46 protein-coding genes (1 of these 46 only partly in view) are annotated in these 44,764 nt (G+C 65.4%); 22 read left to right on the forward strand and 24 right to left on the reverse strand.

Translation table 11 applies throughout. From position 1 onward, the window contains the following. Window positions 1-1,214, reverse strand: the 5' portion of a protein-coding gene (locus I6F21_RS31340; RefSeq protein ID WP_225140480.1) for a pseudouridine synthase. Its footprint begins 802 nt before the window's first position; 1,214 of the gene's 2,016 nt are visible here — the first part of the coding sequence; it begins with the start codon at window positions 1,212-1,214; its stop codon lies beyond the left edge, outside the window. A 117-nt stretch (window positions 1,215-1,331) separates the two neighbouring features. Between I6F21_RS31340 and tadA the strand changes: the two genes are divergently transcribed. Then, on the forward strand, window positions 1,332-1,790 hold the full coding sequence (gene tadA / locus I6F21_RS31345) for a tRNA adenosine(34) deaminase TadA (protein WP_225140481.1): 459 nt from the start codon (window positions 1,332-1,334) through the stop codon (window positions 1,788-1,790). Window positions 1,791-1,894: 104 nt separating this feature from the next. On the opposite strand, the gene I6F21_RS31350 is transcribed toward tadA, so the two are convergent. After that, window positions 1,895-2,797 carry an alpha/beta hydrolase gene (locus I6F21_RS31350; protein WP_225140482.1) on the reverse strand — a complete coding sequence of 301 codons (903 nt, stop codon included), beginning with the start codon at window positions 2,795-2,797 and terminating at the stop codon, window positions 1,895-1,897. A gap of 204 nt (window positions 2,798-3,001) precedes the next feature. Then, window positions 3,002-4,285 (reverse strand): phosphoribosylamine--glycine ligase, encoded by a 1,284-nt coding sequence (gene purD, locus I6F21_RS31355; RefSeq protein ID WP_225140483.1) that lies wholly within the window; start codon window positions 4,283-4,285, stop codon window positions 3,002-3,004. 213 nt (window positions 4,286-4,498) lie between these two features. Between purD and I6F21_RS31360 the strand changes: the two genes are divergently transcribed. Then, window positions 4,499-5,263 (forward strand): IclR family transcriptional regulator, encoded by a 765-nt coding sequence (locus tag I6F21_RS31360; protein ID WP_225140484.1) that lies wholly within the window; start codon window positions 4,499-4,501, stop codon window positions 5,261-5,263. A gap of 90 nt (window positions 5,264-5,353) precedes the next feature. Beyond that, window positions 5,354-5,890 (forward strand): shikimate kinase, encoded by a 537-nt coding sequence (locus I6F21_RS31365; protein ID WP_109145337.1) that lies wholly within the window; start codon window positions 5,354-5,356, stop codon window positions 5,888-5,890. A gap of 50 nt (window positions 5,891-5,940) precedes the next feature. On the opposite strand, the gene I6F21_RS31370 is transcribed toward I6F21_RS31365, so the two are convergent. Continuing rightward, window positions 5,941-6,129 (reverse strand): hypothetical protein, encoded by a 189-nt coding sequence (locus I6F21_RS31370; RefSeq protein ID WP_036039966.1) that lies wholly within the window; start codon window positions 6,127-6,129, stop codon window positions 5,941-5,943. A gap of 298 nt (window positions 6,130-6,427) precedes the next feature. On the opposite strand from I6F21_RS31370, the gene I6F21_RS31375 reads away from it, so the two are divergent. Beyond that, window positions 6,428-6,772, forward strand: coding sequence for a hypothetical protein (locus tag I6F21_RS31375; protein WP_225140485.1), 345 nt, complete (start codon window positions 6,428-6,430; stop codon window positions 6,770-6,772). A 112-nt stretch (window positions 6,773-6,884) separates the two neighbouring features. Here I6F21_RS31375 and I6F21_RS31380 read toward each other — a convergent pair whose 3' ends face one another. The 3 genes from I6F21_RS31380 to I6F21_RS31390 all read right to left on the reverse strand — a co-directional run bounded on the left by I6F21_RS31380 (window position 6,885) and on the right by I6F21_RS31390 (window position 9,766). Next, window positions 6,885-7,640, reverse strand: a complete 756-nt coding sequence (locus I6F21_RS31380; protein ID WP_225140486.1) for an SDR family NAD(P)-dependent oxidoreductase — start codon at window positions 7,638-7,640, stop codon at window positions 6,885-6,887. Beyond that, a complete protein-coding gene (locus I6F21_RS31385; protein ID WP_225140644.1) occupies window positions 7,637-8,812 on the reverse strand; it encodes an ABC transporter substrate-binding protein in 1,176 nt (391 codons plus the stop codon). The genes I6F21_RS31380 and I6F21_RS31385 overlap by 4 nt, the downstream gene beginning before the upstream one ends. Window positions 8,813-8,962: 150 nt before the next feature. Then, complete coding sequence (locus I6F21_RS31390) at window positions 8,963-9,766, reverse strand: acetoacetate decarboxylase family protein (protein ID WP_225140487.1); 804 nt, start codon at window positions 9,764-9,766, stop codon at window positions 8,963-8,965. Window positions 9,767-9,935: 169 nt separating this feature from the next. Here I6F21_RS31390 and xseA point away from each other — a divergent pair, with 169 nt between their 5' ends. Next, window positions 9,936-11,555: an exodeoxyribonuclease VII large subunit gene (gene xseA / locus I6F21_RS31395; protein ID WP_225140488.1), complete on the forward strand. Its 1,620-nt coding sequence runs from the start codon at window positions 9,936-9,938 to the stop codon at window positions 11,553-11,555. Window positions 11,556-11,700: 145 nt separating this feature from the next. Here xseA and I6F21_RS31400 read toward each other — a convergent pair whose 3' ends face one another. After that, window positions 11,701-11,850, reverse strand: coding sequence for a hypothetical protein (locus I6F21_RS31400; RefSeq protein ID WP_225140489.1), 150 nt, complete (start codon window positions 11,848-11,850; stop codon window positions 11,701-11,703). Between the two features lie 269 nt (window positions 11,851-12,119). Further along, complete coding sequence (locus tag I6F21_RS31405; RefSeq protein WP_225140490.1) at window positions 12,120-12,908, reverse strand: dienelactone hydrolase family protein; 789 nt, start codon at window positions 12,906-12,908, stop codon at window positions 12,120-12,122. 193 nt (window positions 12,909-13,101) lie between these two features. Here I6F21_RS31405 and I6F21_RS31410 point away from each other — a divergent pair, with 193 nt between their 5' ends. From I6F21_RS31410 to I6F21_RS31430, 5 genes are all read left to right on the forward strand, one after another. Beyond that, on the forward strand, window positions 13,102-13,326 hold the full coding sequence (locus I6F21_RS31410) for a DUF2093 domain-containing protein (protein WP_225140491.1): 225 nt from the start codon (window positions 13,102-13,104) through the stop codon (window positions 13,324-13,326). 244 nt (window positions 13,327-13,570) lie between these two features. Next, window positions 13,571-14,866, forward strand: coding sequence for a pilus assembly protein TadG-related protein (locus tag I6F21_RS31415; RefSeq protein ID WP_225140492.1), 1,296 nt, complete (start codon window positions 13,571-13,573; stop codon window positions 14,864-14,866). 74 nt (window positions 14,867-14,940) lie between these two features. Beyond that, window positions 14,941-15,381: a TadE/TadG family type IV pilus assembly protein gene (locus I6F21_RS31420; RefSeq protein WP_036027076.1), complete on the forward strand. Its 441-nt coding sequence runs from the start codon at window positions 14,941-14,943 to the stop codon at window positions 15,379-15,381. Continuing rightward, window positions 15,378-15,755, forward strand: a complete 378-nt coding sequence (locus tag I6F21_RS31425) for a TadE/TadG family type IV pilus assembly protein (RefSeq protein ID WP_225140493.1) — start codon at window positions 15,378-15,380, stop codon at window positions 15,753-15,755. Before I6F21_RS31420 ends, I6F21_RS31425 begins: the two co-directional genes overlap by 4 nt. A gap of 351 nt (window positions 15,756-16,106) precedes the next feature. Next, window positions 16,107-16,292 carry a hypothetical protein gene (locus I6F21_RS31430; protein ID WP_225124433.1) on the forward strand — a complete coding sequence of 62 codons (186 nt, stop codon included), beginning with the start codon at window positions 16,107-16,109 and terminating at the stop codon, window positions 16,290-16,292. A gap of 317 nt (window positions 16,293-16,609) precedes the next feature. On the opposite strand, the gene lpxK is transcribed toward I6F21_RS31430, so the two are convergent. The 6 genes from lpxK to I6F21_RS31460 all read right to left on the reverse strand — a co-directional run bounded on the left by lpxK (window position 16,610) and on the right by I6F21_RS31460 (window position 22,144). Then, a complete protein-coding gene (lpxK, locus tag I6F21_RS31435) occupies window positions 16,610-17,626 on the reverse strand; it encodes a tetraacyldisaccharide 4'-kinase (protein ID WP_225140494.1) in 1,017 nt (338 codons plus the stop codon). Further along, entirely contained in the window at window positions 17,619-18,965 is a 1,347-nt protein-coding gene (locus I6F21_RS31440; RefSeq protein ID WP_225140495.1) for a 3-deoxy-D-manno-octulosonic acid transferase, read from the reverse strand. Before I6F21_RS31440 ends, lpxK begins: the two co-directional genes overlap by 8 nt. Further along, window positions 18,928-19,647 (reverse strand): lysophospholipid acyltransferase family protein, encoded by a 720-nt coding sequence (locus tag I6F21_RS31445; RefSeq protein WP_036039958.1) that lies wholly within the window; start codon window positions 19,645-19,647, stop codon window positions 18,928-18,930. The genes I6F21_RS31440 and I6F21_RS31445 overlap by 38 nt, the downstream gene beginning before the upstream one ends. Further along, window positions 19,644-19,886, reverse strand: coding sequence for a DUF4170 domain-containing protein (locus I6F21_RS31450; protein ID WP_036039955.1), 243 nt, complete (start codon window positions 19,884-19,886; stop codon window positions 19,644-19,646). The genes I6F21_RS31445 and I6F21_RS31450 overlap by 4 nt, the downstream gene beginning before the upstream one ends. A gap of 61 nt (window positions 19,887-19,947) precedes the next feature. After that, window positions 19,948-20,766, reverse strand: a complete 819-nt coding sequence (locus I6F21_RS31455; RefSeq protein ID WP_036009209.1) for a 3'(2'),5'-bisphosphate nucleotidase CysQ — start codon at window positions 20,764-20,766, stop codon at window positions 19,948-19,950. Continuing rightward, window positions 20,753-22,144 carry a TldD/PmbA family protein gene (locus I6F21_RS31460; protein ID WP_036027073.1) on the reverse strand — a complete coding sequence of 464 codons (1,392 nt, stop codon included), beginning with the start codon at window positions 22,142-22,144 and terminating at the stop codon, window positions 20,753-20,755. Before I6F21_RS31460 ends, I6F21_RS31455 begins: the two co-directional genes overlap by 14 nt. Window positions 22,145-22,408: 264 nt before the next feature. Between I6F21_RS31460 and I6F21_RS31465 the strand changes: the two genes are divergently transcribed. Next, window positions 22,409-22,927: a DUF6101 family protein gene (locus tag I6F21_RS31465; RefSeq protein WP_225113345.1), complete on the forward strand. Its 519-nt coding sequence runs from the start codon at window positions 22,409-22,411 to the stop codon at window positions 22,925-22,927. Window positions 22,928-23,036: 109 nt separating this feature from the next. Here the strand turns inward: I6F21_RS31465 and ubiA are convergent, their stop codons facing one another. Further along, window positions 23,037-23,969 (reverse strand): 4-hydroxybenzoate octaprenyltransferase, encoded by a 933-nt coding sequence (ubiA, locus tag I6F21_RS31470; RefSeq protein WP_036027071.1) that lies wholly within the window; start codon window positions 23,967-23,969, stop codon window positions 23,037-23,039. Next, window positions 23,966-24,628, reverse strand: coding sequence for a hypothetical protein (locus I6F21_RS31475; RefSeq protein ID WP_225140496.1), 663 nt, complete (start codon window positions 24,626-24,628; stop codon window positions 23,966-23,968). Before I6F21_RS31475 ends, ubiA begins: the two co-directional genes overlap by 4 nt. Window positions 24,629-24,836: 208 nt before the next feature. On the opposite strand from I6F21_RS31475, the gene I6F21_RS31480 reads away from it, so the two are divergent. The 6 genes from I6F21_RS31480 (at window position 24,837) to I6F21_RS31505 (ending at window position 30,762) form a co-directional block, all read left to right on the forward strand. Next, window positions 24,837-25,592: a 16S rRNA (uracil(1498)-N(3))-methyltransferase gene (locus I6F21_RS31480; protein ID WP_109145349.1), complete on the forward strand. Its 756-nt coding sequence runs from the start codon at window positions 24,837-24,839 to the stop codon at window positions 25,590-25,592. 131 nt (window positions 25,593-25,723) lie between these two features. Continuing rightward, complete coding sequence (locus I6F21_RS31485) at window positions 25,724-26,875, forward strand: ATP phosphoribosyltransferase regulatory subunit (protein WP_109145350.1); 1,152 nt, start codon at window positions 25,724-25,726, stop codon at window positions 26,873-26,875. 3 nt (window positions 26,876-26,878) lie between these two features. Beyond that, window positions 26,879-27,856, forward strand: coding sequence for an ATP phosphoribosyltransferase (hisG, locus tag I6F21_RS31490; RefSeq protein ID WP_036014272.1), 978 nt, complete (start codon window positions 26,879-26,881; stop codon window positions 27,854-27,856). An 86-nt stretch (window positions 27,857-27,942) separates the two neighbouring features. After that, complete coding sequence (locus tag I6F21_RS31495) at window positions 27,943-28,980, forward strand: glycosyltransferase family 2 protein (RefSeq protein ID WP_036014274.1); 1,038 nt, start codon at window positions 27,943-27,945, stop codon at window positions 28,978-28,980. Next, window positions 28,977-29,822, forward strand: coding sequence for a ChbG/HpnK family deacetylase (locus tag I6F21_RS31500; protein ID WP_225140497.1), 846 nt, complete (start codon window positions 28,977-28,979; stop codon window positions 29,820-29,822). The genes I6F21_RS31495 and I6F21_RS31500 overlap by 4 nt, the downstream gene beginning before the upstream one ends. 124 nt (window positions 29,823-29,946) lie before the next feature. After that, window positions 29,947-30,762 carry a DUF2076 domain-containing protein gene (locus I6F21_RS31505; protein WP_036014279.1) on the forward strand — a complete coding sequence of 272 codons (816 nt, stop codon included), beginning with the start codon at window positions 29,947-29,949 and terminating at the stop codon, window positions 30,760-30,762. 646 nt (window positions 30,763-31,408) lie between these two features. Here I6F21_RS31505 and I6F21_RS31510 read toward each other — a convergent pair. Beyond that, window positions 31,409-32,239 carry a L,D-transpeptidase gene (locus I6F21_RS31510; RefSeq protein ID WP_225113352.1) on the reverse strand — a complete coding sequence of 277 codons (831 nt, stop codon included), beginning with the start codon at window positions 32,237-32,239 and terminating at the stop codon, window positions 31,409-31,411. A 316-nt stretch (window positions 32,240-32,555) separates the two neighbouring features. Here I6F21_RS31510 and I6F21_RS31515 point away from each other — a divergent pair, with 316 nt between their 5' ends. Beyond that, window positions 32,556-33,341 (forward strand): protein phosphatase CheZ, encoded by a 786-nt coding sequence (locus I6F21_RS31515; protein ID WP_036014285.1) that lies wholly within the window; start codon window positions 32,556-32,558, stop codon window positions 33,339-33,341. Between the two features lie 236 nt (window positions 33,342-33,577). Here the strand turns inward: I6F21_RS31515 and I6F21_RS31520 are convergent, their stop codons facing one another. Next, window positions 33,578-34,099, reverse strand: coding sequence for a hypothetical protein (locus I6F21_RS31520; protein ID WP_036014287.1), 522 nt, complete (start codon window positions 34,097-34,099; stop codon window positions 33,578-33,580). A 314-nt stretch (window positions 34,100-34,413) separates the two neighbouring features. On the opposite strand from I6F21_RS31520, the gene I6F21_RS31525 reads away from it, so the two are divergent. The 3 genes from I6F21_RS31525 to I6F21_RS31535 all read left to right on the forward strand — a co-directional run bounded on the left by I6F21_RS31525 (window position 34,414) and on the right by I6F21_RS31535 (window position 37,863). Further along, window positions 34,414-34,710: a co-chaperone GroES gene (locus I6F21_RS31525; protein WP_025033779.1), complete on the forward strand. Its 297-nt coding sequence runs from the start codon at window positions 34,414-34,416 to the stop codon at window positions 34,708-34,710. A 118-nt stretch (window positions 34,711-34,828) separates the two neighbouring features. Continuing rightward, on the forward strand, window positions 34,829-36,460 hold the full coding sequence (gene groL, locus I6F21_RS31530; RefSeq protein ID WP_036014289.1) for a chaperonin GroEL: 1,632 nt from the start codon (window positions 34,829-34,831) through the stop codon (window positions 36,458-36,460). Between the two features lie 197 nt (window positions 36,461-36,657). Next, window positions 36,658-37,863 (forward strand): hypothetical protein, encoded by a 1,206-nt coding sequence (locus I6F21_RS31535; RefSeq protein ID WP_036027054.1) that lies wholly within the window; start codon window positions 36,658-36,660, stop codon window positions 37,861-37,863. A 125-nt stretch (window positions 37,864-37,988) separates the two neighbouring features. On the opposite strand, the gene I6F21_RS31540 is transcribed toward I6F21_RS31535, so the two are convergent. After that, window positions 37,989-38,387 (reverse strand): META domain-containing protein, encoded by a 399-nt coding sequence (locus I6F21_RS31540; RefSeq protein WP_225140498.1) that lies wholly within the window; start codon window positions 38,385-38,387, stop codon window positions 37,989-37,991. 387 nt (window positions 38,388-38,774) lie between these two features. Between I6F21_RS31540 and I6F21_RS31545 the strand changes: the two genes are divergently transcribed. Further along, window positions 38,775-40,526, forward strand: coding sequence for an ABC transporter ATP-binding protein/permease (locus tag I6F21_RS31545; protein ID WP_225140499.1), 1,752 nt, complete (start codon window positions 38,775-38,777; stop codon window positions 40,524-40,526). Between the two features lie 141 nt (window positions 40,527-40,667). Here the strand turns inward: I6F21_RS31545 and I6F21_RS31550 are convergent, their stop codons facing one another. From I6F21_RS31550 to I6F21_RS31565, 4 genes are all read right to left on the reverse strand, one after another. Further along, the gene (locus tag I6F21_RS31550; protein WP_036027050.1) at window positions 40,668-41,681 is read right to left on the reverse strand and encodes a TorF family putative porin; all 1,014 of its coding nucleotides are present in this window, start codon (window positions 41,679-41,681) and stop codon (window positions 40,668-40,670) included. A gap of 440 nt (window positions 41,682-42,121) precedes the next feature. Further along, window positions 42,122-42,481 (reverse strand): hypothetical protein, encoded by a 360-nt coding sequence (locus I6F21_RS31555; protein ID WP_036039910.1) that lies wholly within the window; start codon window positions 42,479-42,481, stop codon window positions 42,122-42,124. A gap of 85 nt (window positions 42,482-42,566) precedes the next feature. After that, window positions 42,567-43,889, reverse strand: coding sequence for a glycolate oxidase subunit GlcF (gene glcF / locus I6F21_RS31560; RefSeq protein ID WP_225140501.1), 1,323 nt, complete (start codon window positions 43,887-43,889; stop codon window positions 42,567-42,569). Further along, on the reverse strand, window positions 43,889-44,764 hold an 876-nt coding region (locus I6F21_RS31565), incomplete at its 5' end, for an FAD-linked oxidase C-terminal domain-containing protein (RefSeq protein WP_225183991.1). The genes I6F21_RS31565 and glcF, both read right to left, overlap by 1 nt.

Here is a 44,764-nt window from a genome sequence, read left to right on the forward strand (position 1 = left end):
AACGGCTTGCCGTCGACCATGACGACGTCGTTCTTGGTGACGTCGAGCGCGGGCGAGTTGATGACGCGGCCGTTGACGGTGACGCGGCCCTGCGTGACCATCTCCTCGGCATCGCGGCGCGAGGCAAGCCCGGCGCGGGCCAGCACCTTGGCGATGCGCTCGCCGGCCTTCTTCGGCTTCGGCGCGTCGTCGCGGCGCGGCCGGCCCTCGAAATCACGATCGCGCTCGCGATAAGCGCCGCGGCCGCCGAAGGCGGGACGCTTCTCGAAGATCCTGCTGTCGTCCTCGTTGTCGCGGCGCGGACGGTCGCGGAAGCGGCCCTCGTTGCGCGGATGCTCCTGCCAGTCCATGCGGCCTTCAGGGCGCTGGCGTGGGCGATCGAACTTCGGACGGTCACCGCGTTCGCTGTCGCGGTCACGGGGCCGATCGAATTTCGGCCGCTCGCGAAACGGGCGGTCACCGGATGCGCGGTCGTCGCGCGAACGAGAGAAACGCGGACGGTCCTCGCCACGACCGCCCTCACGGCGATCGTCGCGCTGACGCCAGGGCTTCTCGTCGCCGCGATCGCGGCCGCCGAAATCCTTATCAAAACTCTTGCGCGGGCGATCCCCGCGCGGTGCGCGATCACCGCGATCGAAATTCGGGCGGTCTCCGCGCGGCTTGAAGCTACGTTCGCCACGATCCTCGCGCGGTCCGCGATCCCCACGGTCGCGTCCGCGATCCCCACGGTCGCGTTGGCGATCCGGCCCGCCTCGCGAAAATTTCCGTTCGCCGTCGAACTTGCGCTCTGGACGGTCGCCGCGCGGCGCGTAGGGCTTCTTGTCGCCGAACTTCCTGTCGCTGGAGCGGCCGGCCGAGCGTGCATCGTCGCGATCCCTGCGGGGCGGACGATCGCCGCGGCCAAAGGACGGGCGATCGCCGCGCGGCTTGAAGCTGCGCTCGCCGCGGCCTTCACTGCCGCGGTCGTCGCGCTTGAAGCGGGGACGGTCGCTGAAATCGCGGCGCGGTGCGTCGCCCTCCTCGCGGCGGCGGAATGGACGGCTGTCACGGTCGCCACGGGGCGGGCGGCTGTCGCGCGCGCCCTTACCCTCACCCTTGCCCTCGAAGCTGCGCTTGGCGAATTTCTTCTCTGGCCCGCGCGGCTTGCCGCTACGGCCTTTGGCCGGGCCTCGCCGGCCGCGGGAATCGTTGTCTTTGTCGCTGTCGCGAGGCATGACTAATCTCACTTAAGGGGTGGCGCGAGCATTGTGCGCGCTCGCTGCGAGCCGCATGCTCAGGCAAAATCGGTATCCACTCTTGCTGAAGGCGGAGCTAGTAGCAGGTTTCTGGCGATGATACGAGGCATGAAAGCCCCTTCTTTCATGGATTTGGCACTTCTGGCGGCCGAAAATGCCGGAAAAGCGGGCGAAGTTCCGATCGGCTGCGTGGTGGTCCGCGATCACGAGGTGATCGCCACCGGCGCCAACCGGACGCTGACCGACCATGATCCGACCGCCCATGCCGAGATCATCGCGCTGCGCGCGGCCGCCGCGAAGATCGGCAGCGAGCGGCTGATCGACTGCGACCTCTACGTGACGCTGGAGCCCTGCACCATGTGTGCGGGCGCGATCTCGTTTGCAAGGGTGAGACGGCTCTATTACGGCGCGGCCGACCCCAAGGGCGGCGCGGTGGAGTCAGGCGTGCGGTTCTTTGCCTCGCCGACCTGTCACCACACGCCGGACGTCTATTCCGGCGTCGGCGAGAGCGAGGCGGCGCGGCTGCTGAAGGAGTTCTTTCGGGAGCGGCGGTAGGTCGGAGTCGCGTAGCCCGGATGGAGCGAAGCGCAATCCGGGACAGTGCCGCGGCGAGGAGAGAATCCCGGATTTCGCTGCGCTCCATCCGGGCTACAAGATCGTCAGGCCAAGAAGAACTCGCGCAGCGCCCTCGCTGTCACATCGGGATTCTCCTCCGTGAGGAAGTGGCCGGAATCCACCGGCATGCCGGAGGCGTTCGTGGCCCATTGCTTCCACGTGTCCAGCGGCGTCGCGGCGGCCTGGGCCACGCCGGCATTGCCCCACAGGGCCAGCATCGGGATCGTGATCTTCTTGCCCGCCTCGAAATCGGCCTTGTCGAGGTCGTAGTCGAAATGGGCGCCGGCGCGGTAATCCTCGCACATCGCGTGGATGCGGGCGGGATCGCGGAACGGGGCGAGGTAGTGCTCGAGCGCGCGCGGGTCGATCGCGTCCAGCGTCTTCGACCTGGTCTGGCTCGCCATCTTGAAGCGCAGGAAGAACTCGCCTTGGCCTGCGATCAGCGTCTCCGGCAGCGGATAGGGCTGCGCCAGGAAGGTCCAGTGATAGATCTTCAAGGCATAGGCGCGGTTCATCCGCTCCCAGTAATTATAGGTCGGCAGGATATCGAGCACGGCGAGCTTCGACAGCCGGCCGGGATGATCGAGCGCGAGCCGGTACGACACGCGGCCGCCGCGGTCGTGGCCGGCGAGCGCGAAATGCACGTGGCCAAGGCGCTCCATGACCTCGACCATGGCTTTCGCCATGGCGCGCTTAGAGTAGGGGATGTGCAGCGCATCGCTGGCGGGCATGTCGGACCAGCCGTAGCCCGGCAGATCGGCGATGATCAGCGTGAACGCTTCCGCGAGCTCAGGGGCCACCTGGTGCCACATCACGTGGGTCTCGGAGAAGCCGTGCAGGAGCAGCAGCGGCGGGCCCTTGCCGCCGACGCGGGCGAAGATGCGGCCGAACGAGGTATCGATCCATTCGGCGGCAAAGCCCGGATAGAGGTCGGCGAGATCGGACATCTTGTTGCATCCTTGTTGGTCGGTCGCGGGGCCGCTCGCCAAAAAAGTGTCGAAAACAACCCCATGCACAGTACCGGTATTATCGTCGGGGCAACTAACCCCAACTGCTGATTGCACATTCTGGATTGTAGATGTGGCGGCGCGGTGACGCGAACGTCGCGATTCCGGACCGGCGCTTTTGGGGGCGCCGTCCGCAATGACGCGCTAATTTTTGGCCTTTTCCGCCTCCACCGCCTGCCAGCCGATGTCGCGGCGGCAGAAACCGTCCGGCCAGTCGACGCGGTCGACGGCTTGATAGGCGCGCGCCTGCGCTTCCGTCACAGTCGCCCCCAGCGCGCAGACATTGAGCACGCGGCCGCCATTGGCGAGGATCGCGCCGTCCTTCTCAACCGTGCCGGCGTGGAAGATCTCGACGGTGTCGACCTTGGCGGCCTCCTCCAGCCCCTGGATGCGCGTGCCCTTCTGGTAGTCGCCGGGATAGCCCTTCGCCGCCATCACCACGGTGAGCGCGGATTCCTTGTGCCAGCGCAGGTCGAAGTGCTTCAGCTCCCCGTCGCAGGCGGCGAGCAGCGCCGGCACGATGTCGCTCATCATGCGCAGCATCAAGACCTGGCACTCGGGATCGCCGAAGCGGACGTTGAACTCGAACAGTTTTGGCCCCTGCGTCGTCAGCATGATGCCGGCATAGAGCACGCCGCGGAACGGCGTGCCGCGCTGCTTCATGCCTGCGACCGTCGGCAGGATGATCTTGGCCATGATCGCGTCGTGGACGGCGGGCGTGACCAGCGGCGTCGGCGAATAGGCGCCCATGCCGCCGGTGTTCGGGCCGACGTCGTGGTCGAACACGCGCTTGTGGTCCTGGGCGGAGGCCAGCGGGATCGCCGTCTCGCCGTCGCACAGCGCAAAGAAGCTGATCTCGCGGCCCGGCAGAAACTCCTCGATCACGACCTCCGCGCCGGCCTCGCCGAAGGCGCCCTCGAACATCATGGCGATGGCGTCCTCGGCCTCGCGCACGGTTTTCGCAACGACGACGCCCTTGCCGGCGGCAAGGCCATCGGCCTTGACCACGATCGGCGCGCCCTGGCTCTGCACATAGGCGCGCGCGTCATCGGCATTGGTGAATCGCTTGTAGGCGCCGGTCGGAATGCCGAACTCGGTGCACAGCGCCTTGGTGAACCCCTTGGAGCTTTCGAGCTGGGCCGCGACCTTGCTCGGCCCGAACGCCTTGATGCCGGCGGCGCTGAGATCATCGACGATGCCGGCCGCGAGCGGCGTCTCCGGCCCGACCACCACGAGCTCCACCGCGTTCTTTTTGCAGAAGTCGATCACGGCGGCATGGTCGGCGACATCGAGCGCCACGCATTCCGCCTCCCTGGCGATGCCGGCATTGCCGGGCGCGCACCAGAATTTGGTCACCAGGGGAGAGGCTGCGATCTTCCACGCCAGGGCATGTTCGCGGCCGCCGGAACCAAGCAGGAGAATGTGCATCGAGGGCTCAGGATGAGGGGTTTTGCTGGAGGCGGAGGTCGCATGAATCGGGGTGGGGCTCAAGAGGAAACGGTGCGAACTCCCCGCCATTCGATGTGCTCGATCATTCCAGGCGCTTGCTGGCGAATGACTTTTCGCCATGCGAGCGATCGGCTACACGGGAATTGCATTTCCCCGTGTGCTCGCGGGCGCTGATCCAACAAGGCCCAAAGAATGACTGAGAAGCCGCAACCGGGCGCGCCCGCCCTGGAGAAAGGGCTGGACCTTCTGGAGGCGCTGGCGGGCGCTGCACGCGGGATGAGCCAGAAGCAGCTCGCCGAACGCGTCGGGCGCTCCGTCAGCGAGATCTTCCGGATGCTGGTGGCGCTGGAGCGCCGGGGCTATGTCGCGCGCGACCCCGCGACCGGCGAATACACGTTGACGCTGAAGCTGTTCCGCATCGCCTCGCAATTCCCGCCGACCGAGCGGCTGCTGAAGGCCGCGCTGCCGGTCATGGAGCAACTCGCCTCCCGCGTGCAACTGTCCTGCCACCTGACGGTGCTGCACGGCGAGCAGTTCATGGTGATCGCCCGTATCGAGCCGGAATGGCTGATGGGCTGGTCGGTCAAGGTCGGCGCGGTGTTTCCGCTCACCCAGCAATACGCTTCGGCGAAGGTTCTGGCGGCCTTTCAGCTCGAGGGCCGCCGCCAGGAGCTGGCGCAGGTCATCGCGACTAATGATCGGATCAGCATCAAGAAGGCACTTGCCGCGCTCGACCGCATTTCAGCGGAGGGAGGAAACTTCTCCAACGACGACGGCTATACGCGCATCCTTGCCTATAGCTGCCCTATCATCGAAGTCTCCGGCCGTGCGGTGGCCGCGATGACCGTGCCGCTGGTGAGGCAGGATCAGATCCCGGCAAGCGAGGCCAGCACCATCGCCGCGGAGCTGCGTAGCGCCGCCAGGATCGTGTCCGAGAAGATCGGCGGCGTTTCTTGACGCGATAGCCGACATTGTAGGCGCCGCCATGCCTGGACATGGCGATTCCAGGAGAAGCCTTCGAGGGAGTCCCTGTGATATTATGATCCGATGCAGCTAATTTTCATCTATGGGCAAGTCGCCTCAGGAAAACTGACTATCGCGCGCCATCTTGCCTCCGGGACAGGGATTGCGCTGTTTCACAATCACCTTGTCGTCGATGCAGTTGGCGCGGTGTTTCCGTTTGGCACGGAGGCATTCGCGCGTTTACGTGAACAATTCTGGATGGCCGTGTTTGAGGAAGCTGCCAAGCAGAGGCGATCGTTGATATTCACATTCGCCCCCGAGCCAACGGTGGCTGGCGATTTTCCGATCCGAGTACAAGAATTAGTGGAGCGCAATGGCGGTGAGGTCATCTTCGTAGCACTTCACCTGGAACAGGCAGAGCAAGAGCGACGCCTGGTCGATGAAGATCGTGCCGCATTCGGCAAGATGCGGGACCTGTCGCTACTGCGCACACTCCGACCGCAGTTCGATGCCTGCATGGCATCAATGCCCCAGCCCGCCCTCACCCTCGATGCAGGTCATCTGAAGCCGTCCGAGAGTGCCGAGGCTATCTCAAGCCTGATCTCGGCAAAGGCTAAGTGAGAGACCTAGACTAAAGCGTGATGAGATCAGGTTTGATTTGCGGCCTGGATTCACCCTTTTTGTTTCTCTTCTGCGCTTTTTCCATCGGAGCTTTTCGAGCGCTCTTCGAATCGATCGGCTCCCTTGGCCAGATCGTGCCCCATCTTGCTCTCGTTTTTCGCTTCGTCCTTGGACGTCGATTCCCGCAAGCCTTCAGCGGCCCGTTCGCCCGCCTTTGATGATTTTCGTTCGTCATCCATTGGTGGCTCCTCCCTGATAAAGACGCCTCCCAGGAAGCTCGCTGGTCTATCCCGGATGGACGTACCAACGTTCCAATCGGATCGCCTGGACATTGTTCCCAATTCCGTTGACGCTCTTGGTCGAGCCGCGACACACCCGGCATCGATGCGCCAAGCACGCTTCGACGCGGGCCCAACAGCGCTCGAACGTCTGCCTCGGGTCAAGCCGGCGTCGCCGGATTAGGCGACAAGCTCAGCTGGGCCAGAAGGCGACATTGTGAGTTTGATGTGTTAAGAGCGCTCCATAGATCACGCTCAAATGTTGGGTGCGATGAGTTGGAACGAAACAGCGATTTTGGCTGCCCGCCGGGAGATTCTCACGACCGCGCAAGACATGCTTGCTCGAAGGCTCACTTACATCGAAGGTGCGCGGAGGATCGTTGCGCTTGCCATGGCTGCACGCCTCGATGAGCGGGACCCCGATCTGCTTCCCTTTGTTGGCATAGATTCCGAGACTGACGCATTGCCGTTTGGTGAGATGAGGAAGTATTGGCAGCCGACAGCCCTGGCGGCGCTACAGCCAGAGATCAACGAGAAGGAGGCTTGGGCTCGCGATTTTGGCGAACCTCATTGCAAAAGCCTAGTCGTTCGCCTTTCAGATTAGCAGCGGTTGGCAGCCGCTTCCCACTTTCGGGTCACAAGCGGTAATGCTGGCCGATCAGAAGAATTCCGCTTCGTTCCTCCGGAGGCGGACAGGCTTTGATGCGTACACGCCCTTACGCCAGCGTCATTCCGCCATCCACGACCCAGGCCGCACCATTCACGTGTGCAGCTTCGTCGGACGCGAGAAAAGCAACGACGTTGGCGACATCCTGCGGCCGCCCATGCGTGCTTGCAACGTTTCGGCGCAACGCTATGGCGCCGTCACGCGCCCGGCTTTCCAATTCCCGGATCATGCGCGACTCGACCGGCCCTGGCAGAACGGCGTTGACCCTGATCCTCGTCTCCGCGACATCGAGCGCCGCCGTGCGTGTCAGCCCGAGCACGGCGTGCTTGGAGGCAACATAGCCGGCGAGGCCGGCGCGTCCCCGGATCGCCGAGGTCGATGCGGTGTTGATGATTGCGCCCGTCCCGCGCTGCATCATCCTGGCGATCACGTGCTTGAGGCCGAGAAACACGCCCTTGACGTTCACCTGCAGCAATTGATCGAACGTTTCGTCGGGATATTCGTGAAGAGGCGCGACGACACCCTCGATGCCCGCGTTGTTGGCGAAGATGCCGATCGGCCCCAGACGTGCTTCGGTCGCCTCTACGAATGCGATCGTATCCTGAGCGAGGGAGACATCCGCGCGGATGGCGAGCGCCCTTGCCCCGCCCTCCTCGACCAGCTGCGCGGTGGCGCGTGCAGCCGCTTCGTCGCGGTCGACGATCGCGACCGCAGCGCTCATCTGCGCCAACTTCAGCGCAATGGCGCGCCCGATATCGCCCCCGCCGCCCGTGACCAGCGCGACCGGCCGATCAGTGCCACTCACGACTTCAGGAACTCGCAGCCGCCATCCGCCAGCGGCCGCCAGGCCTCGGACGGCGCGATGGTCTTGACCAGCTTGTAATAGTCCCAGGGATATTTGGAATCACCGGGAGTCTTCACCTCGAACAGATACATGTTGTGCAGCTTGCGACCGTCGGCGCGCACGCTGCCCTTGCCGAACAGGGGATCATCGGTCGGCAGCTTCTTCATCTGCTCGACCACGGCCTTGCCGTCGCTGGAGGCGCCGAGCGCAGCGACGGCCTTGAGATAGTGCAGCGTCGTGGCATAGGCGCCCGCATGCAGCGCGGTCGGATAACGGCCGTTGTTGCGCGGAGCGAAGCGCTTGGTCCAGGCGCGGGTGTCGTCATTCAGATCCCAGTAGAAGGATTCGGTGAACTGCAGCCCTTGCGCAATCTTCAGACCGAGCGAGTGGACGTCGCTGAGATACAGCACTGTTGCCACGACGCGCTGACCGCCCTGGGGAATGCCGAATTCGACCGCCTGCTTGATGGAGTTGATGGTATCGCCGCCGGCATTGATCAAGGCGATGATCTCCGCCTTCGAAGCTTGCGCCTGCAACAGGAAGGATGAGAAATCCTGCGTGTTGATCGGCGTGCGGACGCCGCCGAGAACCTTGCCGCCGAATTTCTGCACCACGGTCTTGATGTCGCCTTCCATGGCGTGGCCGAAGGCGTAGTCGGCGGTGAGCAGGAACCAGCTCTTGCCGCCGCTCTCGACGACGGCGCGCGCGACACCCGACGAGAGCGCGTAGGTGTCGTAGGTCCAGTGCACGAGATTGGGCGAGCAGGACTTGCCGGTCAGGTCCGACGACGAGGCGCCGGAGACCAGCAGCGTCTTGTTGTTCTGCTGCACGACGTTGCGCACCGCGAGGGCGACGGCCGAATTCGGCGCATCGACGATGACATCGACGCCTTGCCGGTCGATCCACTCGCGCGCGATGTTGGCGCCGAGATCGGCCTTGTTCATGTGGTCGCCGCTGATGATCTCGATCGGCCGGGTCATCTTGGGAGACGATGCCTGGAAATCCTCGACCGCCATCTTTGCCGCCAGCAGCGAGCCCGGGCCGGTGACATCGGCATAGAGGCTGGACATATCCGTCAGCACGCCGATGCGGAGCGGCTTTGCTTCTTGCGCCCGTGCACCGAGCCCCGCCATGCCTAACGCCAATCCGCCGGCGCCAGCCAGCAGCCGGCGGCGGCTCACTCGAAATCGTGCTGCCATGGGCAGACCCTCCTTTGCCTTGTGCGTGTTTCTTCCCAATTTTCGCCGCCCGCATGTACATTGCACGCAGGCTGATCTTGTCGTTCAGGGTGTGAGGCGCTCGACGAGTCGCCGGTCCTCGACCTCGAATCCGCCGCCATAGACGTCCGAGACCATGAAATGCGCGCCGAGGATCTCCGGATCGAGCTCGGCAATCGGATCGTACGCGCTGGCGTGCAGCGTCATCGCGGCGCGGCCCGGCACCGGCTTGGAATATTTCAACGGCGTGCGGCGGTAGGCGATGTCCGCATAGGCCGTGCCGAGCCGCTCGGGATGCGGCAGACGGCGCACATGGATCTCACCGGCCGGCAGCTTATCGCCGTCGACGATGCGGACGACCGGCGCGGACGGATCCGGCGTGAAGGCGAAATCGGCGAGCGGAATGCCGCGGCGCCGCACCCATCCGGTGATCGATCCATCGGCATGCTCGTCGAAGGCGTAATGCGCATCCTTCTTGGTGTAGCCGAACACCTCGCGTCCGGCACAGATCCCCATGGGATCGCTGCAATACATGAAGATATGCGTCTCGGTGAACAGCCCCTTGTAGCGCACGGGCACCGAGATCATCAGATCGAACATCTCGCCCGCATGCACGGCGAGAGAATGGCCAGGCGAACGCATGAAGCGGAACGCCACGCGGTCGCTGGCGATCTCGAACGGCGTCTCTGCGAGCAAGGTCGCGACCTTGCCGGGCGCGACACGGGTCATGATCTCGACGGTCCGCAAGGTGCAGCCCCATTCCACCGGATAAGCCGGCGAATAGGGCGGATTGACCCCACTATTCGGCTTGAGCTGGTACTGCCCGAACATGCGTCCGCGCGGGTCGTCGGGATCAGTAACCGCAGTCATCGGGTCCGCTTCCTCTGAATCCATATATGATTTTACAATTTCATATATGAAAATTGAGGTTGGTCAAGTCGCCTTCCAGGGCGGTTCCCCGGCACCCCCGAATCGATTGGCGCTTGCCTGCGAAAATCCTTAACGTCGGGCCTGACCCCGAAATGCCGAATCGTTTGCTATGCCGCCTGCGGAACAACTGCTCAACGCGCCTGAATTCACCGTCTCCGAACTGTCCCTGTCCCTGAAGCGGACGGTCGAGGACGCCTACGGCCATGTCCGCGTCCGCGGCGAGATCTCCGGCTTTCGCGGGGCTCATTCCTCCGGCCATTGCTATTTCGCGCTCAAGGACGAGAGCGCCAAGATCGAGGCGGTGATCTGGAAGGGCGTGCATAGCCGCATGCGCTTCAAGCCCCAGGAGGGGCTCGAGGTCATCGCCACCGGCAAGCTCACGACCTATCCGGGCTCGTCGAAATACCAGATCGTGATCGAGGCGCTGGAGCCGGCCGGCATCGGCGCGCTGATGGCGCTGATGGAGGAGCGCAAGAAGAAGCTCGCCGCCGAGGGCCTGTTCGACGAGGCGCGCAAGCAGCTCCTGCCCTGGCTGCCGGAGGTGATCGGCGTCGTGACCTCGCCGACCGGCGCCGTCATCCGCGACATCCTGCATCGGCTGGAGGACCGCTTTCCCCGCCGCGTGCTGGTGTGGCCGGTGAAGGTGCAGGGCGACGGCTCGGCCGAGCAGGTCGCGGCCGCGATCCGCGGCTTCAACGCGCTCCCCGAGGGCGGCCGGATTCCGCGGCCCGACGTCTTGATCGTCGCGCGCGGCGGCGGCTCGCTGGAGGATCTCTGGTCGTTCAACGAGGAGATCGTGGTGCGCGCCGCAAGCGAGAGCATGATCCCGCTGATCTCGGCGGTGGGGCACGAGACCGACATCACGCTGATCGATTTCGTCGCCGACAAGCGCGCGCCGACGCCGACGGCGGCGGCCGAGATGGCCGTGCCGGTGCGCAGCGACTTGTTCGTCGAGGTGGGCGATCTCGGGCGTCGCACCCGCGCCTATTGGCAACGCGCCCAGGAGAGCCGCCGCAGCGAGCTGCGCGCCGCCGCGCGCGCGCTGCCGGCAGCCGGCGATCTCTTGGCGATCCCGCGGCAGCGGCTGGATTCGGCGGGCGCGTCCCTGCCCCGCTGTCTCAAGGCCAACACGCATGCGCATTTCCGCAGGTTCACCGCCGCCAGCGCGAAGCTGACGCTGCGCGTGCTGCACGGCCAGATCTCCCAGGCCGATCATCGCCTCACCGTGTGCGGCGAGCGGCTTGGTCTCTCCACGCGCTCGCTGCTGCGGCGGCGGCGCGACCGCTTTGCGGGACTGGAGGTGCGCCTGCGGGCCTCGAAGCTTGCGAATGCGCAGGCGCAGCGCAACGCCATTGCCCGCCAGCGCGAGCGCACCCATCGTCTGACTGAGCGGGCTCAGCGCGCACTTGTCACGCTGCTGCATCGGCTGGAGGCGCGGGTCGAGAACAGCGGCAAGCTGCTCTCCGCGCTGTCCTATCGCAGCGTGCTCGCGCGCGGCTTTGCCCTGGTGCGCGACGAGGCCGGCCATCCCGTGCATGCGGCTGATGCGATCGGCCCCGGCGCACGGCTCGAGATCGAGTTCGCGGACGGCCGCGTCGGCGCGACGGCGGATGCGGATCGGCCGGCGCCCGCGGAGAGGCGCGCGCCGGCGCAGGCGAAGCCGGCGGCGGAGACGAAGCCGGCTCCGAAGCGCGTGGCCAAGCCGGTGGATCAGGGCAGCTTGTTTTAGGGAGCGAGCACGGGCTCTATCCGCGTCATTGCGAGCGCAGCGAAGCAATCCAGAGTCTTTCCGCGGAGGGACTCTGGATTGCTTCGTCGCAAGGGCTCCTCGCAATGACGACGTGGAGGCAGCGCGTCGCCCATCCAAATCTACTTCAGCGGCACGACAATCCCGCCTCGATCGTGGTCCAGAAGCCGCAATGGTCCGGCGCGTGATGGGAGGCGCCGGCGCGGGCTTCGAACAGCAGGATCGCGACGGTGAAGACGATCAGGGCGGAGGCGAAGAGCGTGATGCGGTTGCGCATATGAGATGCGTTGAATCGACATCGTGGTCGAATGATGACGCGGCCACGTGCTGAAACCGCAGCCATGCGCGATCCGTAGATTTCCCCGTCGGCCACACTCCGTGCAGGGCGGTGGTCGATGCGGGGCTGTCCGCCTGACGTTGTTCCCCGGACGGCCCCGCTCGGGCAGGACGCGTAGCCCGGATGGAGCGAAGCGTAATCCGGGGTCGGGCCACACGTTGCATTGTCCCGGATTTCGCTTTCGCTGCATCCGGGCTACGGCACCGCCATCACCGCGCCAGCCATTGCGCGACGTCCTTTTGCGAGGCGGCACGCGCCTCGGCATCCTGCTCGGGTGCGGCGGCGTGCAACGGCGTGGTGGCGCGGTCGAAATCGTGATCGGCGCCGGGATAGACCACGATGCGCGCCAGCGCGCTGCGGCCGCGCGCGCCGTCCACCATCTGGCGGCAGGCCGGCGGCGAGGACACCTCGTCATCGGCGCCGATCAGGACCAGCGTCGGCACCCGCGTGCTCCAGCCGAGGCCCGCCGAGATCCGGCAATCCGGATAGAATGCGATCGCGGCACGGAAGTCCGGACCGGGATCGCGCCCCGCGCTCTGCGGACGCACGGCCCAGAGCAGCGCGCTCGCACCATTGGCCCAGCCGATCAGGCTGACACGGTCCCGCGCCACGAAAGGCTGCTGCATCAGCCAGGCGCGCGCGGCCGCGATATCGGCGACGCGTTCGCGCCGCGCCTTGACGTGCATCTCCTTGACGCGGCATTGCGGGCCGAGCTCGCGCGAGCCGTAGCTGTCGGGCAGCAGCACGGCATTGCCGCTCCTGAGCAGTCGCTCGGCCCATTCGCGATAGCGCGGCAGCACGGGATCGGAATGGCTACTCAGCCCGCCGCAGCCGTGCAGCGCGATCACGGCCGGAAACGGCCCCTCGCCCGCGGGCTTGTAGAGCTGCGCATGGAGCACCCCGGACGCGAGCGGAATCTCCACCGGCTGCGGCGCCGGGGCGGCGTGCGCGGCCGACATCAGCAGCGTCAGGAACAAAGCGGCGAGGCGAAGGCGCATCGAACTCTGCCGCAGGAGCTGCCGGAACCAGCGCCCCTTCGACTGAAGCTCTATCATGCGAAAACGGCGGCAAATCATCACGAACCGGTGGGTTTAACGGGCGGACAAGCCACCCCATCTATGCTACATCCCGTCCAACACATCGTGCCTTCCACGGTTTTCCTGGAGAGGCCTTCCGCGGAGACTTTCGACCGTGCTGAACAAGTTCGGCCCCTCGGGCCATGGCGAAGCGCAGGTGCAATATCTCGACGGCGATTTCCGCGTGATCTCGCCGGGGACTTACGTGCGCTGCGCGATCACCGACGTCCGCATCCCGCTCGACGAGCTGAAGTATTGGAGCGTCGATCTGCAGGAGGCCTATGCCACGCCCGCCGCGGTGCTGCAGCGGCATTTTCCCGGCGCACCGAAGCAGTCGTGATCCCTCGGCTCTCGTAACTCTCGCAGGGCGGGCAAAACCGGCAGACACACGGGGCCGGCGGTAACAATTGCAGACCGCAATTTCATCTGACTTCTCCTGGACGCGGCTTCATTCAATAAGATTGCGGCCATGAATGCCGGCTGAATGTTCGCCGATGTTTAAAATTGTCCGGCTCCCATTGGGGCCCATTTAAGCCGCCCCGCACCACATTGCCTCGGGATAAAGTGGCAATCGGGCAGGAAGCATGGACCTCCGGAGAATTTTCAGCCGTTCGTTCGGTGCACCTTCGAGCGCAAAGGATCAATTGCTCGAACGGTTCATCCGCGACGAGCAGGGCAGCTACGTGCTCATTTCTGCGGTGCTCATGCCGGTCCTGGTCGGCACCGCCGGCCTCGGAACGGAAGTGGGCTGGTGGTACTACAAGCACAAGAACATGCAGAGCGTTGCAGATTCCGGCGCGGTCAGCGCTGCGACGGCTGCCAGTGCAGGCGGCGACCCCCGGTCCGAAGCCAAGGCGGTCGCGGCAAATTATGGTTACACCGACGGCGCGAACGACGTCACTGTGACGGTGAACCAGCCACCGAAAACAGGCAGTCAAGCGTCGAACGCGCAGGCCATCGAAGTCATCGTCAGTCAACCGCAGCGTCGGCTGCTGTCGGCCTTGTTCGGCTCGGATCGCGTACCAATCACCGCGCGCTCGGTCGCGCTGCCCAATTCCGGCACCGGCTGCGTCCTTGCGCTCAACAGGAGCGCAAGCCCCGCCGTCAACGTCAGCGGCGGCAACCAGCTCAACCTGATCAAGTGCAATCTCTACAGCAATTCGAGCGCGAGCCCCTCGCTCAACGTCGCCGGCAGCGCCTCGGTGGCGGCAAACCAGGTCGGCGTGGTTGGCGACGTCTCCGGCGCGAGCAGCATCACGGCGGCCAACGGGATCAAGACGCACATCACGCCTGTCGCCGATCCCTATGCCGACGTCTCTCCGCCGACGCGGCCGAGCTGCAGCAATGCCAAGATCACGGTCAACGCCAACGGAAAGACGAACTCGCTCGACCCCGGCTGCTACATGGGCAGCATCACGGTCAACGCCGGCGCAGTCCTGAACCTCAATCCCGGCATCTACTATCTGGACGGCGCCAGCTTGAGCGTCGCCGGAAATGCCACCATCACCGGCAGCGGCGTCACCCTGGTGTTCACGGGCTCCGGCAGCGACTGGGGCACCGCCTCAATCGGCAGCAACGCGACCGTCGACCTGACCGGGCCGACCAGCGGCCCGACGAAGGGCATCGTCATGTACGGCGACCGCAACATGCCGGCCGGGACCAATTTCAATCTCACCGGCGGTGCTACGCAGAATTTCGGCGGTGCCATCTACCTGCCAAAGGCCAATCTCAGCTTCAGCGGCGGCAACGGCACCAGCACATCCTGCACCAAGATCATCGCGGATACGCTGACGTTCAGCGGCACGTCGAACCTGCAGGTCAATTGCACCGCGCTCGGCACCGCGACGATCGGTTCGCAGACCGCGCAGCTCGTCGAATGAGGTTTGGAGCGATGCAGATCCGGAGGTTCTCATTTAAGCTTGGCCGTCGATGGCTTGGTTATCTGGCGCGGCATGTGCGAATCGCTGCCGGCGATCAACGGGGCGTCGCGGCAGCCGAATTCGCCATCCTGGTTCCCCTGCTGTCTCTGATGGTCGTCTCGGTCACGGACATCGGGCTTGCGCTCTATCGCAAGATGCAGGTCGAAAATGCCGCGCAAGCAGGAGCCCAGTACGCGATTGCACGCGGCTTCGACACGAGCGGCATCGCGAACGCCGTCGCAAGTGCCACCAGCGCAACGAACATCACCGCTTCACCTCCGCCGGTCCAGTTCTGCGGATGTCCAACGAGTGCGGGCGTCAGCGCCACCAGCTGCGGAACGGTCTGCACCGGCGGTGCGCCGGCCGGGACATATACGACGGTCTCGGCGCAAGCGACGTACTATACGATCATCGATTATCAGATCGTGGCGGCTACCTACACATACACCGCGCAGTCCACCACGAGGCTGCAGTGAAGCTCACCGCATTATGGCGGGACACGCGCGGCACCACAGCGCTGGAATTTGCGCTGACCGCTCCCGTGTTCTTCCTGTTCATATTCGGGATCATCGAATGCGGGCTGCTGTTCTGGACTCAGCTCGGAATCCAGCATGGCAGCGAAATGGCGGCGCGCTGCGCGAGCGTCAACAACACGCTCTGCCCGAGCAGCAGCGCGATCACGACCTACGCTGCCGAGCAGGCCTACGGCCTCACGCTCCCGCCGGGGACATTCACCTTTGCCACGGCCGCGTGCGGCAACCAGGTCAGCGCCAGCTATTCATTCGAGTTTCCGCAGATCATCAACCTGTCCCCGATCACGCTGACCGCGCGAGCCTGCTTCCCGAGTTGAGGTCGCCGACAGAAAAATGGATTCTGCCATGCCAATCGCTTGCGTTCTACATTCCTTGCAGCCGTGGGTGAGTCGTTTCGCCCTGTGGTTGGATTCTTTGTTGCAATTCCGCGCCCTAGAGTTGTTTGATGAAGTTCTGCTGAAACAAAGCACTGCTATAGTGCAGGTTAGGTAATTGGCCCTGTTCTTTTTATCGCACAGACGATCAGGTCAACCAAACAGCCATCGAGCGTTGGAATTGGCGCGGTCTGTGAACGGGCTCATATCGAAGAGCCATCTGACGGGCGACGATCACCTTGAAAATTCGCGGTGGAATATCTGTAAATCGACAATCAAGCGATGGGGGTGATCATGCCCGCCATTTTCGACCTGCTCTATCGTGAATATTGCCGCGCCCGTCTCGCTGAGATGCGCAAACAGCTTCTGATCGCAGCTGAGCGCGCTGAAGCTGTCGCAGCGGATCATTATCCCGCGACGCTGAGTGATGATGAGAGAACGGACCCGCACCGCAAGACCGGTCTCGGCCTGCCGAATTGAAGCGGCTCCAAGACCGGCGATCACTCCCGCGTAGCAGTGACCAAGCAATTGGCAACAGTTTGGGAGACGGCAATGAATACACCCGAATGCTACACCGTCGTCGTCGCCTGCATGTCGTGCCTCACCATCATCGGATTGATGGCCGCCGGCGCGTGGTGAGCATGGCTCGTTGCAGACATGATTCCGACTTCGACATGAGTACAGCCGCCGCGTCGTCCGACGGCGGCGGCTGCGCTTTGGATCCGCAGATCAGCTTCCCGGCGGCGAATACGACACGATTCGCGACCAGGGCAGAGACCTTGCCTCACGTTGCGCGATCAGCGCGCACTGAACCTTCGCTCGCGCGCTCTGTATAGATGATCGCTGATCAATTGCCGCAGCTTCGCCAAGTCATCGAACTCGAGCTGAACGGCGAACGGCACGATGCCGTCAGGCACGCCTGCGCGGCCGCGCAAGCGTGCAAGATCCTTTTCCGTCGTCACCAGCGTGAGCTGCTCGCGCTGCGCCTCCGCTGCGAGCGCTGCGATCTCGCCGTCCGAAAACATGTGGTGGTCGGCGAAGGCGCGGGTGCGCGCGACGTCGATCCCGCTCGCACGCAGGGTACGGAAGAAACGCTCGGGATCGCCGATGCCGGCGAAGGCGAACACCCGCGTGCCGAGCAGCTGCGCGAGCGAGGCCGCATCCGGCTTCAGGCGCGCACGCAGCTCGGGCTTGTTCCGCTTGGCGATCTCCGCCGCGACATCGTTGGCGGCATTGCCGTCGCCGATCAGCACCAGCGCATCGGTGCGCGCGAGCTGCACCGCGAGCGGTGCGCGCAGAGGCCCTGCGGGAAACACCGCGCCGTTGCCAAGGCCGCGCTCGCCGTCGATCACGATCAGCGAGGCGTCCTTGAACAGGCGCGAATTCTGGAAGCCGTCATCCATCAGGATCACGGTGGCGCCTTGCGATTTCGCCAGCGCGACGCCGTCGAGGCGGTCGCGCGCGACCACGACCGGGACGTCGCGCGCCATCATCATGGGTTCGTCGCCGACGTCGGACGCATCGTGACGCTCGCGGTCGACCATCACCGGCCCCTTCAGGCGCCCGCCATAGCCGCGGCTGAGCACGACCGGCGTCTCGCCGAGCTCGCGCAAGAGCTTGGTCAAGGCCAGCACCGTCGGCGTCTTGCCGGCACCGCCGACATGATAGTTGCCGACACAGATCACGGGGATGCCGGCGTCCACGCCCTGGCGCAGCATGCGCCGTGCAGTGATCGCGCCGTAAAGCGCACCGAGCGGCCATAGCGCGTACGATTGAAGGGAGCGTGGCCGGTACCAAAAGGCCGGCTCACGCATTGGCGGCCCCCATCTCGATCCGCAACTGCAGCAGATAGGGCTCGAGCGCGGTCATGGTGCGATCGAGCGCACCGCCAAGCTGCTCGACCACGCCCGTGCCTGCGCGCTGCATCTTGTCGCGCATGGTGGGATCGGCCAGCAACTGGCCGAGCTGCTTGACGAGCGCCTCCTGCGTGTCGGCTTGCCGCGCCCCGCCGCTGGTATCGAGCGCTTCATAGACGTCGGCGAAGTTGAACACGTGCGGACCGTGGACGATCGCGGCGCCCAGCTTGATCGCCTCGATCGGGTTCTGCCCGCCATGGTGGATCAGCGATCCGCCCATGAACACAATTCCCGAGAGCCGATAGAACAGGCCGAGCTCGCCCATGGTGTCGGCGACATAGACGTCGGTCGTCGCGGTCGGCAGCTCCTCGCGCGAGCGCAAGCTGGGCTTCAGGCCCGACGCCGTGACGAGGCCTGCGATCGATGAGCCGCGATCCGGGTGCCGCGGCACGATCACGGTGAGAAGCTGCGGGAAGAAGCCGACCAGGCTGCGATGCGCCGCGACCAACATCTCGTCCTCGCCCGGATGGGTCGAGGCCGCGACGATGATCGGACGCCCGCGCGTCATCGCCATCAGCCGTTCGAGCTTGGCGGGGTCGGCCGGCGGCGCGGGCACGTCGAGCTTGAGATTGCCCGTCGTCGCGACGTCGCGGCCGCCGAGCGCGGCAAAGCGCTCGGCATCTTTCTTCGACTGCGCAAGACAGATGTCGAACCGCGACAGCAGCGCCGAGATGGTGCCGTGCATGCGGCGCCAGCGCGGGAAGGAACGCGGCGACATCCGCCCGTTGATCAGCACCATCGGCACCCGGCGCGCCGCGCCGGCGAGGATCAGGTTCGGCCACAAATCGGATTCAATGAACAGCGCCAGCGACGGCTTCCAATGATCGAGGAAGCGCGCAACATAGCGCGGCGAGTCATACGGCACGTATTGATGGATGACGTCGGGGGGAAAGCGTTTTGCGACGACCGCGGCCGAGGTGACCGTGCCCGAGGTGAGCAGGATGCGCAGATTGAGATCGCGCAGGCGCTCGATCAGGGCGGCCGCCGCCAGGACCTCGCCAACGCTGGCACCATGAATCCAGACCAACGGGCCGTGCGGCCGCACGTCGGCGGACAGGCCGCGCCGCTCGCCGACGCGGGCGGGATCCTCCTTGCCCTGCTTCAGCCGCCGCTTGATCAGCGCAGGCGCGAGTGGCACCAGGCCGGCGGCCAGGCGCCGATACATCCGCAGCGTGATCGGCAGCGCAATGGGCAGCGACTTAGGCATCTTCCGGTCCCGGACGGCCGAGCTGCGCATAGGCGCGACGGGTCGCCTCGTTCAACGTGTCTTCCAGCTCCTGCCGCAACGTCTCCATCATGGCGGCGTCGGCATCTGCGGGAACGTGGATTTCCTTGATGCCGACCAAAGCGCCCCGCCCGAATGGCAAATTGATGGTGGTGCGATCCCAGTTCTTGAGCCGGACGAAGCGGCTGGTCGCCATCGCGAAAGGCATGATCGGCCGTCCCGATTCCCGTGCCAGCATGATAATGCCGAGCCCGACCACGCGCGAGCGCTTGGGGACATCGGCGGTCAACGCGACATTACAACCGGCCTGGAGCGTCCGCACCATTTCCTTGAAGGCGCCGACGCCACCTTTGCGGTGGAACGCGCCGCCATGGTCGCCGGAACCGCGGATCGTACCGATCCCGAGCCGCTCGGCGGCGATCGCATTGAACTCGCCGTCGCGGTGCCGGGAGATCAGCACCTTGGCCCGATAGGAGGCCTTGTTCTGGTTCTTGATGAAGGGCGTCAGGAAATGCTGGCCGTGCCAGAACGCGAAGATCGCAGGGAGCTGCGGCTCGACGCGCTCGTAGACGTCGGGCGGATCGAAGGTGAAGGTGTTGGTCCGCCAGACCAGACGCAGATATTCGGCCGCCAGGACCCCGACGGCACGCTGAAACCAGCTGCTTCGCAGCGTATTGCGAAGCAGTTTCTTCAACGCGCCGGTTCTTGATTCGGATCGAGCAGCCGATGCAGGTGGACGATGAAGTAGCGCATCTGCGCGTTGTCGACCGTGCTCTGCGCCTTGGCCCGCCAGGCGGCGTGGGCGCTGGCATAGTTCGGATATAGGCCGACGATGTCGACCTCGTCCAGATTCTTGAAGGTGTTGTGCTCGAGATCGACGAGCTCGCCGCCGATGACGAGGTGGAGCAGTTGTTGCGGGGCGCTATCTGGCATGAGTTCTGTTCCTAAGGGGCTGCCCGGCAAAGCAGTGTTCGAGAAGCACCACGAATGCGCCTTAGGCTATCGGACGGTTGCGAAAATGCGCGACAATGCCCGCATGACGTTCGCGTCCCGCTGCCACCAGCACCCCGTGCGCCACTTCCCGGCGGTTATAGAGGATGGGTTCTCCGGAGAGGTCGCTCATCCTACCATCCGCTTCCTGCACGATCAAATCGGCCGCCGCAAGATCCCAATCATGGCTGTTGCCGCCCGCAAATGCCGCATCCAGCGCGCCATCGGCGACCCGGCACAGCCGCAGCGCCAGCGAGCCGATCCGCCGGTGCAGCTTGATCTCGCCGAGTGACGGCTTCAGCCGCTCGACCAGCGGCTTCGGGCCGGCGACGCGGGCGAAGTCGAGTTCGGATCCGCCTGTCGCGCGCACCGGCTTGTCGTTGAGCGTCGTGCCCTTGCCGCGCACCGCGAAGAAGAATTCGTCGCTGGCCGGGGCGAATACGGCGGCGAGCACCGGCGAAGCGTCCGCCACCAGTGCGACGCTGACGCACCATTCGTCATGGCCGCCGAGATAATTGCGCGTGCCGTCGATGGGATCGACGATCCAGGTCAGCCGCCGCGACAGCCGCGCCGCATCGTCGGCGCTCTCCTCGGACAGCCAGCCATATTCGGGCGTTGCAGCACGCAGGCGCGATTCGAGCAGATCGTTGACGGCGATGTCGGCCTCCGACACCGGCGAGGACGCGCCCTTGGTCCACTTCCTCAGCTCGGTGCGGAACATCGACTGCGCCAGCGCGCCCGCCTCCCGCACCGTGTCCTTCAGCAGCGCCGCGTCGCGGGTCAGGAGGGTGTGGTCGAGAGAATGCGCGTCAGCGTCCGCCAAGCGTCAAACCCTCGATGCGCACCGTCGGCGCATTGATGCCGTAGCGGAATTCGAGATTGTTCGCAGGCTGCATCGACCTGAAGATCTCGAACAGATGGCCGGCGATCGTCACCTCGCTGACGGGATAGGTGATCTCGCCGTTCTCGATCCAGAAGCCGGAGGCGCCGCGGCTGTAATCGCCGGTGACGCCGTTGACGCCGGAGCCGATCAGGTCGGTGACGTAGAAGCCCTGCTTGATGTCGGCGATCAGCTCGGCCGGCGTTGCAGAGCCGGGCTCGAGATGCAGATTGTACGGCCCCGGCGAAGGCGAGGAGGACACGCCGCGATGGGCGTGACCGGTGGTGGTGAGGCCGAGCTCGCGCGCGGTGGCACAGTCGAGCAGCCAAGTCGTCAACACGCCGTCGTCGACCAGCGCGGTCCGCTTCACCGCGACGCCTTCGGCATCGAAGGTCTGCGAGCGCAGCCCGCGCTTGCGCAGGGGATCGTCGATGATGCGGATGTTCTTCGCAAACAGCTGCTGGCCGAGCTTGTCCTTCAGGAAGCTGGTCTTGCGCGCGATCGAGGCGCCGTTGATGGCGCCGACGAGATGGCCGACCAGGGAGCCGGCGACGCGCGGATCGAACACCACCGGGACCTTGCAGGTCTCGACCTTGCGCGGATTGTAGCGCGCCACGGTGCGCTCGCCGGCGGAGCGGCCGACGACCTCCGGCGACAGCAGATCGGCGCCATGCGGCGCCGAGGTGAAGTCGTAGTCGCGCTCCATGCCGGTGCCTTCGCCCGATATGGCGGTGGCGGAGATGCCCTGGCTGGAGCGCAGATAGGAGCCGTGGAAGCCGGTCGAGGTGACGAGCACCATGCCGCCGATGCCGGATGAGGCCGAGGCGCCGCCGGACTTGGTCACGCCCTTGACGCCGAGCGCGGCAGCTTCGGCCGCGAGCGCGCGGCGCTCGAGCTCGGTCGTCGTGGGCACGGCGGGATCGAGTAGGTCGAGATCGGGAAAGTCGCGCGCGAGCAGCGCGGGATCGGCAAGGCCGACATATTTGTCGTCGGGCGCGACGCGCGCCATCGCAACCGCACGCTCGGCGAGCTTGGTGACGGCATCGCCGCTGACGTCGTTGGTGGAGACCACCGCCTGACGCTGACCGACCAGCACGCGCAGACCGACATCGTCGCCCTCGGACCGCTCGGATTCCTCGACGCGTCCGTCGCGGACCTCGACGCCCTGCGAGACACCGCGCACCGCGACCGCGTCGGCCGCATCCGCGCCGGCGCGCTTGGCCGCCTCGACCAGCCGCTGCGCGAGATCGGAGAGCGCGGACTGATCGAACAGGTCGCGATTGGCGGAAGGCGAAAGCGTCGGGCTTGGTGAAGAGTTCACGAACGAAATCCTGTTGGGGCGGGGTTCGGGACCGGAACCCACAGATGTGCCCTGATAGCGCGGACTTCAAGCATTTTCAGCCCGCCAAAAGCTCAGATTCGCGACGTCGGCGCAACGTCTCGTCAATCATGCACGCCAAGGTCTTGTCAATCATGAGGAGCGAGTGACGGTGGGTTAACCAGCCTTTTTAAGCGGTTTCGGACCGCCCGGCGCTAAGGTCCTCGCATCGACCGGGAACATAATCCTGGCGGGGAGAACGAAGCCGTGAGGCGTCAAACAGCAACATGCGGGGCCCACCCCGCCGGGTCGAGCCGCTCCCTGCGGCTCGACCCTCTTTCCCTTCCGGTCCGCTTCGATGCGCATGATCCGCGCGCCGACGGACATGTCAGGCAGATCGAGCTTCATCGCGAGCGTGTCGTGCTGCGCCGTGCCGTGCGCGGCATGCAGATGGCGATCAACGTGCGCGTCGCCGACTTCACCGGCGTTGCGCTCCGCGGCAATGACGAGACGCAGACGCTCGTCCTCGTGCATCGCGATCCTTCGCTGTCCATCCCGCTACTGATCAGCGCGGACGCGGACGAGATCGCGCAGGCCTGGGCGATCTGGAGCGAGATCTTTGCGCTGCCGCAGCTCGACGAAGGCGCGCGCAAACCCGCACCGCGCCGCCGCCGCGCCAATGCGATCCGCGCCCGCCGTCCGAAATTCTTGATGCGCCGGCGCACCGCAATGGCGCGCGAGCTGCCGGTTCATCAGGGCGAGCGCGAGATCATCGCGAGGAATTGACGGTGCCGTAGGGTGGGTTAGCCCGAAGGGCGTAACCCACCTCTTTGCTTTTCGCGCGGATAGAAGTTGGTGGATTACGCTTCGCTAATCCACCCTACGCATTTTCGCGTCACGCCGCTCGCATCATCGCGTCCGCGAGCAATCCCGCAAACAGCAACAGGCCCGCATGCTTGTTCGACTTGAACAGGCGAAGGCAGAGCGCGCCATCGGCGATATTCAGCCGCACGATCTGCCACACCAGATGCGCGGCGAAGGCGGCAAGCCCAAGCCAGGCCGGCCAGCGCGCTTCGCCAGATGCCAGCGCGACGCCGATCAGCATCACCGCGAGCCCGTAGAACAGGACCAGCGCCTGGCGCGTATGCGCGCCGAACAGGCGCGCGGTCGACTTGATGCCGATCAACGCGTCGTCCTCAGTGTCCTGATGCGCGTAGATGGTGTCATAGCCGATCACCCAGGAGATCGCGCCGGCATAGAGCACGAGCGCGGTGGCGTCGATGCGGCCGAAGGTGACGGCAAACCCCATCAACGCGCCCCAGGAGAAGGCGAGCCCGAGCACGATCTGCGGCCACCAGGTGATGCGCTTCATAAAGGGATAGATCGCGACGATCAGGAGTGAGGCGATGCCCGTTGCAATCGCGAAGCGGTTGAACTGCAGCAGCACCGCAAGACCGACCAGCGCCTGCGCGACCATGAAGACCAGCGCCTGCCTGGTGGTCACCTGCCCCGACGGCAGCGGCCGCGAGCGCGTGCGCTCGACCTTGCCGTCGAGGTCGCGATCGGTGATGTCGTTCCAGGTGCAGCCGGCCCCGCGCATGACGAAAGCGCCGATGAAGAACAGCACGATGGTGAGCGGCAGGCCGCGAACGTCATGCGCCATGCCGGCGGCCAGCGCCGCCGACCACCAGCATGGCATCAGGAGAAGCCAGGAGCCGATCGGGCGATCGAAGCGGGACAGGCGCAGGTAAGGCCGCGCCCAATGCGGCGCGAGCGTATCGACCCAGTTGCCGGTGGAATCGGCAACGCGGGCGGATGTATCGCTCATCGGGTCAGGACGTTGCCGTTGAGCGTATCGAAGGTGCTGCCACCCTTCCTGCCGGCATTGGCCTCGGGCGCCGAGCCCGAGCCCAGCACCTCGCTCAGCGACGGTCCGGCGGGCCCGCGCGGCTGGTTCTGCATCTGTTGCGCGACGTTGCAGACCTTCGTCGCCATGGCCTCGGTGTTCTTGTGACCTTCCTTCAGCTGCGCACCGATCTGGGGCGGGATTCCGCATTTGGCGGCATTGGTCTCGATGTACTTGATCATCTTGACTTCAGCCTGGCTGAAATTGCGGATCAGCTTGCAGGCCTCGTCCGGCTGCGCGCGACGATCGCTCGCGGCCTTGATCAGCTTGCCGCGCTTCTCGGCTTCCTCGCGCAGCGGAATGAATGCCTTCATGCAGTCCTCGCCGGGACCGGCCTGCGTCGGGGGAGCCGCGCTGAAGGCGCCAGCGCCACCGATCGGGGCAGCACCGTTCACGGGAAAGGACGATTGCGGCGCCGCACCGAGCGAAGCAGCGGGTGCCGAACCGTTAACCGGAGGAAATGGGGAATTGGCGGCAGGCTGGTTGGGCAGCGGCGCCGGGAACGCGCTTTGGGCAGTCGCGCCCGCAGCACCCATGGCCACCATGGCGGCAGTGATCGGAACCATCAAATGGCGGATCATCAAGACAGTCTCTCCGGCAGGAGCTTACGGGTTCAGGGCTTCCCAATTGAAGCGCGACCAGCGTGTTCGCGTTTTTACGATTCCCGCCGGCGCTTAACAACCCGTGGAATAGGGCGAGAGCGCGGCGCTGGGACGCACCAGTTCGGCAATATTTACCCCCGAAATGGCGCCTTTCGGTTAAGAACGGCCGGTAATCGGATCCCAAGCGATGCCTTCCCACGATTTTCGCGCCCCCCGCCTGTTCGTCGATGCCACCCTGGCCCAGGACGCCAGGGTGCCGCTCGACCGCGACCAGAGCAACTATCTCGGCAATGTGCTGCGGCTGGCGGCCGGGGCCGAGGTCCTGGCCTTCAACGGCAGGGATGGCGAGTGGCAGGCCGCCATCGAGGGCCGCAAGCGGCCGGACGGCCTCGTGATCCTGCAGCAGACCCGGCCCCAGGACCATCTCGCCGACCTCACTTACGTCTTTGCCCCGCTCAAACATGCCCGGCTGGACTACATGGTGCAGAAGGCCATCGAGATGGGCGCCGCCGCCCTGCAGCCGGTGCTGACCCGGTTCACCCAGGCGTCCCGGGTGAACACCGAGCGGATGCGCGCCAATGTGGTCGAGGCGGCCGAACAATGCGGCATCCTCAGCATCGCCAGCGTGGCCGAGCCGGTGCCGCTGGAGCGCTTCCTGAGCCAGCGGCCCGCCGACCGCCTGCTGATCTTCTGCGACGAGGCGGCGGAGGTCCAGAATCCCATTCAGAGCCTGCAAGGCGCGCGCGAGGTCGGACGCGGTATCGACGTGCTGATCGGCCCCGAGGGCGGTTTTGCCGAGGAAGAGCGGGCGCTGTTGCTGCGCCAGCCCAAAATCCTGCAGCTGGCGCTCGGCCCCCGCATCATGCGGGCGGACACCGCCGCCGTGGCCGCGCTGGCGCTGGTGCAAGCGGTGCTGGGGGATTGGCGCGGCAAAAGCGCCTGATCCTGCGCATTGCCCACCCGTTAAGCGATTGATCCTTTGGAGGTCGAAACCGCTGTCGGGCCATGCTAAGGGCTGCGCCAATTCGCCTCCCCTTGCCTAACCCGGTTCCGCCGGGACGATGGACCCGTGAGATGACCGCGACTGCCACCTCAAATGCTGCCGGCTCCGCCGCCTGGGCGGATACGCTGCTCTTGTCGTTTGCGCAGGCCGGCTACGTCAGGGCCGAGCCCGCCATCCTGCAGCCGGCCGAGCCGTTCCTGGACCTGTCCGGCGAGGACATCCGCAAGAGCCTGTACCTGACCACCGACCTCTCCGGCGAGGAGCTCTGCCTGCGCCCGGACCTGACCATTCCTGTCGCGCGCGACTATCTGGCCTCGGGGCGCGCCGGCCAGCCGGCGGGGTTCAGCTATCTCGGTCCGGTGTTCCGCTACCGTAGCGGCCAGGCCCGTGAATTCCTCCAGGCCGGTATCGAATCGTTCGCCCGTCAGGACCGCGCCGCGGCCGATGCCGAGATGCTGGCGCTGGGGCTGGAGGCGACGGCCGCCTTCGGCGTCCGCGACGTCGAGATCCGCACCGGCGATGTCGCCTTGTTCAATGCGCTGCTCGACGCCCTCAATCTCTATCCGGTCTGGCGGCGCCGCCTGGTCAAGGATTTCAACCGCAAGATCAGCCTGGAGCAGGATCTGGAGCGGCTGGCGGCCGCGACCACCGCGACGCGCAGCGAGTATGAGGGCGTGCTGGCGGCCCTTGCCGGCTCCGACCGCAAGGCGGCGCTCGCCTTCGTCACCGATCTGATGTCGATCGCCGGCACCACCAATGTCGGCGGCCGCACCACGGCAGAGATCGCCGATCGCTTCCTTGAGCAATCGACGCTGAAGGGCGGCGCGCTGCCGCGCGAGGCGATCGCCGTGCTCAAGCGCTTCCTGTCGATTTCGGGCAATCCAGACGACGCCATCGCCGAGCTGCGCGCACTCACGACGGACGCGAAGCTCGATCTCGCATCTGCGATCGATCAGTTCGAGAGCCGGGTCGGCTTCATGGCCGCGCGCGGCATCAACGTGAGGCAGATTCGTTTCTCGACCGCGTTCGGGCGCGGGCTCGATTATTACACCGGCTTCGAGTTCGAGCTGCATCACAGCGGCAACGGCACCGAGCCGCTGGTCGCCGGCGGCCGCTACGACGGGCTGATGACCCAGCTCGGATCAGCTGAGCCGATTCCGGCGGTCGGCTTCTCGGTCTGGGTGGAGGCGCTGAACCGGATCGGCCGCAAGGTGGGAGCTTAAGTTATGAGCGCGCCATTCGTTCTGGCCGTTCCCTCCAAGGGCCGCCTGCAGGAGAACACTGAGGCCTTCTTTGCCCGTGCCGGCCTCAAACTGTCGAAGGCCGGCGGCGCCCGCGACTACCGCGGCACCATCGCAGGCCTCGACAATGTCGAGGTCGCCTATCTCTCGGCGAGCGAGATCGCCGCGCAATTGTCGCGCGGCTTCGCGCATCTCGGCGTCACCGGCGAAGACCTGGTGCGCGAGAACATCGCCGATGCCGACAAGCGCGTGTCGCTGATCGACGGGCTCGGCTTCGGCTATGCCGACGTCGTCGTCGCGGTGCCGCAGGCCTGGATCGACGTCCGCACCATGGCCGACCTTGACGACGTCACCACCGGCTTCCGCGAGCAGCATCACATGCGGATGCGGGTCGCGACCAAATTCGTCAACCTCACCCGCGGCTTCTTCCAGGCTCACGGCATCAGCGATTACCGCATCGTCGAAAGCGCGGGCGCCACCGAAGGCGCGCCGGCGGCCGGCAGCGCCGAGCTGATCGTCGATATCACCACGACCGGCGCGACGCTCGCCGCCAACGGCCTGCGCGTGCTCGACGACGGCGTGATCCTGCGCAGCCAGGCCAATCTGGTGGCCGCCAAGGAGGCCGACTGGTCGCCGCAGGCGCGCGAGACGGCGCGTGTCATCCTCGATCACATCGCAGCACGGGCGCGGGCCAACAAGTACCGCGAAGTCCGCACCCGCTTCCGCCAATGCGATGCCGCCCTGCTCGGGGAAGCCCACAGCCGGTTCGGCGTGGAGGCCCCGTTCGGCGGTCCGACCTCGTCAGGCATGCTGACCCTGCACTGCCCACCGGGGCAGCTCTACGCGCTGGCGAGCTTCCTGCGCGAGCATGGCGCCGAGACCGTCTCGGTGGTGTCGCTCGACTACGTGTTCGACCGCGAGAATCCGCTGTTCGCCAGGCTGGAGGCGTTCCTGCGGCGGTGAGCCCAAGGTTTGTTCAGCTTTGCGACAGCAAACGGCAGCTACCATATGCGGTTGAGAAGACCTAAACACCTCTGGAACCTTGATCGATGACGCTGGGCTCTGACGTATCCGGCATGACGACCACCGCAGCCAGCGCAGCCGCGAAGGGGCTGTCGATCGTCATCCCCGTCTACAACGAGGCGGCTGGCCTTGCCGGCCTGCATCAGCGCATCTGCGAGCTCGCCAAGACCCTGCGGCAGCGCTATCGCCTGTCCTGCGAAGTCGTCTATGTCGACGACGGCAGCAAGGATGCGACGCTGTCGATCGCGCGGTCATTGCCGGCCGACGCTATCGACGTCCAGGTGGTGTCGCTGTCGCGCAATTTCGGCAAGGAGGCCGCGCTGATGGCGGGGCTCGACCATGCCCGCCTCGGCGCGGTGATGTTCATGGACGGCGACGGCCAGCATCCGCCGGCGCTGGTGGAACAGCTGGTGCGGCACTGGATCGATGACGGCTATGACGTCGTCTATACCGCCAAGGCGCATCGCGACAACGAGTCCTTCCTGCGCCGGGTCGCGGTGCACGGCTTCTACGCGCTGATCAATTGGGGCGCCCGTCAGAAGATTCCGGAGGACGCCGGCGATTTCCGCCTGCTGTCGCCGCGCGCGGTCGCGGCGCTGAGGCAGCTGCCGGAACGCAACCGCTTCTTCAAGGGCCTCGCCAGCTGGATCGGTTTCCGCCAGATCCGCGTCGACTACGAGCCCGCAGCGCGTGCCCATGGCGTCACCACTTTCAACGCCGCGAGCCTGCTTGGCCTGTCGATCGAGGGCCTGACGTCCTTTTCAGTGGCGCCCTTGCGCTTCGCCAGCCTGCTCGGCGTCATTCTCGCAGGAGGCGCCTTCCTGTTCGGCCTTTCGATCCTCTGGGAGGTGTTCACGACCGGCAAGCAGGTGCCCGGCTATCCTTCGCTCGTGATCGGACTGATGACGATCGGCGGCGTGCAGCTCATCATGATCGGCATCGTCGGCGAATATATCGGCAAGATCCTTTCCGAGCTGAAGGCGCGCCCGATCTACTTCGTCGCCGAGCACAGCGAGAAGCATTCCGAAGCCGATGATGCCGCGAGCAGGACGGCAGCCGAATGAGCGTGGCCGCGAGCCCGCGGCGGATCTGGCTCTGCGCCGACGATTACGGCATCAGCCCGGGCGTCAACCGCGCCATCCGCGACCTGATCGAACGCGGCCGCCTCAATGCCACCTCGGTGATGATGGTGGGACCCGCGGTCGCGCGCGGCGACGTCGAGGCGCTGCAGGCTTCGGCAACGCAAAGCCCGCGCTGCGCGATCGGGCTGCATGTGACGCTGTCGGCGCCGTTCCGGCCGCTCACCATGCATTTCCGCCCCTTGGACGGCGACATGTTCTTCGCCTTTCCCAAGCTGCTGCGCGCCGGACTGATGCGCCGGCTCGACCGTGAATTCATCCGCAACGAGGTGAAGGCACAGCTGGCCGCCTTCATGGACGCGTTCGGACGCACCCCCGACTTCGTCGACGGTCACCAGCATGTGCAGCTCTTCCCGCAGGTGCGCGACGGTTTTGTCGATGCGGTCAGCGAAGTCGCGCCGAACGCCTGGGTGCGCCAAGGCGGCCGCGACCTGCCGCTGCGGCAGCGGCTGGCCTCCCCCAAGGCCATGGTGCTCGATATCCTCAGCGCGCAATTCCGCCGCCGCGCCGGCAGCGCCGGCCTCAGCTTCAACCCCGGCTTCGCCGGCGCCTATGATTTCACGCGCGCCGCCGATTTCGGCGCGCTGATGCGGCAATTCCTGGAAGGTCTCCCCGACGGCGGCCTCGTGATGTGCCATCCCGGCTTTGTCGATGATGTCCTCACCGGCCTCGACCCCATGACCGACGTCCGCGAGCGCGAGCACGCCTATCTCGCGGGCGATGCCTTCGCGCGCCTGCTGGCCGACAGCAACGTGACACTGCAGTGAACGGCGAAAAGCGGCCCAGAGGCAGCTTGTCGCATACCGAAATTTAATCCGGCCGGCACTGTTGGGGCCATAATGGAACCCTACATCTCCTCTCGCGCTTGGTTTGGCGCGAAGGAGACAGATCATGACGCCGCAGGAACGCCAGCTCGTCGACGACCTTTTTGACCGGCTTTCTAAGCTGGAGAATGCACAGCGCGATCCCGATGCGATCGCCGCGATCTCCGACGGGCTGCGCAAGGCGCCCGGCGCCATCTACGCGCTGGTGCAGACCACGCTGGTCCAGGACGAAGCGTTGAAGCGCGCCAATGCCCGCATCCAGGAGCTGGAAGCGGCCCACGCGCCCGAGCAGGCGCAGTCCGGCGGCTTCCTCGACACCATGCGCGACACATTGTTTGGCGGCGGCCCGTCCCGCGGCTCGGTGCCGAATGTGCCGCAGCGTGAGCAGCGTCCGGCTTGGAACACCGGCCAGGCGATGCCGCAAGGCCAGCCGGGTTACGGCGCGCCGCCTTACGGACAGGCTTACGGCCAAGGTCCGGGTCAGGGCGCTCCGCCGATCGGCGGTGGCGGCGGCTCGTTCCTCGGCACGGCGGCGGCAGCCGCGGCCGGCGTCGTCGGCGGCTCGCTGCTGCTCTCCAGCATCCGCGGCATGATGGGCGGATCGCACCAGCAGGGTTTTGGCGACAGCAACGCGCTCGGCGACCGCAGCGCTGGTGGAAGTCCTTGGGGCGGCGGCGATCAGTCCGGCGGCTCGCTGGCGCGCGAGGCCGGCCTCGATGACATCGGCTCGAACCGGGAATCCCGCCAGGGCTTCTTCGACCAGGCGTCGAACGAGCGCGACAACTACGACCAGAACTACGGCAACGATCACGACGACAGCTTCGACACGGCCGACAACAGCGATTTCGGCGGCGACGACGACGGCGGCAGCGATTACGCGTAGGCCATTCGACCGACAGATGTGGAACGGCCGCCTCCGGGCGGCCGATTTCTGTTCAAGCAGAGCTCAACGCACTTCTCTGCCACCACACGCCATGATGCCATTCGATATAATATGACTAGTGCGTGCGTTGTCGGACAGCACCGTGCAGAACGTCACGAGGTGCGCCTGACTTCACCATGCCGGGCGAAATCGTCCTCCGACACACGCCGCCGTAGACTCCCGGATTTCCAAATTAGGACATGGGTGTTCAATTGGAAGAACACACTGCTTATGCCACACATCGTGGCTGCCTCTCTTGGCTACAGTCGGGGGTTTTAAGAATGAGTTCACTTCAACAGCGCATCGCGACCCTGAGCGACGTCACGACCCATCTCATCACCGAATTGTACGAGTTGGAGGGACTGCACGAGCGCCTCAGGAAGGCAGAGCTGTCGGTGCGGCGGCTGAACCGCTCGGCTCGCGCACCGCATTCGGCTTCATCAGCTCGTCCTCGCCGCTCCGCTGTCCCTCGTCGCGGGTCGAGGCACCGTCAGCGGACGTAGGACTATTCAGGCGGACGTTTGGCGGCGGCAGCGTCCCTTCGACGCCGCGCATTTCGAGCCGACGCGGCACCCGGACTTGATCGCTCCATCGAGCGCATGACGCTTCACATCACCACGACCTTGGTGCCGACATTGACGCGGCCGTAGAGATCGATGACGTCCTCGTTGCGCATGCGGATGCAGCCGGAGGAGACGTTGGTGCCGATGGTCCAGGGCTCGTTGGAGCCGTGGATGCGATAGAGCGTCGATCCCAGATACATCGCACGGGCACCGAGCGGATTTTCCGGGCCGCCTTCCATGTGCCTGGGCAGATCGGGCCGGCGCGCGAGCATTTCCGCCGGCGGCGTCCAGTCCGGCCATTCGCGCTTGGCGGTGATCGATTTCACGCCGGACCAGGTGAAGCCGGGACGGCCGACGCCGATGCCGTAGCGCAATGCCCGGCCGTTGCCCTCGACGAGATAGAGGAACTTGTTCGGCGTATCGACCACGATCGTGCCGGGACTTTCCTTGCCGCTATAGTCAACGAGTTGTTTCTCGAATTTCGGATCGAACGGACGCTGCCGCGGATCGACCGCCTCCTGCTGCAGAGACGCGCCCTGCTGATATCCGCCTTGTTGATACCCACCTTGCATCTGCGGCTCGCCCATCGGCGGCAGGCGCCGCTGGTCGTAATAGCCCGGCTGCTGCTGATACACCGGCCGCTCCGGCGCGTAGGCCGGGCCGCGGCCGGGGCCATCGCCGAACAGGAATTCGATGAAGCCGCCGCCCATGTTGGAATGGGACGCCACGCGCACCGGCGCCGGCGGCACGCGCGGCTGGTACAGCACCGCGGGCGGATCGTTCGGCACGCTGTTGTCGAAGGCGCCCGCGTCGTTCGCGCCGGCCATGAAGGTGCAAGCGCTGCCGAGCAGCGCGACAGACATTTTCTTGAACATCGACGTACTCTGTACTGTTTCGTCTAGATCACATGCGTCGTGGAGAGCCGGTGGCTGATCCGCGCTCTTCGACGTGGTCAATAAAAAGCAAAAGCCGTTTTGTTTGGTAAACGGACAGCGCGTTTGGATTCACCACGTCGCGAGCGCGCCTGCAATTTGGCGATCAGCGTTTATTTTCGATGAACGCCGCGCGGTGATGGTTAATCGCTTCTTTGCGCCGCGTCGCGCGCGGCCGATCAGCAGTTCCTGCTGTGAACTTCGTGTTAAATCGCTTCTGCCTACAAAGACGCGTGAGTGAGGTGGGGGGAGTATCCTGATGGCTGTTCACCGCAAGCGTTTTCGCGTCGAAGATATCGTCGGTGGCGAGATGCCCATTGTAGACGTAACTGAAGAGGCACTCCCGATGCATAGCGAGATCATGGCCGAGCTGCGCGCGATCCGCGCCCAGATGGCGAAGGGCATCGTCGCGGCCCCGCTGTCCGGCAGCGCTGCCATGGCGGCGATCGACGCCTCGACCGCGCACGAGCTTGCCGAAGCGCGCACCATGCTCGATACCTACCGGGCGCAGATCGAGCAGTGCGAGAAGCTGAAGGTCGAGCTCGACCTCATCCACGACGCCATCGACCGCACCAAGCGCGAGATCGCGACGCTGCACGGCAAGAGCTTCGACGGCGGCGAGATGGCCAAGGTCAACGGCGAGCTCGGCGCGGTGGTCGGCGGCACCGAGCAGGCGACCCAGCAGATCCTCGAAGCCGCGGAATCGATCGACCAGGCCGCCAGCGCGATGTCGAAGGTGGACTCGATCGATCAGCAGAAGCGCCTTGCCGACGACATCCAGGAACGCGTCATCTCGATCTTCGAAGCCTGCAACTTCCAGGACCTGACCGGCCAGCGCATCAGCAAGGTCATGGGCACGATGAAGTTCATCGAGCAGCACATCAACGCGATGATGGAGATCTGGGGCGGCGTCGACGCGATCAAGTCCCATGTGCCCGCGCAGGTCGACAACCGCAGCGAGGACGAGAAGCTCCTCAACGGCCCCAAGCTCGCCGGCGACGTCGGCCACGCCTCGCAGGACGACATCGACGCGCTGTTCGACTGAGCGGCGACGACATCGGAATAACAAAAACGCCGGCCTTGGGCCGGCGTTTTTTTGTTTTGGCCGGTGCAGATCGTGAACTCTTCTTCCCTTCTCCCCTTGTGGGAGAAGGTGGCGCGAAGCGCCGGATGAGGGGTTCTCTCCACTCGCAAGACCGTTCGTGAGGAGATAGACCCCTCACCCGTCTCGCCGCTACGCGGCGAGCCACCTCTCCCACAAGGGGAGAGGGTAAGAGACCGTCACGCCCTCGGCGCGCAGCGGACGTAGACCATGTTGCCGTAGCGGGTGCCAGCGTCCTTGTCGATGAAGCGGGTGATCATGACGCGACCGTCGAAGGAGACGATTTCGCGGTCCTGGTCGCCGGGGGTCGGGCCGGCCGGCCCGATGTAGTTCTTGCCGCTCGGCGAGCCCTTCAGCCGCAGCTCCTGCGGCGTCGCCTGGTCGGCGAGATGCATGATCACGCCACCGGAGGAACCGGCGGTGATCACGTAGGGGTTCCTGCATTGCTCACGCGCCATCTTCTCGGTGCGGGCGCGATCGGCCGGGTTCTGGAACGAGGCGAGGCCCCAGCGGCCGACGATCTCGTCGGCGCGGATGCTGGCGGGCATTTCCGGCGCGACGCCAGGTTCGGCTTCGGGCGGCGGCGGGGACGACGTGAGGGACGGCAGGTTGAAGCCGCCGCCGCAGGCGCCCAGCAGCAGCGCCAGACAAGAGGCGGCCGCCAGATTGGCAACCGTGCGCGCGTGAGCCGAACTGATCATGGCATTCCCCCGAACAAAACCATGGCCGCACCCCTCCCGCAGCCAAGCGCAAAACCGCTGCCGGAGCAATGACGTCGTTCTTTACGGCGACGCCCCGAGCGAGTTTCCAATGCCACCATCCTATATCCGCCTCAACAATCGCTTAACCACCTTTGCTTGACAGGATCGCGGCCAAGCCATATTTCCGGACCCACTATTAGCACTCGGAAAGCCCGATTGCTAAGCGCGCCGTTCGATCCTCGACGCGAGGGCGGACGGAAGCGCCGCCCCACCGACCCCACTACTTCCGAAGCGAGCCTCCAAAGGGAAACGTCATGGCTAAATCCAAATTTCGTCCGCTGCATGACCGTGTCGTGGTCAAACGTATCGACGCCGAGGAAAAGACCAAGGGCGGCATCATCATTCCGGACACGGCCAAGGAAAAGCCGTCCCAGGGCGAGGTCGTCGCCGTCGGCCCCGGCGGCCGCGACGAGACCGGCAAGCTGATCCCGATCGACCTCAAGGTCGGCGACCGCGTGCTGTTCGGCAAGTGGTCGGGCACCGAGGTCAAGATCGACAACGAAGAGCTCCTGATCATGAAGGAGTCGGACATCATGGGCGTGCTGGCCTAAGGCCGTCCGCCTGAACAGCCGCTGAATGTCATGCCCGGATCCAGGCGATCCGGGCATCCATCGTTCCGCCGCACGGCACAAGACAACACACATCACATAACACGAGGGATTGCAGACCATGGCTGCCAAAGACGTCAAGTTTTCCGGAGACGCGCGCGATCGCATGCTGCGCGGCGTCGACGTTCTCGCCAACGCCGTCAAGGTGACGCTCGGCCCGAAGGGCCGCAACGTTGTCATCGAGAAGAGCTTCGGCGCCCCCCGCATCACCAAGGACGGCGTCACGGTCGCCAAGGAGATCGAGCTCGAGGACAAGTTCGAGAACATGGGCGCCCAGATGGTGCGTGAGGTCGCCTCCAAGACCAACGACCTCGCCGGCGACGGCACCACCACCGCGACCGTGCTGGCCCAGGCCATCGTGCGCGAAGGCGCCAAGGCGGTCGCCGCCGGCATGAACCCGATGGATCTCAAGCGCGGCATCGACACCGCGGTTGCCGCCGTCATCAAGGACATCGAGAAGCGCGCCAAGCCGGTCGCCGCCTCCTCCGAGGTCGCCCAGGTCGGCACCATCTCGGCCAACGGCGATGCCGCCATCGGCAAGATGATCGCCCAGGCGATGCAGAAGGTCGGCAACGAGGGCGTCATCACCGTCGAGGAGAACAAGTCGCTCGAGACCGAGGTTGATATCGTCGAGGGCATGAAGTTCGACCGCGGCTATCTCAGCCCCTACTTCGTCACCAATGCCGAGAAGATGACCGCCGAGCTCGAGGACGCCTACATCCTCCTGCACGAGAAGAAGCTCTCGGGCCTGCAGGCCATGCTGCCGGTGCTGGAAGCCGTGGTGCAGTCGGGCAAGCCGCTCGTCATCATCGCCGAGGACGTCGAGGGCGAGGCGCTGGCCACCCTGGTCGTCAACCGGCTCCGCGGCGGCCTCAAGGTCGCGGCCGTCAAGGCGCCGGGCTTCGGTGACCGCCGCAAGGCCATGCTGGAGGACATCGCGATCCTGACCGGCGGCCAGCTGATCTCCGAGGAGCTCGGCATCAAGCTCGAGAACGTCACGGTGAAGATGCTCGGCCGCGCCAAGAAGGTGGTGATCGACAAGGAGAACACCACGATCGTCAACGGCGCCGGCAAGAAGCCCGACATCGAGGCCCGCGTCGGCCAGATCAAGGCGCAGATCGAGGAGACCACCTCGGACTACGACCGCGAGAAGCTCCAGGAGCGCCTCGCCAAGCTCGCCGGCGGCGTCGCGGTGATCCGCGTCGGCGGCGCCACCGAGATCGAGGTCAAGGAGAAGAAGGACCGCGTCGAGGACGCGCTCAACGCCACCCGCGCCGCGGTTCAGGAAGGCATCGTCCCGGGCGGCGGCGTCGCGCTGCTCCGCGCCAAGAAGGCGGTCGGCCGTCTCACCAACGCCAATGACGACGTCCAGGCCGGCATCAACATCGTGCTGAAGGCGCTGGAAGCCCCGATCCGCCAGATCTCCGAGAACGCCGGCGTGGAAGGCTCGATCGTGGTCGGCAAGATCCTGGAGAACAAGTCCGAGACCTTCGGCTTCGACGCCCAGAACGAGGACTATGTCGACATGGTCGAGAAGGGCATCATCGATCCCGCCAAGGTGGTGCGCACCGCGCTGCAGGACGCCTCCTCCGTGGCCGGCCTCTTGGTGACTACCGAAGCCATGGTCGCCGAGATGCCGAAGAAGGAAGCTCCGCCCGCGATGCCCCCCGGCGGCGGCATGGGCGGCTTCTAAGCCTTCCGTTCCGTGACAGAGTTGCGAAGGCCGCCTCCGGGCGGCCTTCTTTTTTGCCGACCCTGCCCGTTTCGCTTTCCGATTCAACCAGCGGCCAAAACCCACTACGGTGGCGCGCCGATTCTGATTGTTTGGGCATGATCCTAGAGACCGCTTCACGCTTTCCGGATCATGGCCGTTGCGCGAGGATGTCATCGATGCGTGCGCTTCTGGTTTGCTCCACGGCCGTTCTGGCCCTGCTCGCCGTTCCGCCGCAGGCCTCCGCCCAGATGAAGCTGTCGCCGAAGGCGACCGCGCCGGGGGGAACCGAGACGCGCTATTTCACCGCGATGGACGGGCTGATGGACGGCAATGCCGACGTGATCCTGAAGGAGACGCGCCAGGGCAAGACGCTGACCGCGGCGGTGCTCGACGTCTGCTACCCCATCGCGAAGAACTCCGACCGCAAGGACCGCTTCGTCGTCAACCTCCAGGTCGCCGGCCAGACGCTGACCGGAACGACGCAGAGCATCAGTGAGAAGTCGCCGGTCAGCGTCAAGCTGACGCGCAAGCAGTCCGGCGACATGTTCGAATTCCGCGGCCAGATCGCGGTCGGCCAGGCGGTGACCGAAGTGACCTCGCCGGACAATTCCGATCTCAGCGAAAAGGAATTCCTGGACAGTCAGGCCTCCGACGACGGCATCACGCCGCAGCCGAAGGATTTCACCGACGTCTCGCCGGAAGCGATCGCGGTCAAGGTCAAGCTCGATGCGGCGACCGACTTCCTGAAGAGCCTGAAGGGCCAGGAGGTCGAGGTGACGCTGGCGAGCCTCAATGTCGGCTGCGACGCGCTGCGCGCGGGCGAGCAGACCATCACCATGTCGGTCGATCCCGAGCGCGCCGGCGCGCTGCTGGCGAAGTTCAAGGCAATGCCGGGCGTCACCGCCGCAGGCTGGACCGCGGGCATGACCGAGATGGACCGCACCATCCGCTTCCCTGCGGCCGACTGGCGCGAGGGCGACAAGATCAACAAGGGCAAGCTTGCAACGGCGGTGGCGAGCGTGCTGAGCAGGACGCTCGCCGCAAAGCCGGTCACGCAAAACTTCAACCCGGCCACCGGTAGGCTCAAGCTGGTGTTCAAGCGGCCGAACCAGGACTTCCCGGCGCTCGAGCTCACCGACACGATCGAGGTCGCAGGCCTGGTCTCGCCCGACAAGCCGGGCACCACGGACAAGCTCATGCTCTGGATCGGCAGCCCGGCGACCACGACGGCCGACGAGGGCAGCGGGGCCAGGCTCAATCTGTCCGACGATGCCAGCCTCGACGAAGAAGGCGATCTGCCCGACGACAACGGCTCGATCGAGGCGCTCGTCAAGGAGCTGAAGGGCCAGCGCTGGGACGCCGACAAGTCGGTGTGGAAGTAGGCTGAGACAGCCACCGCTGTCATCGCCCGGCTTGACCGGGCGATCCAGTACTCCGAGACAGCAGCGATGGAATCGATAGGCTGCGGCGTACTGGATTCCCCGCCTTCGCGGGGAATGACAGAGGCCTAATTCCCCGTCGTCCTGAAGCGCAGCGGCTTCGGGCCGACCAGCGTCAGCACGTCGCCCTGGCGCTTCCAGGTCTCGACGCTGCCGAGGGCTGCGACGAGCTCGTCGTCGGCCTGCGCTCTCGCCGGCGGACAGTTGCGGTTCTGGATCTGGCCGGGCACGAAGATCACGGTGTTGCCGGCGACCGAGAACTGGCCCTTGCCGCCCTTGCACCAGAGCTCCAGCACGACCTCGCCATTGTCGCCGATCTCGATGTTGGGAATCCGCTTCGAGCCTGCCTGCGGCAACGCCTCCAGCGTCATCTCGGTGCCGAACGGAAACCCCTCCTGAGCACGCGCGAGTGTGGACATCGCGAACATTGCAACCGCCGCACACACCAATCGCTGGAACGAAACCATGAGACCTCTCGACCGACCTGACTTGCCGCACCTTCTATGAGACGGCGGGGGCGTTGAGAAGGTTCGCGCATGGTCGATGCAGGCGCACCGGCATGGCGAAGCCCGGGGCGCCTTCGAAGACCACGCCGAACGAGAAAGCGATCGGCAGCCAGTTGCAGCCGCGGCGCGAAGTTCTCGCGCATCCGGCGGTTCCCGTCCGCTCACAAGGTCGCGAAATCCCGGAGCACCCTGCCCCGCACCGGCGGGCACCATGCTAGGGTTGCTGGCTGCGACAATCCAACGCAAATTGCAGAACTTGCGACTTTCGTCTAAGCGCGCCCATTTCCGCCATCGCCTCAGCTATTTGGCTCTGGGCATCGTGCACATCCCCTGAGGAGATCCAGCTCTGTGAACAACATCCGCGCCACGCTCGCGATCGTCTGGCGAATCGCCATCCCTTATTTCCGATCAGAGGACAAATGGGCCGGCCGCGGCCTGCTCGCCGCGGTGATCGTGATCGAACTGCTGCTGGTCGCCATCGATGTGCTCGTGAACCAATGGTACAGCCGCTTCTACAACTATCTCCAGGAGCGCGACTGGAACGGCTTCGTCTGGGAGCTGGGCGTCTTCACATTGCTCGCGAGCGCCAGCGTCGCGCTTTCCGTCTACCAGCTCTATCTCAATCAGTGGCTCCAGATTCGCTGGCGGCAATGGCTGACGCGTCACTATCTGGCCGAATGGCTGAATAGCGCGACCCACTATCGGATGCAGCTCAAGGGCGATGCGGCCGACAACCCGGACCAACGCATCACCGACGACGTCAGGAGTTTCGTCGAGCAGACTCTCAATATCGGCATCGGGCTGCTCTCCTCGATCGTCACGCTGCTCTCGTTCGTGGTCATTCTGTGGGGGCTGTCGAACGCGGCACCGCTGCATATCTCCGGCCTCGACTTTCCCATCCCCGGCTATTTGGTGTGGGCGGCGCTCGTCTACGCGATCTTCGGCACCGCGCTCACGCACTGGATCGGTTCGCCTCTCGTCAATCTCAACTTCGAGCAGCAGCGCTACGAGGCCGACTTCCGCTTCAACCTCGTCCGCGTGCGCGAGAACTCCGAACAGATCGCACTGCTCAAGGGCGAAGGCGCCGAACGCGAACGACTGCTGCACCGCTACGGCTATGTCGTCGGCAATTGGTACGCGATCATGAGCCGGACCAAGCGTCTGACTGCTTTCACGGCGAGCTATTCCCAAGCCGCCGTGATCTTCCCCTTCATCCTCACCGCGCCTGCCTATTTTGCCGGTAAGATTCAACTTGGAGGGATGGTGCAGACCGGCTCCGCCTTCGGCAGCGTGCAGAAGGCCCTGTCCTTCTTCGTGAGCGCCTACCGATCCCTGGCCGAATGGCGTGCGGTGGTTGCCCGTCTCGATGGCTTCGAGATGTCGGTCGCCTCGGCGGTCAATCTGCCGGCGCATGAGCCTGCCATCGCGCTGGAAGTCGCCGGCCGCCATATCGACCTCGAGCAGCTCTGCGTGAACCTGCCCAACGGCACGCCGCTGGTGGCCGCCAAGGCCTTCACCATTCAGGCCTCGGAGCGCGTGCTGGTGACCGGACCGTCCGGCTCCGGCAAGTCCACGCTGTTCCGGGCCATCGCCGGCATCTGGCCGTTCGGCACCGGCACGGTTGTGGTCCCGGAAAAGGCAAAGCTGATGATGCTGCCGCAGCGGCCCTATTTCTCGGTCGGTGTGTTGCGCGATGCCGTGGTCTATCCGGCAGCGCCGGGCGCGTTCGACGCCGCGCAGGTCCGCGAGGCCCTGATCGCGGTCGGGCTGCCCGATCTCGCCGAGCGGCTGGACGAGGACGGCCACTGGAACAGGATGCTCTCGCTCGGCGAGCAGCAACGTCTCGGGCTAGCGCGCGCGCTGCTGCATGCGCCGGACTATCTGTTCCTGGACGAAGCCACCGCCTCGCTCGACGAGCCGTCGGAAGCCCGGCTCTACCGGCTGCTGGCGGAGAGACTGCCGCAGGCCACCATCGTCTCGATCGGCCACCGCTCGACGCTCGATGCCTTCCACACCCGCAAGGTGGCGCTCGTGAAGGACGGTGCGATCCACGTCGTCGGCGGCGAGCGGACTGCGGCGGAGCCGAGCGCCGCGCGCTGAGGCGAGCGCTGGGTAGCCGCTGATCATCAAGTTCGAGTCGTCACTCCATACACGCGTCAAGCCCGGCCATGACGGCGTGGAGAAAAGCAAAAGGGCGGCAGGTTGCCCTGCCGCCCTCGCGAAGTCGTTTCGGGAAGAAGCTTACTTCAGATTGCTCATCGCCGTCAGGTCGAACGAGAGCTTGGCCACGCCGGCCGCGCTGCACCAGTTGGAGCCGAAGCCGCCCGGGTTGATGGGGGTGAAGCTTCCGGTGAACTTCGCGGTGTGATCGCTGGTCAAGGCGTTGCAGTCGCCCTTGTTCAGGTCGGTGTCGTGATAACGCAGATCGAGCGTGAACACCTTGTAGGTGAAGCCGACGCCGACGTTCCAGGTGTTATAGCTCGGCTCCTTGATGCCGTTCGCATAAACCGGATCGCCCGCGATGCCGTAGAAGATGTCGGAAGTGCCGAACCACTGCCGGCCGAACTCACCCGACACATACATGCCGACGCCGCTGGCACCGAAGATTGTGCTCGGGGCGGTCCACTTGGCCGTGATCGAGGCGTAATTGCCCCAGGCGCCGAGGTTCAGGAAGTTCGGCGAGTAGTACTCGTTGAAGCCGACCGTCCACTGGTCGTTGATGACGACGTTCAGCTTGGCGTAGGCTTCGAAGAAGCTGGCGTCCTTCTTGGCGAAGTTGCCGTTGATCGGAAGGCCGATTGCCCCCTGCGAGTAATCGATGTCGCCGCCACAATTGCCCTGAGCCAATGTGTACTGCGAGCCGAAGCATTGTCCGCCCGGATAGAGGTAGCCCCAGAGACCGAAGTCGAAGGCGAACATGCCGAAGGTCGGGCGGATACCGCCGTAGAAGTCGACTTCCGCCGCAGCGCGGTTCGGGAAGGAGATGCTCGAGGCGGACGTACCGACGTAGAGCTGCAAGTCCTTGGTGACGTTGTAGCGAGGCTCGAAATAGGCCGTGACGGCCGGCTTATGGTTGGACTGGGTGATGCCGCGGAAGACGTAATCGCTCATGATGCCGCCGCCGAAGGCGATATCCCAAGGATCGAACGCCGGGGGCGGCGGGGCTTTCAATGCCTTCACGCGCAGATCTGCCGCGAACGCCGAACCCGTCGTCACCATTGCCAGCGCCGTTGCCAACAAAGCCACTTTTTTCATTTCGATCCCCATCTACCCGTTCTTACTTAGCAGTCGCCCCCGGAAGCCCCCCGGGGCATGCGGCCTACCTGCAAAATTGCGTCACTGCGGCAATTTGGATCGATGGACAGGAACCGTGAAGCAAAAAGCACGGGCATCTGCCGACTTTTTAGGCGTTTTGACGAATTCACGAAAGGTTGTCAGGCTGTGTGGCTTCTCGATCACATTATTTGCATTCCAAGGTGCAGTGCAGACCCGTGTAAACCCGGGGATCGCCAGGCGGCGTGACACCTTCGCTACGAATCAGGGTGGGCCCGGAGCGCCAGCCGCCAAGGGCGGCTTCCGCGATGCAAAAAGGCCGCAGCACCGGGGGGTGCCGCGGCCTTCTCGTTACAATCCCAAGTAACAATCCCGAGTAACAGTCCCGAGTGACAGTCCGAAGGCGATGAGAGACCGCCTTCCTACCCCTGCCCCTCGGCCGGCGCCGCTTCCGCAGAAGACGAAGGCATCGCCCAGCTTGTCTCGGCGGGCGCGGGAGTCTCCGCCGGTGCCGACGGCTTCGGAGCAGGCGCTGCCTTCGCCTTCTTCGGTGCCGCCTTCTTCGCGGCCTTCTTCGGAGCAGCCTTCTTGGCCGCCGACTTCTTTGCAGTCGTCTTGGCAGCCTTCTTCGGGGCGGCCTTCTTGGCAGATTTCTTGGCAGACTTCTTGGCGGTCTTCTTGGCCGCCTTCTTCTTCGTCGCCTTCTTCGCGGACTTCTTCGCCGCTACGGCCTTCTTGGCCTTTTTGGCCTTCTTGCTTTTCTTCTTCTTCGCTTTCGCCATCGTGGTCCTCCTGTTGCCGCCGAACAATGCTTGATCGGGCGTCTTCAGTCGTCACCTCGGGAGGACAGTTCGGGCTCCTGAAAGCTCAAACCTGCGCGTTCAGTGCCGGCCGCGCCCCGCCCGTCGCCCAATCGAGAAGCTCAATCGTGTGTACGACCGGAACTGACGTGCCACTGGCAATCTGCACCATGCAGCCGATATTGCCCGCGGCAATCATGTCCGGCTTGACGCTCGCGATGTTGGCGACCTTACGATCACGCAACCGACCCGCAAGCTCGGGCTGGAGAATGTTGTAGGTCCCCGCCGAACCGCAACACAAATGGCTCTCGGGCACATCTTTCACCACGAATCCATTCTTGGAAAGCAATTCTTTCGGAAGCCCTGTGATTTTCTGTCCATGCTGCAACGAACACGCGGAGTGATAGGCGACGACGATGTCGTCCGCTCGCGCCGCGGTCGCAAGCTCGAGGCCGGCGACGTATTCGGTGATGTCCTTGGCGAGCGCCGAGACCCTCGCAGCATCGGCCGCGCACGCTGTGTCCTCGCGCAGGAGATAGCCGTAATCCTTGATCACCGTGCCGCAGCCGGAGGTCGTCACCAGGATCGCGTCGAGCCCCTCGCCGGCCATTTCCTTCCGCCACGCCGCGACGTTGGCGCGAGCCCGTGCCAGCGCATCCTCGTCGTTGCCGAGGTGATGGGTCAGCGCGCCACAGCACTGCTCGTCCTTGACAAGGACGACCTCGATGCCGTGGCGGGTCAGGAGACTGATGGCGGCCTGGTTGATGCGCGGCGCCAGCACCTGCTGGGCGCAGCCCTGGAGCAGTGCCACACGGCCGCGCTTCTTGCCCAGCGCCGCGAACACGCTGCCGGCGGCGGGCCCTGCGGGCGGCAGCCGGTCCGGCGCCAGCGCCAGCATCGCCTTGATGCGCTGGATCAAGCCCGGCGTCGCCGCAGGCCGGGGTGTCGGCAGCAAGACGCCGAGCGGACGGGCGAGCCGCGCCAGCCACATACTGACGCGAAAGCGCTGCGGGTCCGGCAGGACGAAGGCCAGCACCTGGCGCAGCAGCCGCTCGGTCAGCGGCCGCCGATAGCGCTGCTCGATTTGCACCCGGGCCTGATCGACCAGGTGCATGTAGTTCACGCCCGAGGGGCAGGTCGTCATGCAGGCAAGGCACGACAGGCAACGGTCGATATGCTTGACCACGTCGGCGGTCGGCGCCTGGTCCTTCTCCAGCATCTCCTTGATCAGATAGATGCGGCCGCGCGGGCTATCGAGCTCGTCGCCGAGCAGCACATAGGTCGGGCAGGTTGCGGTGCAGAAGCCGCAATGGACGCAGGCGCGCAGGATCTTGTCGGCTTCCGCGATATCGGGGTCGGCGAGCTGCGCGAGTGAGAATTCGGTCTTCATCAGCCAGCGCTCCGCGTGAGCCGCCCCCGGTTGAGGATGGTCTTCGGATCGAAGCTGGCGCGCACCCGCTCGCTCAGCGCGGCAATGCCAGGTGCCTGCGGATGGAACACGTCGACCTCGCGCCTGATATCCTCGGCGGCCCGGATCAGCGTGGCATGCCCGCCGACGGAATTGGCGTGGGCACGCACGGCCGGGGCATGCGCGTCCGGCTTCGGCGGAAGCGCCGCCCAGATCAGCCCGCCGCCCCAATCGTAGATCACATCGCCGCCCGTCTCGCGCGCTAGCTGCGAGCCCAGCGCGGCGCCCGAGGCCGGCGGGCAGACGATCCGCCAGACCGGCCAGGCGCCGAGCGCGCCGCTCGCCGCGAACGGCAGCACGTCGCGGATCGCGCTCCACAAGGCCGCGGATGCCACGTCCTCGATCAGCGTCGCGGTTCCAAACGGCGCAAGCAATTGGCGCAGCGAGCCGGCGCGGTGCGCAGCGGACGCGGTGATGCCCTCGAGCCGCAGCACGGTCAGCGCCTCGGCCTCGCCTTGGCCCGCAATGTCGCCCAGCCCCTCGGTCCCGGCCCTGAACGCCGATTTCGGCAGATGCGCGGCGGCGGAGACGTCGAAGGGCGAGCCCAGCGCCGCAGTCATGGCCTTGTTGGCGGTGGCATCATCTAACCCGCGCAGCAACAGCGTCCGCTCGGCCTCGGGCTTGGGCATCACCTTGAGCGTGACCTCGGTCATCACCGACAGCGTGCCCCAGGACCCCGCCAGCAGCTTGCAGAGGTCGTAGCCGGTGACGTTCTTCACCACCTTGCCGCCGGTCTTGAAGCTGTCGCCGAAGCCCGAGACGGCATGCGCGCCGAGCAGGTGGTCCCGTACCCCGCC

The organism is Bradyrhizobium sp. NBAIM03 (assembly GCF_020194055.1).
In the GTDB taxonomy this organism is placed as follows: domain Bacteria; phylum Pseudomonadota; class Alphaproteobacteria; order Rhizobiales; family Xanthobacteraceae; genus Bradyrhizobium; species Bradyrhizobium yuanmingense.

What these genes read in the sequence shown, in the direction of transcription:
- tadA (WP_225140481.1), top strand. Translation starts at nt 1,332, where the DNA reads ATGATACGAGGCATGAAAGCCCCTTCTTTCATGGATTTGGCACTTCTG.
- I6F21_RS31350 (WP_225140482.1), bottom strand. Translation starts at nt 2,797, where the DNA reads ATGTCCGATCTCGCCGACCTCTATCCGGGCTTTGCCGCCGAATGGATC.
- purD (WP_225140483.1), bottom strand. Translation starts at nt 4,285, where the DNA reads ATGCACATTCTCCTGCTTGGTTCCGGCGGCCGCGAACATGCCCTGGCG.
- I6F21_RS31360 (WP_225140484.1), top strand. Translation starts at nt 4,499, where the DNA reads ATGACTGAGAAGCCGCAACCGGGCGCGCCCGCCCTGGAGAAAGGGCTG.
- I6F21_RS31365 (WP_109145337.1), top strand. Translation starts at nt 5,354, where the DNA reads ATGCAGCTAATTTTCATCTATGGGCAAGTCGCCTCAGGAAAACTGACT.
- I6F21_RS31370 (WP_036039966.1), bottom strand. Translation starts at nt 6,129, where the DNA reads ATGGATGACGAACGAAAATCATCAAAGGCGGGCGAACGGGCCGCTGAA.
- I6F21_RS31375 (WP_225140485.1), top strand. Translation starts at nt 6,428, where the DNA reads ATGTTGGGTGCGATGAGTTGGAACGAAACAGCGATTTTGGCTGCCCGC.
- I6F21_RS31385 (WP_225140644.1), bottom strand. Translation starts at nt 8,812, where the DNA reads ATGGCGGGGCTCGGTGCACGGGCGCAAGAAGCAAAGCCGCTCCGCATC.
- I6F21_RS31390 (WP_225140487.1), bottom strand. Translation starts at nt 9,766, where the DNA reads ATGACTGCGGTTACTGATCCCGACGACCCGCGCGGACGCATGTTCGGG.
- xseA (WP_225140488.1), top strand. Translation starts at nt 9,936, where the DNA reads ATGCCGCCTGCGGAACAACTGCTCAACGCGCCTGAATTCACCGTCTCC.
- I6F21_RS31400 (WP_225140489.1), bottom strand. Translation starts at nt 11,850, where the DNA reads ATGCGCAACCGCATCACGCTCTTCGCCTCCGCCCTGATCGTCTTCACC.
- I6F21_RS31405 (WP_225140490.1), bottom strand. Translation starts at nt 12,908, where the DNA reads ATGCGCCTTCGCCTCGCCGCTTTGTTCCTGACGCTGCTGATGTCGGCC.
- I6F21_RS31415 (WP_225140492.1), top strand. Translation starts at nt 13,571, where the DNA reads ATGGACCTCCGGAGAATTTTCAGCCGTTCGTTCGGTGCACCTTCGAGC.
- I6F21_RS31430 (WP_225124433.1), top strand. Translation starts at nt 16,107, where the DNA reads ATGCCCGCCATTTTCGACCTGCTCTATCGTGAATATTGCCGCGCCCGT.
- lpxK (WP_225140494.1), bottom strand. Translation starts at nt 17,626, where the DNA reads ATGCGTGAGCCGGCCTTTTGGTACCGGCCACGCTCCCTTCAATCGTAC.
- I6F21_RS31440 (WP_225140495.1), bottom strand. Translation starts at nt 18,965, where the DNA reads ATGCGCAGCTCGGCCGTCCGGGACCGGAAGATGCCTAAGTCGCTGCCC.
- I6F21_RS31450 (WP_036039955.1), bottom strand. Translation starts at nt 19,886, where the DNA reads ATGCCAGATAGCGCCCCGCAACAACTGCTCCACCTCGTCATCGGCGGC.
- ubiA (WP_036027071.1), bottom strand. Translation starts at nt 23,969, where the DNA reads ATGAGCGATACATCCGCCCGCGTTGCCGATTCCACCGGCAACTGGGTC.
- I6F21_RS31475 (WP_225140496.1), bottom strand. Translation starts at nt 24,628, where the DNA reads ATGATCCGCCATTTGATGGTTCCGATCACTGCCGCCATGGTGGCCATG.
- I6F21_RS31480 (WP_109145349.1), top strand. Translation starts at nt 24,837, where the DNA reads ATGCCTTCCCACGATTTTCGCGCCCCCCGCCTGTTCGTCGATGCCACC.
- I6F21_RS31485 (WP_109145350.1), top strand. Translation starts at nt 25,724, where the DNA reads ATGACCGCGACTGCCACCTCAAATGCTGCCGGCTCCGCCGCCTGGGCG.
- hisG (WP_036014272.1), top strand. Translation starts at nt 26,879, where the DNA reads ATGAGCGCGCCATTCGTTCTGGCCGTTCCCTCCAAGGGCCGCCTGCAG.
- I6F21_RS31495 (WP_036014274.1), top strand. Translation starts at nt 27,943, where the DNA reads ATGACGCTGGGCTCTGACGTATCCGGCATGACGACCACCGCAGCCAGC.
- I6F21_RS31500 (WP_225140497.1), top strand. Translation starts at nt 28,977, where the DNA reads ATGAGCGTGGCCGCGAGCCCGCGGCGGATCTGGCTCTGCGCCGACGAT.
- I6F21_RS31505 (WP_036014279.1), top strand. Translation starts at nt 29,947, where the DNA reads ATGACGCCGCAGGAACGCCAGCTCGTCGACGACCTTTTTGACCGGCTT.
- I6F21_RS31510 (WP_225113352.1), bottom strand. Translation starts at nt 32,239, where the DNA reads ATGTTCAAGAAAATGTCTGTCGCGCTGCTCGGCAGCGCTTGCACCTTC.
- I6F21_RS31515 (WP_036014285.1), top strand. Translation starts at nt 32,556, where the DNA reads ATGGCTGTTCACCGCAAGCGTTTTCGCGTCGAAGATATCGTCGGTGGC.
- I6F21_RS31520 (WP_036014287.1), bottom strand. Translation starts at nt 34,099, where the DNA reads ATGATCAGTTCGGCTCACGCGCGCACGGTTGCCAATCTGGCGGCCGCC.
- I6F21_RS31525 (WP_025033779.1), top strand. Translation starts at nt 34,414, where the DNA reads ATGGCTAAATCCAAATTTCGTCCGCTGCATGACCGTGTCGTGGTCAAA.
- groL (WP_036014289.1), top strand. Translation starts at nt 34,829, where the DNA reads ATGGCTGCCAAAGACGTCAAGTTTTCCGGAGACGCGCGCGATCGCATG.
- I6F21_RS31535 (WP_036027054.1), top strand. Translation starts at nt 36,658, where the DNA reads ATGCGTGCGCTTCTGGTTTGCTCCACGGCCGTTCTGGCCCTGCTCGCC.
- I6F21_RS31540 (WP_225140498.1), bottom strand. Translation starts at nt 38,387, where the DNA reads ATGGTTTCGTTCCAGCGATTGGTGTGTGCGGCGGTTGCAATGTTCGCG.
- I6F21_RS31550 (WP_036027050.1), bottom strand. Translation starts at nt 41,681, where the DNA reads ATGAAAAAAGTGGCTTTGTTGGCAACGGCGCTGGCAATGGTGACGACG.
- I6F21_RS31555 (WP_036039910.1), bottom strand. Translation starts at nt 42,481, where the DNA reads ATGGCGAAAGCGAAGAAGAAGAAAAGCAAGAAGGCCAAAAAGGCCAAG.
- glcF (WP_225140501.1), bottom strand. Translation starts at nt 43,889, where the DNA reads ATGAAGACCGAATTCTCACTCGCGCAGCTCGCCGACCCCGATATCGCG.